This window comes from Paracoccus zeaxanthinifaciens ATCC 21588, assembly GCF_000420145.1.
GTDB classification, from domain to species: domain Bacteria; phylum Pseudomonadota; class Alphaproteobacteria; order Rhodobacterales; family Rhodobacteraceae; genus Paracoccus; species Paracoccus zeaxanthinifaciens.
The window spans coordinates 110952-166063 of sequence record NZ_ATUJ01000001.1 but is presented as its reverse complement, the minus strand read 5'-3'; the positions used below and the strand labels follow the sequence as shown (position 1 = coordinate 166063).

Here is a 55112-nt window from a genome sequence, read left to right as displayed (position 1 = left end):
GGAATTCATGGTGCTGGCGAACGTCGCCGCCGCCGAGGAACTGACGCAGCGCGGGCGACCGCTTCTGTTCCGCGTCCACGAGGAACCCAGCCTCGAAAAGATGGACGCGCTGCGCGAGGTGGCGCAGGCATCGGGCTTCAACCTGGCCAAGGGGCAGGTGCTGCAGACCAGCCACCTGAACCGCCTTCTGGGCCAGGCCGAGGGCACCGATTTCGACGAGCTGATCAACATCAGCACGCTGCGGTCGATGACGCAGGCCTATTACCACCCCGAGAATTACGGCCATTTCGGCCTGGCGCTGAAAAGCTATGCGCATTTCACCTCGCCCATCCGGCGCTATGCCGACCTCGTGGTGCACCGGGCGCTGATCTCGGGGCATAGCTGGGGCAAGGACGGGCTGGACCCCGACCAGATCGAGCGCCTGGACGAGACCGCCAAGCATATCAGCGAGACCGAGCGCCGCTCGATGACCGCGGAACGCGACACGACCGACCGCTACCTTGCGGCCTATCTGGCGGATCGGGTGGGGGCCGAGATGACGGGCCGCATCAGCGGCATCCAGAAATTCGGCGCCTTCGTGAAGCTGGATGACAGCGGCGCGGACGGGCTGCTGCCGATCCGCACCATCGGGCGCGAGTATTTCCACTTCGACCCCGACGCGCAGATGCTGATCGGCGCGGATACGGGGCTGGAGATCGGCATCGGCCAGCGCGTGACCGTGCGCCTGACCGAGGCGATCCCGATGACCGGCGGCCTGACGCTGGAGCTGCTGGAGCTGGAGGGCAACAGCCTGCCGCGCGGTTCCCAGAAGGGGCGTCGCCGCGGGCCGTCTGGGCGCATGTCCACCAAGGCGCGGCTGGCCGAGGTCAAGCGCGCGACCAAGCGCCGCCGCAAGCGCTGAGCAGGGTGGCCGGGGGCGCGAACCCCCGGCGCCCCGTCAGATCATCCACAGCACCCCGCCGATCACCACGCCGGTGATCAGCAGCATCACCACGCAGAAGCCCATGATGTCGCGCGCCTTCAGCCCCGCGATCCCCAGCATGGGCAGCGCCCAGAAGGGCTGCAGCAGGTTGGTCCAGGCATCGCCCCATGCCACGCCCATCGCGACCTTCGCGGCATCCGCGCCAAGCGCCTCGGCGGCGGGCAGCATGACCGGTGCCTGCACCGCCCATTGTCCCCCGCCCGAGGGCACGAAGATGTTGACGATGCCCGCGCTGATGAAGCTCCAGAAGGGCAGGGTCTTCGCGGTCGAGATGGACACGAACCATTCCGACATCGAGGCCGCCAGCCCGCTCTGGATCATGATGGCCATGATCCCCGCATAGAAGGGGAACTGGATCACGATGCCCGCACCCCCGCGGATCGCATCGTCCAGCGCGTCCAGCAGGCTGCGCGGGCTGCCATGCAGCAGGATGCCCGCGAACAGGAACAGGAAGTTCACCACGTTGAGGTTGATGGCCCCGCCGCCGATGAAGTGCATCGCCAGCCACGCAAGGCCCGGCAGGCCGATCAGGTACATCAGCAGGGGGCTGTTCTCCAGCCGCTCGGCCGGGGTGGCGGCGCGGCGACGCTCAAGCCTGTCGTCATGCAGGATCGCGGGATCGACCAGGACCTCTTCCTCGCGGCGCGGCAGCATGGCGCGGTTGACCAGCGGCATGATGACGAACAGCGCGGCCACCAGGCCCAGGTTCCAGGCCGAGAAGATGGTCTGCGAGGTCGGGATCACGCCGATCTGGTCTTCGGTGAAATGGCCCGGCGTCGCGATGGTCAGCGGGATCGACCCGGCCAGGCCGCCATGCCAGACAAGAAAGCCGGAATAGGCCGATGCGACCAGCAGGCGGTAATCGACGCGGATCTGGCGTGCCAGCTCCTTGGCGAAGATCGCGCCGACCACCAGGCCGAAGCCCCAGTTGATCCAGCTGGCGGCCAGCGACACCAGCGTCACCAGCACGATCGCCCCGCCCGCCGAACCGGCCAGCCCCGCCAGCCGCGCCAGGATCCGCCGCACCGGCGGCGAGGATGCAAGGATGTAGCCCGTCACCAGGACCAGCAGCATCTGCATCGAGAAGGACAGCAGTTCCCAGAACCCTCCGCCCCAGTATTCGATCAGCTGATCGGGGGTCGTGCCCTGCGTCAGCATGGCGGCGGCGGCGGCGATCAGCGTCAGCACGATCACGAAGATGAACGCGTCCGGCAGCCAGCGCTCCATGAGGCGCGTGGCGGGTCGCGACAGAATTCGCAGCATTGTTTCCTCCCTTCGGTTTTCGCGGCGAGGCTGCGTCAACCGAAGGGGGAAGGCAAGGCGCTCAGCTTTCGCGGAAGGCCCGGTTGAAGTAATCCGACAGCGGCTTGACCAGATAGGCCATCGGGCTGCGTTCGCCGGTCTGGATATAGACCTCGACCGGCATGCCGGGGACCAGCGCCAGATCGCCCAGCTTCGACATCTCGTCTTGCGGGATCGACACCTCGGCGCGGTAATAGGGCACCTGCGTGGCCTCGTCGATCAGCGCATCGGCCGAGATGCGCTCCAGCCTGCCGTCGATCTCGGGGGTGGTGCGCGATGAGAAGGCCGAGAAGCGCAGCACGACCGGCTGGCCGGCCTGCACCTCGTCGACGTTGATGGTCGCCACGCGCGCGCCGATGACCAGCGGGCGGTCCTGCGGGATGATGTACAGGATCGGGTCCGCCGCACGCACGACCGAACGCGGGGTCGTGACCTGCAGGTTGTAGACGATGCCCGAGGCCGGGGCGCGGATCTCAAGCCGGCTGATCTGCTCGATCAGGCTGCGGCGGCGTTCGGCCAGCTCGAGTTCCCGATAGCCGAGGTCGCGCAGCTCGGTCTCGGCCACCTCGCGGCGTTCCGCGGACAGGCCGAGGCGCTGGATCTCGATCTCGGTCTTGCGGATCTCGACCGAGGCGCGGTTGGCCTGCAGCGATCCCAGTTCGCCGTCCATGCGCGCGGCCTCGCGTTCCAGGGCCAGCACGCGCGATGCCTGCGCAAGGCCGCGGTCCAGAAGGCTCTGCTGGTCGGCCAGTTCGCGGCCGATCAGCTCGCGCTGCGTGGCCAGCGCCTCGATCTGGGCATCGACGCCCTTCACTTCGCTGTCGATCTGTTCGGACTGCTTGGCCAGCTGGTCCAGCGACTGGCGCAGCGTGTCCAGGCGCGTGGCGAACAGGCTGGTCTGGCCGTCGATCAGGTCGCGCAGTTCTGCGGAATCGGCGGCCGCCTCGGTCAGTTCCTCGGGGAAGGTGACGGTGTCGGCATCGCCGCGCTCGGCCTCGAGCCTGCCACGGCGTGCGAGGATCTCGAAATACTGGCCCTCGACGATGGCCAATTCGGTCTGCAGCAGGTTGCCGTCCAGCGCGATCAGCAGGTCGCCCGCCTCGACGCTGGCACCGTCCTTGACGGCGATGGCCTTGACCACGCCGCCATCCAGGTGCTGGACGACCTGGCGCTGCTGCTCGACCTCGACCTGGCCGGTGGCGACGATCGCGCCCGAGATGTTGGTCGCCAGCGCCCATGTCACGAAGCCGCCCACCAGAAGCGTCACGGCCAGCGTGCCCGCGATGATCGGCCCGCGCACGGGCCAGCGTAGATTTCCCCGCCGGCTGATGGAACAGAAGGGCCGCCAGCCCCCCGAAAAACCGCGCACGCCCCATCAGGATCTAGTTGGCGATCATCGCGCCCGGTGTCAGTTGCTACTGCAGCACCAGCCACGCGCCGGTGGCCAGCATCGCGCTTTGCAAGAACAACTGAAAGGTCCGCGAGAAGACCGTGAACCCGGAGGACGTGTCGCCCGCCCGTTGCTGTCCTGCGCTTGCACCCGCGACCGCCACCAGCACGAACAGCGCGGTCAGCGTCTCGACCGAGCGCGAGGCGAGGACGCGGTCATAGACCTGCAGCATGAACAGCGGGCCCGTCAGCATCAGCAGGTTCACCACCGCCGAGAACAGGGCGACCGCCACGAACAGCCTCCAGCCCGTGGCCCTTGCGGCGCGCAGTTCCTTGTCCCCGTCATGGGGCAGCGGTCTTTGGCTCATTTTCCGGTCCCGTCCGCAGCCCCGTGGGTGCGGGGCTTGTCTGAAATCGATCACGACCATATCACCGGAGATGAACTAAAAAACCGTGTCTTGTCCGGTTGGCGACAGATTGGCCGCGAACCGAGGCCGGGCAGCATCGAAAGGCGCATCCGGACGTGAACCCCCTCCTTCCCATCGCGCTTCTTGCCGTCTTGACCGCCGCGGGCTGCGCCAGCGATCCGCAGATGCGCGACGGCGTGCTGATCGACGACCCCTACGAGGCCGCGAACCGCCGCGTCCACGCCTTCAACAAGGGCGTGGACGCGCATGTCGTGGGCCCCGTCGCGAACCGCCTCAAGGGGGACGGCGCGGATGCCGGTCCCGCGCCGCAGCCGGGCGATCCGATCGGGCCGGTGCGGATGATGGCCAATGCGGGCCGCAACCTGTCGCTGCCGGGCAAGGCGCTGAACGGGCTGCTGCAGGGGCGCCCCGGCAATGCGGGGATGAACGCGCTGCGCTTCGCGACGAACACGACCGTCGGTCTTGGGGGCCTGTTCGATCCCGCCGCCGACAGCTTCGGCTGGACCGAGCGCGACACCGATTTCGGCGAGACGCTGGCCGTCTGGGGCGCCCCCGAGGGGGCCTATCTGGAGCTGCCGCTGATCGGCCCCTCGACCCTGCGCGACACGGCGGGGCGGGTGGTCGACATCGCGATCGATCCGCTTGGCCAGGTGCTGGACGCCCCCGAACGCCGCGCGGCCTTCGCGCTGCGGGTGGGGGCCAAGGCCACCGACCGCGCCCGTTTCGGCGACACGATCGACGGGATCCTTCAGGGCAGCGCCGACAGTTATGCACAGACGCGGCTGATCTGGCTGATGAACCGCCGCCACGAGCTTGGAGAAGAGAGTGCAGATATCGATCCCTACGGCGACGATGCCGTCATCGACCCCTATGAATGACCGCCGCGGCTTTCTGGGGCTGATCGCCTCGGGGGCGGCGCTGGTCGCCGCGCCTGCATGGGCGCTGGATTCGAACGGCGCGCGCGCGCTGATCGACCGGTCCCTGGCCGAGGTCTATGCCGTGATCAATTCCGGCAAGGCCCCCGCGCAGATGTATCGCGACTTCGAGGCGATCTTTGCCCGCCATGCCGATGTGGACGTGATCGCCCGTTCGGCCATGGGCCCCGTCGCGCGCCAGATCGATGCGGCGCAGTTCGCGGTCTACAAGGCAGCCTTCCAGGGCTATATCGGGCGCAAGTACGGCAAGCGCTTCCGCGAGTTCATCGGCAGCCGGATCGAGGTGACGGGCGCGCGTCCGCTCAAAAGCTTCTATGCCGTCTCCTCGGTCGCCTATCTGAACGGTCGCGCGCCGATGGAGGTGGAATGGCACGTCTCGGACAAGTCCGGGCGCGACCTGTTCTTCAACATCATCATCGAGGGCGTGAACATGCTGGCCAGCGAGCGCGCCGAGATCGCGGCCATGCTGGCACGCCGGGGCGGCGACGTGGCCGCGCTGACGGCCGACCTGCAGCAGGCGGGCTGAACGAGAAAGGGCGGGCCGCGATGGCCCGCCCCCTTGGCGTTCCCGGATCTGCGGGTCAGTTCCCGCCCAGGATCCCGTTCAGCGCCCGCGACAGCGCATCGTCGCTGCTGGCGCCGCTGTTGCTTGCGGGCGTCGGCGCGGCGGGGGCGGGATCGCCCCGACGCTCGGCCTCGATGGTGTTCATCACGCCTGCCAGCGCCGCGGCCAGCGGATCGTCCGCCGAACCCGAGGTGACGACCTTGGGCGTCGAATCGCCCTGCGACATGATGATGCCGCTGCCGTCCGGCGACACGGTGGACAGCGCCAGTTCCGGCAGACCCTCGTGGATCTCGGACATGACGGCCTGCCAGATCTCGGCCGGAAGGCCGCCGCCGGTCACGCCCGACAGGGGCGTGTTGTCGTCATAGCCCATCCAGACGCCGGTGACATACTGCTCGGTAAAGCCCACGAACCACGCATCGCGATAGCTGCTGGTCGTGCCGGTCTTGCCCGCGACGGGACGGCTGCCCAGGCTGGCGCGACCGCCGGTGCCCTCGGTGATGACCTTCTGCATCATGTAGATCAGCTGGCCCGCCGCGCGCTGGCTGATGACACGCTCGCCGAAGCCGCCGGTCTGGCCCATCATGGGCCGGTCGTCGCCGCGCATGGTCAGGTCGATCACCCCGTAGGGCGCGACCGAGGTGCCGCCGTTGCGGATGCCCGCATAGGCGCCGGTCAGTTCCAGCAGCGTCGCCTCGGACGCGCCCAGGCCCAGGGACGGGCTGCGGGTCAGGTTGCTGACGATGCCGAAATCATGGGCGATGCGGATTACCTGGTCGCGGCCCGCCAGTTCCTGCAGGCGGATCGTGGCGACGTTCAGCGACTGCGCCAGCGCGGTGGTCATGCTGACCGTGCCGTGGAAGCGGCGGGTATAGTTCTGGGGCGACCAGTTCTTGCCGCCCGGAATGCGGATCGTCAGCGGGCTGTCGTCCACGCGGTCGGCGGGACCATAGCCCGCCTCGAGCGCCGCGGCATAGACGAAGGGCTTGAAGGACGAGCCGGTCTGGCGCTTGGCCTGGGTCGCGCGGTTGAACGCGCCGTTCACGGTGCTGTCGCGCCCGCCGATCATGGCGCGGACGGCGCCGTCGGCGGACATGACGACGACCGCGGCCTCGGCCTTGGACCCGTCCTTGACCTTCTCGTCGAAGACGCGCTGCAGGGCACGTTCGGCCGCGCGCTGGATGCGCTGGTCGAAGGTCGTGCGGATGGTCACGTCCTCGGTCGTCTCGCTGGTCAGGAAGCCGGGGCCGGATTCCATCAGCCAATCGGCGAAATACCCGCCCGCGCGGGCATCGGCGGCCTGCGACAGGGTGGCGGGATTGGCGCGGGCCTCGGCCAGCTGCTGGTCGTCAATATAGCCCTGTTCGGCCATCAGCCCCAGCACGACATTGGCGCGTTCCTGCGCGCGCTCGATGCTGGCGGTGGGGGCATAGCGGCTGGGCGCGACCAGGAGGCCCGCCAGCATCGCGGCCTCGGCGGGGGTCACCTGGCTTGCGGGCTTGTTGAAGTAGCGCTGGCTTGCGGCCTCGAAGCCGCGCGCGCCGCCGCCCAGATAGGAGCGGTTCATGTAGATGTTGAGGATGTCGTCCTTGCCGTATTTCGCCTCCATGGCGAAGGCGAAGGGCACTTCCTTGATCTTGCGCCACAGGCTGCCGACGCGGCAGGCGGCCTCGAACTCGGCCTCGTTCTTGTACTGGGTGGGGTCGAAGGTCTCGCCCAGGCACAGCAGCTTGGCGACCTGCTGCGTGATGGTCGAGCCGCCGTGACCTTCCAGCGGGCCGCGGCCCTCGGCCATGTTGATCTTGATGGCGCTGGCGACGCCGCGCGGGCTGACACCCAGGTGCCCGTAGAAGCGGCGGTCCTCGGTCGCGATGACGGCATGCTTCAGGACGGGCGCGATCTCGGTGCTGTCGACCGCGCCATAGGTCTCGCCGCGCCAGGCGAAGACGCGGCCGTCGCGGTCCAGCATCGTCACCGACCCGCGCGCGCGGCCGTCGAACAGCTCCTGCGCCTCGGGGAGGTTGATGTAGAAATAGGCCGTCGCGGCGCCCACGATCAGCGCGACCGTCATGGCCAGGCGCCAGATCGAGCCCCAGACGATCCGCCAGATCAGCGACACGAAGCCTGCGATCCAGCCGACCGGCCCGCGGTTCGCGCGGCGCGGCCTGTGGCGGCGAACCTTCTTCGCGGCGGGCTTGCCTTCGGGCGCGGCGGGCTTGCCTTCGGGCGCGGCGGGCTTGCCTTCGGGCGCGGCGCGCCTTTCGGCAACGGGGCTCTTGCCCTTGCGGGGCGGGGTTCCGGTGGGTCGTTTCATGCCAAGGATGCCTGCGTGACTGCCAGTGCCGGTTCTGCCGGCGTGATTGTGCGCAAGCTACATGAGTTTGACCCTCAGGGGAATTCCATTGGCCAATTCGTGATCTGGGCCGCAGCGGCCGGGGGGATTCCCGCCGGTCGCGGGATTCCGCCGCGCAAGGGGCCGCCGCTGCACGCATGGCGGGCATCGCTGCGGAAAGATCAGACCGATCCGGCCCGAAAGGCGGGCAAAGGGCGCGGATTCTGCCCATAATCGCGGCAGATCGCGATTCCGTGGGCCTGTCTTGCGGGCACATCTTTGCCCGCTGGTCCCTATTGCCGATGAAAAGGGCGATGGCAGCCGGACCGGCGGCTGTGGCACGAAGCGAGGTTTAACACATGCAAAAGACCCTTCCGCTCATCGCGACACTTGCGACGCTGGCAGCCTATCCTGCTGCCGCGCAGGATGCCGCGGCGCCCGCGGAGGCGGCCGCCGCTGTCAGCGCGGATGTCGTCTATATCTTCAACACCCTGCTGTTCCTGATCGGCGGCTTCCTCGTGATGTGGATGGCCGCGGGCTTCGCCATGCTCGAGGCGGGCCTGGTGCGTTCCAAGAACGTGACGACCCAGCTGTTCAAGAACATCTCGCTGTTCGCGATCGCGGGCATCATGTACTGGCTGATCGGCTACAACCTGATGTATCCGGGCGAATGGACCATGCCGGGTGTCATCGGCGAGATCTTCAGCCCCAAGGGCATCGACCCCGTCGGCGCGGGCGTGGCCGATGACGGCTACTCGTCCGGTTCGGACTTCTTCTTCCAGCTGATGTTCTGCGCGACCACCGCGTCCATCGTCTCGGGCACCCTGGCCGAGCGCGTGAAGCTGTGGCCCTTCCTGATCTTCACGGTCGTGCTGACCGGCGTCATCTACCCGATCGAGGCCAGCTGGCAGTGGGGCGGCGGCTTCCTGAGCGAGATGGGCTTCTCGGACTTCGCGGGTTCGACCCTGGTCCACGCGGCAGGCGGCTTCGCGGCACTGGCAGGTGCGATCGTGCTGGGCGCACGTCACGGCAAGTACCGTCCCGACGGCCGCATGCAGCCGATGCCCGGTTCGAACCTGGCGCTGGCGACGCTCGGCACGTTCATCCTGTGGCTGGGTTGGTTCGGCTTCAACGGCGCGTCGCAGCTGGCCATCGGGTCGGTCAATGACGCGGCCGATGTCAGCCGCATCTTCGTGAACACCAACATGGCCGCATCGGCCGGTGCCGTGGCCGCCGTCATCGTGACGCAGCTGGTCTATGGCAAGATCGACCTGACCATGGTGCTGAACGGCGCGCTGGCGGGCCTCGTCTCGATCACGGCCGAGCCGCTGACGCCCACGATCTTCGCCTCGATCCTGATCGGCGGCGTGGGTGGTGCGATCGCCTGCTTCGTGGTCCCGATGCTGGACAAGATGAAGATCGACGACGTGGTCGGCGCGATCCCGGTCCACCTGGTGGCGGGCATCTGGGGCACGATCATCGTCCCGGCGACGAACCCCGATACCAGCTTCGTCACGCAGGCCATCGGCATCGTCTCCATCGGCGCCTTCGTCTTCGTGGTCAGCTTCATCATCTGGTCGATCCTGAAGGCGACCATGGGCATCCGCGTCAGCAAGGAAGCCGAGATCACCGGTCTCGACATCTCGGAGATGGGGATGGAAGCCTATCCGGACTTCGTCCAGGCGAAATGATCGCCGCGACATAACGGGTCTCTTCCCGGAGAGGGGGCGGGTCGCGCAATGCGGCCCGCCCCTTCCGTTTCGGGGCCCCGGAATGCGAAAGGCCCGCCATGATGGCGGGCCTTCGTCGTCGTTCTTGGGGCTGGGGGTCAGGCGATGCGTTCGACCACGAAATCGGCCAGGTCCGACAGCATGTCGCGGATCGGATGCTCGGGCAGGATCTGCAGGGAGGCGCGGGCCCTGGCCGCCCAGTCCAGCGCGTCGCGGCGGGCATCGGCCATCGCGCCGTGGCGGGCCAGCAGTTCCAGCGCGTGTTCAAGGTCGCCGTCCTTCTGGTCGCCCTTCTCGATGGTGCGCGACCAGAAGGCGCGTTCCTCGGGGGTGGCGCGGGCCACGGCCTTGATCACCGGCAGCGTCAGCTTGCGTTCGCGGAAATCGTCGCCGGTATTCTTGCCGATCGCCTCGGCGGTGCCGCCGTAATCCAGCAGGTCGTCCACGATCTGGAAGGCGATGCCAAGCGCGTCGCCGTAATCGAACAGCGCGCGGACCTGCGCATCGGGGACGCCCGCGATGACGCCGCCCACCTCGGTCGCGGCCGAGAACAGCGCTGCCGTCTTGCCGCGCACGACCTGCAGATAGATGTCCTCGTTCGTGGCCAGATCCTGCGCCGCGGTCAGCTGCAGCACCTCGCCCTCGGCGATGGTGGCGGCGGCGTTCGACAGGATCTCGAGCGTGCGCATGCTGCCGGGTTCGACCATCAGCTGGAAGCTGCGCGCGAACAGGTAATCGCCGACCAGCACGCTGGACTTGTTGTCCCACAGCAGGTTCGCCGTCGGACGCCCGCGGCGCTGGCGGCTTTCGTCGACCACGTCGTCATGCAGCAGGGTCGCGGTGTGGATGAATTCGACCGTCGCGGCCAGATGCACGTGATAGGGGCCGCCATAGCCAAGCAGCTTCGCCGCGGCCAGGGTCAGCATCGGGCGCAGGCGCTTGCCGCCGGCCTCGATCAGGTGGGCGGTCACCTCGGGGATGCGCGGCGCATGCCTGCTGGCCATGCGTTCGCGGATCAGCGCGTTCACGGCCTCCATCTCGGGTGCCAGCGCCTCGGCCAGCCGGTCCAGTGGTTTGCGGACGTCTTCCTGCACGTTCATCACATCATCCCGTGTCTGCGCCCTCGCATTGCCATGCCATCGACAAATGCGCAACCGCCGCATAACGTCGCGGCCATGAAAGAGCTTTTCCGCAGCAACGATCCCGTGCGCATCTCGGCGGCCCAGAGCCTGCTGGAAGCCGAGGGGATCACGACCTTCCAGATGGACCAGCACATGAGCGTGCTGGAAGGGTCGATCGGCATCCTGGCGCAGCGCGTCATGGTGGCCGACCGGGACGAGTTCATGGCCCGCGCCATCCTGCGCGACGCGGGCCTGGATGAGTGATCTTCGCCGCGACGGGTTCCTGGGCGGGCGGCTGCAGCTGTGGCAGCCCGCGCGCGGGTACAGGTCGGGCGCGGATGCGGTGATGCTGGCCGCTGCCTGCCGCGCGGCGCCGGGCGACAGCGTGCTGGAACTGGGATGCGGGGCGGGCGTCGCCAGCCTGTGCCTGGCCGCGCGCGTGCCGGGGCTGCGCTGCACCGGGCTGGAGCGTCAGGCCGATTATGCCGCGCTGGCCCTGCGGAACGCGCAGGAATGCGGGCTGCCGCTGGACGTGCTGACAGGCGATCTGTCGGATCCGCCGGCAGGGCTGCGGGGCAGGGGCTTCGACCACGTCATCATGAACCCGCCCTATTTCCTTGGCGGCACGCCCGCGCCCGATGCGGGCCGCGCGACGGCACGGACCGAGGAGACGCCGCTGGACGACTGGCTGGACGCGGGGCTGCGGCGGCTGAACCCCAAGGGCTGGCTGACGGTGATCCAGCGCGCCGACCGGCTGGACCGGATCATCGCCGCATTGCAGGGGCGGGCGGGTGCGATCGCCATCTTGCCGATCGCCGCGCGCCAGGGCCGCGAGGCGGGGCGCGTCATCGTCGCGGCCCGCAAGGGCGCACGCGCACCGCTGCGCCTGCTGGCCCCCTTCGTGATGCACGACGCCCCCCGCCATGACGTCGACCGAGAGGACCTGACCCCCGCCGCGCAGGCGGTTCTTCGCGACGGACTGCCGATCACGATTTGATTTGCGAAAGTCTCGTGACAGAATCGCCAAAGCGTGCTGCACTGACCCTGTTCGAACCACTTCTTATGGAGGACGTGATGTCGGTTGCTTCGCATGTCGAGGAACTTCGCCGCAAACATCAAAAGCTTTCGGATGCAGTTGAAAGGGCTCAGAAAAGTCCCGGCTCCAGCGACCTGGAGCTGACGGCGCTGAAGCGCGAGAAACTGCGCCTGAAGGAACAGATCTCCAGATACGGCCACTGATCCCTTCGACGGTGACAGCCACATGAAAAGGCCCGCGCGTTCAGCGCGGGCCTGCTTCGTTCCGGGGCCTTCGATCAGATGTAGTACTGGCCGCCATTCGCCGTGATGGTCGAGCCTGTGACGAAGCCCGCATCGTCGGAGGCCAGGAACACCACGCAGCGCGCGATCTCGGACGGCTCGCCCAAGCGGCCGACGGGGATCTGCGCGATGATCCCCTCGCGGACCTGTTCGGGAACGGCCATCACCATGTCCGTCGCGATATAGCCGGGGCAGATCGCGTTGACGGTGATGTTGTTGCGCGCGCCTTCCTGCGCCAGCGACTTGGTGAAGCCCAGGTCGCCCGCCTTGGCCGCGGCATAGTTCGCCTGCCCGAACTGGCCCTTCTGCCCGTTGATCGAGCTGATGTTGATGACGCGTCCGAACTTGCGTTCGCGCATGCCCGGCCAGACCGGATGGGTCATGTTGAAGGTGCCGGTCAGGTTGGTGTCGATGACCTCCTTCCACTTCTCGGGCGTCATCTTGTGGAAGGGCGCGTCGCGGGTGATCCCGGCATTGTTGACCAGCACGGCGATCGGGCCCAGATCCTCTTCGACCTGGGCGATGCCGGCCTTGCAGGCATCGTAATCGGCGACCGACCACTTGTAGGTCTTGATGCCGGTTTCCTCGGTGAAGGCCTTGGCCGCGTCGTCATTGCCGGCATAGTTCGCGGCGACGGTATAGCCTGCGGCCTGAAGCGCCTTGCAGATCTCGGCGCCGATGCCGCGCGATCCGCCGGTGACCAGTGCTACCTTGGACATGATTCCCCCCTTCATTCGTTATCGTAAAACATTGCTACTTTGCAGGGGGCGTGTGCGCAATTAAATTGCGCACACGCCGGTCGTTCAGCGTTCGAGGCACATGGCGACGCCCATGCCGCCGCCGATGCACAGCGTCGCAAGGCCCTTCTTGGCGTCGCGGCGCTGCATCTCGAACAGCAGGGTGTTCAGGATCCGCGCCCCCGAGGCGCCGATCGGGTGGCCGATGGCGATCGCGCCGCCGTTGACGTTCACGATGGACGGATCCCAGCCCATGTCCTTGTTCACGGCGCAGGCCTGCGCGGCAAAGGCCTCGTTCGCCTCGACCAGGTCCAGGTCGCCGACCGACCAGCCCGCCTTTTCCAGCGCCTTGCGGCTGGAGGGGATCGGCCCGGTGCCCATGATCGCCGGGTCGAGGCCCGCCGTCGCATAGGAGGCGATGCGCGCCAGCGGCGTCAGCCCGCGGCGTGCGGCCTCGTCCTCGGACATGACCATGACGGCCGCCGCGCCGTCGTTCAGGCCCGACGCGTTGCCCGCCGTGACCGAGCCTTCCTTGGTGAAGGCGGGGCGCAGCTTCTGCATGCCCTCGATCGTGGCGCCGTGGCGGATGTATTCGTCCTTGTCGACGACCGTGTCGCCCTTGCGGCCCTTGACGGTATAGGCGACGATTTCGTCATCGAAGCGGCCCGCATTCTGCGCGGCCTCGGCCTTGTTCTGCGAAGCCAGGGCGAATTCGTCCTGCTGGTCGCGGCTGATCGACCACTGGTCGGCCACGTTCTCGGCGGTCTGACCCATGTGATAGCCGTTGAAGGCATCCCACAGCCCGTCGCGGATCATGGTGTCGATCATCTTCATGTCGCCCATCTTCTGGCCCGCGCGCAGATAGGCGGCATGGGTCGACAGCGACATGCTCTCCTGGCCCCCCGCCAGAACGATCTGCGCATCGCCCAGCATGACCTGCTGCGCCGCCAGCGCGACGGCGCGCAGCCCCGAGCCGCAGACCTGGTTGATGAGCCACGCCGCCGATTCCTTGGGCAGGCCCGCATTGATATGCGCCTGGCGCGCGGGGTTCTGGCCCTGCGCGGCGGTCAGCACCTGGCCCAGGATCGTCTCGCTGACCTCGGCGGGGTCGACACCGGCGCGGGCCACGACCTCGCGCAGGACGGCGGCGCCCAGATCATGTGCGGGGACATTGGCGAATGCGCCCATGAAGCTGCCGACGGGGGTACGTGCGGCAGATACGATTACGGCTTTGGTCATGGCGGGCTCCTTCCCTTCGTTGCCGGGCGGTGCCGGCTGATGGGGTCAGGATGCGGGTTGCCGACGCCACGTCAAGCGCTGTGTGGCAACAGTTGGATGACGGCCCGGACTGCCTAGCGCGTGGCCAGCGAGGGCGGCTTCTTCCACGGGGGCGCGATGGTCGGCGCCCCGAAATAGTAGCCCTGCATGCAATCCACCCCGATATCGATCAGGAAGGCCGCATCCTCGGCGGTCTCGACCGATTCCGCGACGGTGAACATGTCGAAGTGATGCGCGATGGACTGTAGCGCGCGGGTCAGGACCTGGTTGTCGGGGTTGCCCGCGATCTGGCGGATGAACTGCCCGTCGATCTTGATCATGTCGAAGCAGAAGTCGCGCAGATAGCGGAACGAGGTATAGCCCGCGCCGAAATCGTCCAGCGCAAGGCTGACGCCGTGGGACTGCACTTCGGACATGAAGCGCTGCACGTCCTGCGGCATGTCCATCGCGCTGCTTTCGGTGATCTCCAGGATCAGGCGTTCGCCCAGGGTCGGGTCCTCGGATATGCCGCGGCGCAGGGTCTCCATCCAGCGGGGATAAAGGATCGAGCGGGCGGACATGTTGATCGAAAGGCGCAGGCCCGGATCCTCGGCCAGGGTCTGCATCCCGAGGGACAGCGACAAGCAGTCGATCTTGCGGCCCAGCTCGGTCTTTTCCGCCTGGGGCATGAAATCGCGCAGGGGGACCAGTCGCCCGCTTTCGTCGATGACGCGGATCAGCCCCTCGTAGAAGGCGGGCGTCTTGGTGCGCTGCGCCTGGACGATGGGCTGGAAGGCCAGCACCGCGCTGCCGCGATCCACCGCCATCGACACGGCCGAGAGCGTCAGGCTGTCCTGGTGCCGGATCGCGTCTTCCAGCGGCGAAGAGTTTTCCGGGTATCTGGTCACGGTGCGCCTCATGTCCTTCGTCTGGCTTGCAGTCTGCGCACCATGCCTTAACCTTGCGTGAATCGTCAGGGATATCTGGAAACTGGGTTAACCCATGGTTGAACGCTGCGGCTGGTGCGGGGACGATCCGCTCTATGTCGATTATCACGACCGCGAATGGGGCGTGCCCGAACGCGACCCCCGCGCCCTGTGGGAGGCGCTGACCCTCGAGGCGTTCCAGGCCGGGCTGAGCTGGATCACCATCCTGCGCAAGCGCGAGGGGTTCCGGCAGGAATTCGACGGCTTCGACCCCGAACGCGTCGCCGCCTGGGACCAGGCGCGCATCGACCGCGCGATGGGCAATCCCGGCATCATCCGCCACCGCGCGAAGATCGAGGCCGCCGTCCGCGGCGCACGATCCTTCCTGCGGATCGAGGACGAACGCGGCTTCTCGCCGTGGTTGTGGGGGGTCGTCGGGGGCGATCCGATCCGCAATTCGCCCGCCGACCTGTCGCAGGTGCCCGCGCAGACGCCCGAATCGCAGGCCATGTCCAAGGCGCTGAAATCCGAGGGCTTCGGCTTCTGCGGGCCGGTCATCACCTATGCCTTCATGCAGGCCACGGGCATGGTGGACGACCATGTCGCCACCTGCCACCGGCACGGCGCGATCAGCCCTCGATAAGCTGACCGATCAGGGTCTTGGCGGTGTCCGAATCCCATTCCGCATCGCCCAGGTAACGCGCGACCTCGTTGCCGTCGCGGTCCAGCAGCACGGTCACCGGCAGGCCCACCACGCCCATTTCCCGTGCCAGCTGCTGGCGCGGATCCAGAAGGACGGGCAGGTCGGTCACGCCGACCTCGTCGAAGAAATCGTCGATGCGCGCGGGGGCGTTGCGGCCGGTGGCGATGGTCACCACCTCGAAATCCTCGCCGCCCAGCTCCTTCTGCAGGTTGTCCAGCGCGGGCATCTCCTCGCGGCAGGGGGCGCACCAGGTCGCCCAGAAGTTCACCAGCACGATCTTGCCCTTCCAGTCGGCCAGGCGATGCTCGCCGCCATCGGGATCGGTGAAGACCGTGTCGCCGACCGGGGGGGCATCGTCGGCCACGACCAGCTTGGGAAGGCCGCCTTCCTTCGCGGCCTGCCAGTCGGGTTCGGCATAGGCGGCATTTGCACCGAGTAACAGTGCCGTATAAAGCAGGACGGAACGCAGCATTGGACCTCCGAAGGACTGACAGATGACCGACCGGCCCGACAGCAACGACGCCGCCAACAGCATGTGGGGCGGGCGCTTCGCCGCCGGACCCGATGCGATCATGGAGGCGATCAACGCCTCGATTGGATTCGACCGGCGCCTCTATGCCCAGGACATCCGCGGCAGCCGGGCCCATGCCGCGATGCTGGCGGCGCAGGGCATCATCAGCGATACCGATGCCGAGGCCATCAGGGAAGGCCTGCTCACCGTCTTGTCAGAGATCGAGGCCGGGAATTTCCCCTTCCGCACCGCGCTGGAGGACATCCACATGAACGTGGAGGCCCGCCTGAAGGAGATCATCGGCGAACCCGCGGGCCGTCTGCACACGGGCCGGTCGCGCAACGATCAGGTCGCGACCGATTTCCGCCTGTGGGTCCGCGACCAGTGCGATGCCGCGATCGAGGGGCTGGAGGCCCTGATCCGCGCCTGCCTGGGCCAGGCCGAGGCGGGCGCCGACTGGGTCATGCCGGGCTTCACCCATCTGCAGACCGCCCAGCCGGTCACCTGGGGCCACCACATGATGGCCTATGTCGAGATGTTCGGCCGCGACCTGTCGCGCTTCCGCGATGCGCGTGCGCGGATGAACGAATCGCCCCTGGGTGCCGCGGCGCTGGCGGGCACGGGATACCCCATCGACCGTCAGGCGACCGCCCGCGATCTGGGCTTCGACCGCCCGATGGCCAACAGCCTCGATGCCGTCAGCGACCGCGATTTCGCGCTGGAATTCCTGTCCTGCGCCTCGATCTGCGCCGTCCACCTGTCGCGCCTGAGCGAGGAGCTGGTGATCTGGTCCTCGGCCCAGTTCCGCTTCGTGTCGATGTCGGACAAGTGGTCGACCGGGTCGTCGATCATGCCGCAGAAGCGCAACCCGGATGCGGCGGAACTGATCCGCGCCAAGATCGGGCGCATCCTGGGCGGCACGGTCGCGCTGTTCACGGTGATGAAGGGCCTGCCCTTGGCCTATTCCAAGGACATGCAGGAGGACAAGGAACAGGTCTTCGACGCCGCCGACAACCTGCTTTTGTCGCTGGCCGCCATGTCGGGCATGATCACCGACCTGACCGCCAATCGCGACCGTCTGGAAGGGGCCGCAAGCGCGGGCTTTTCCACCGCGACCGACCTTGCCGACTGGCTGGTGCGCGAACTGGGGCTGCCCTTCCGCGATGCCCATCACGTCACCGGATCGCTGGTCGCCATGGCCGAGACGCGCGGGATCGACCTGCCGGACCTGACGCTGGAGGACATGCGGTCCGTCCATGACGGCATCACGCAGGACGTGTTTGGCGTGCTGGGGGTCCACAACTCGGTCGCCTCGCGCCAAAGCTATGGCGGGACGGCACCCGACCAGGTCCGCGCCCAGATCGCCCGCTGGAAGGAGAAGCTGGCATGACCCGCATCACCTGCATCATGGCGCTGCTGGCCCTTGGGGCCTGCGGCGTCGACGGCGCCCCGAAGCGTCCCGCCGACAAGCCGGCGCAATCCGGCATCACCATCAGCGGCGATGCCCGTATCGGCATCGCGACCGAGTAGTCCATGGATCATTTCCTCTATCGCGACGGCGCGCTTCACGCCGAGGACGTGCCCCTGAGCCGCATCGCGGCCGAGGTGGGCAGCCCCGTCTACGTCTATTCCGCGGCCACGCTGCGGCGGCATTTCGGCCTGTTCCGGCAGGCGCTGGACTGGACGGACCACCTCGTCTGCTTCGCGGTCAAGTCGAACAGCAACCTTGCCGTGCTCAAGCTGATGGGCGACATGGGCGCGGGCATGGATGTCGTCTCGGGCGGCGAATATGCGCGGGCCCGCGCGGCGGGCGTGCCGGGTGACCGGATCGTGTTCTCGGGCGTGGGCAAGACCCGCGCCGAGATGCGCCAGACCATCGAGGGCGGCATCCGCCAGTTCAACATCGAGAGCGAGCCCGAGATGCGGGTCCTGTCCGAGGTGGCCGCCAGCATGGGCGCGACCGTCCCCGTGGCGATCCGCGTGAACCCCGATGTCGATGCCAAGACCCACGAGAAGATCGCGACCGGCAAGTCCGAGAACAAGTTCGGCATCCCGATTTCCCGCGCGCGAGAGGTCTATGCCGAGGCCGCGTCCCTGCCGGGTCTGAAGGTCGTGGGCGTGGACGTGCATATCGGCAGCCAGCTGACCGATCTGGACCCGTTCCGCGCCGCCTATGCGAAGGTCGCGGAACTGACGACCATGCTGCGCGCCGAGGGGCACGAGATCACGCGCCTGGACCTGGGCGGGGGCCTGGGCATCCCCTATCGCCGCGACAACAACGCGCCGCCCCTGCCCATCGAATACGGGCAGGTGATCCGCGATGCCGTCGGCCATCTGGGCTGCGAGATCGAGATCGAGCCGGGCCGCAACATCGTCGGCAATGCGGGCGTGCTGCTGAGCGAGGTCGTCTATGTCAAGAACGGCGAGGATCGCGACTTCCTGATCGTGGACGCGGCGATGAACGACCTGCTGCGCCCGGCCATGTACGGCGCGCATCACGACATCGTCGCGGTCCGCGAACCGGACGTGGGTGCGCAGGTCCGCCCCTATGACGTGGTGGGCCCGGTCTGCGAATCCGGCGACACCTTCCAGAAGGGCGCGCAGCTGCCCGCGATGGAGGCGGGCGAGCTGATCGCATTCCGCTCGGCCGGGGCATACGGGGCCGTGATGGCGTCGGAATACAATTCCCGCCCCCTCGTCCCCGAGGTGCTGGTCGATGGCGATCAATTCGCCGTTATCCGCGCCCGCCCGACATATGAGGAGATGCTGGCCCGGGATACCATCCCGGAATGGCTTTGATCCGGCGCCTTGCTGCCCGATACGGGCCGGGGGCCGTGCGCCCCCGGACCGATGACGAATTCCCCACCGACACCCGCCTGCGCCGCGCCCTGCGCCTGACCCGGATGGGGCTGGTCTGGGAACGCGCGATTTCGGCCTTCTGGCCGCTGGCCTGCCTGCTTGGCCTTGCCTTCGCCGCGATGTGGGGCGGGCTGGTGGCGGGCATCGAGCCTTCCGCCCTGCCGTGGATCGGCGGCGCGTGGCTGGCCGCGACGCTGGCCGCCGCGGTGCATGGCGGGTTGCGTCACCGCCGCGTGCGCGCGCCCGACGCGCGCGAACGGCTTGACCGCAGCCTGCCGGGGCGCCCGCTGGCCGCGCTGAACGACCGGCCCGCCATCGGCGATGCGGGCCCGTTGTGGCAGGCCCACCTGCACCAGATGCGCGACCTTGCCGCCCGCGCCCGCGCCGTGCCGCCCGATGCGGGCCTGTCGCGCCGCGACCCCTTCGCGCTGCGGCTGGCGGCGCTTCTGGCCTTTGCGATGGCGCTGATCTTCGGCGGTGCCGACCAGATGGGGCAGGGCATCCGCGCCATGGCCGCGACCGTCCTTCCCCGCGCCGCGCTGACCGACGCCGCACCCACCGGCCCCGAATGGGAAGGATGGGCCGAGCCCCCCGCCTATACCCGCCGTCCCGCGATCTATCTGAACGCCCTGCCTGACGGCGAGGTGTTGGACCTGCCCAAGGGCAGCCGCATCAGCCTGCGCATCTATGGCGCCGACGTGCCGGTCGTGCAGGACGTGGCTTCGGAAACGACCGGCGACGAGGGCGCGCCCGAACTGGTCGCCGAACGCAGCGGCACGCTTGGGGTGGGGGGGCGCGACTTCGCGATCACCGTGCTGCCGGATGCCGCGCCGGTCATTGCGCTTGGCGACGTGCCGCAGCGCCGCGCCGACGGGCGGATGGTGCAGGACTATACCGCCGGCGACGATCACGGCGTCACCGCGGCCGAGGCCCGCATCGCGCTGGATCTGCCCGCGGTGGACCGCCGCTTCGGGCTGGCCGTCGATCCCGAACCCCGGGACGATCTGGCCCTGCCCATCGCCCTGCCGCGCACGGGCCGCGACGACATCGCGGGCCAGATCGCGCAGGACCTGTCGCGCCACCCCTGGGCCAACCTGCCGGTGACGCTGCGCCTGCGCGCGCTTGACGGCATCGGTCAGGAGGGGCTGTCCGCCCCCCGCGCGATGGACCTGCCGGGCCGCCGCTTCTTCGCGCCGATGGCCGCCGCCCTGATCGAGCTGCGCCGCGACCTGCTGTGGTCGCGCCGGAACGCCCGCCGCAGCGCCGAGATCCTGCGCGCCCTGACCTGGCAGCCCGAGGGCTTCGTCGAGCCCGATCTCTATTCCGAACTGCGTGGTGCGGTTGGGCTGCTGGAGGGCGATGCCTTCGACGCCGAGGCCCGCGACCGCCTTGCCGATGCCCTGTGGGAGGCGGCGGTCCTGCTGGAGGATGGCGGCCTGTCGGACGCGCTGCAACGGATGCGGGATGCCCAGCAGCGCCTGTCCGAGGCGATCCGCAACGGTGCCAGCCCCGACGAGATCCAGCGCCTCATGGACGAGCTGCGCGAGGCGACCGACGCCTATACGCAGATGCTGGCGGAACAGGCCGAACCCGAGGACATGACCGACCGCCCCGACCGGGGCGAGCAGCGCAATGCCGAGGTCACGGGCGACCAGATCCAGCAGATGATGGACGAGATCCAGCGCCTGATGAACGAGGGCCGCATGGCCGAGGCCGAGCAGCTGCTGGAGCAGTTCAACCGCCTGATGGAGAATATCGAGGTCCGCCAGTCGCAGGGCCAGCAGGGCGGCGAGGGGCGCCGGGGCAGCCCCTCGATGAACCGCCTGGCCGACACGCTGCGCGACCAGCAGGACCTGTCGGACGAGGCGTTCCGCCAGATGCAGCGCGGGCAGGGGGGCGACGACGATCTGGCCGCCCGCCAGCGCGAACTGCGCGAGGAACTGGGCCGTCAGCGCGAATTGATGCCGGGCGAGGGGTCCGATGATGGCGACGAGGCCCGACGCCGCATGGACGAGGCCGGCCGTGCGATGGAAGAGGCCGAACAGGCACTGCGCGACGGCGATCCCTCGGGGGCGATGCGCCGGCAGGCGGATGCGATCACCGCGATGCGCGAAGGGATGCGCGCGCTGGCCGACATGCTGGCGCAGGAAGGGCAACCGGGCGAGGCCGCCGACGAGAACGCGCAGGGACAGGGGCAGGATGGCAGCCAGTCCGCGCGCGGCGGACGCAACGGTCGCGATCCCCTTGGCCGCGAGGCGGGGAATGGCGGCGGTTCGGCGCAGGGCGGCGACATGGCGGATGGCGCGGGCGACGGCAACCGCCGCGCGCGCGAGCTGCTGGACGAGATCCGCCGCCGCAGCGCCGACCCGAACCGCCCGAGCGACGAGCGCGACTACTTGGGCCGGCTGCTCGAACGGTTCTAGCCCCTCAGCCGCGCGGCCTGACCGTCCAGCCACAGCCGCGCACGGTCCAGACCGCCGCGCCATTCCATCAGCGTCTCGCCCACGGGGCTGTCGGGGGCGAGGTTCGGCGCCGCGACATAGACCACGGCCGCCGATGCGGCGACCGCCAGCATCAGCGCCATCCCGGCCCCGTAACCGCTGCGCCGCTTCGCTTCCGGCACCGCCACGACGGCCGGTTCGGGAACAGCGGCGAGTTCGGGAACGGGGGCGGGTTCGATGATGCGCGTGACGCGGGCGGGGCGTGTCGGGGCGTCGTCCCCGCCGACGCGGACGGACGCTTCGGGCTGCGGCTCGGCTGCGGGCTGAGGCTTGTGCCGGATCACGCGGGTCCCCGTCGCAGTGGTCGTCGTCGCGGCGGCGGGCAGGGTCACGGTGGTCGCGGGCCAGTCGGCCTCGTAGGCCTCGCTGCTGATGGGGCGGTAACGGGTCTGACCCTCGGCCTCGCGCAGGCGGCGTTCGTGTTCGACCTCGTCCTTGAGGAATTGCAGCATGTCGGGGGCCAGCCGCTTGCTGGGCATCACCGCCTCGCGCTGCGGGGGCGGGGCATCGTCTTCGGGCGCGATCTCGTCATCGTGATCGGCGGCTGCCTGGACCGCATCGCCGCGCCGCGCCAGCCAGACGCGCCCGCAATCGGCGCATTCCACCTCGCGGCCCGCCTCCGGGATCGCTGAAACCGGCAAAGCATAGTCCGATCCGCATCCCGGACAGATCAACCTGATTTCAGACATGGCACCCTCGTAATCGTCCTGCGGCTGTTTTATCAAGCGTCAGTCCGGCTTCCAAGCATCCGGGCGCAGGGCCCGCATCAAGACGGGCCGATTTGGAACGATGAGGTGGCGCTTGATCGAGATGCGGGACGTCGGTTTCGGCTATCAGGGCCAGGCCGAGCTATTGTCGGACATGAACCTGAGCCTTCAGGCGGGGATGTTCCATTTCCTGACCGGGCCGTCGGGGGCGGGCAAGACCACGCTTCTGCGGCTGTGCTATGGCGACCTGATGCCCAGTTCGGGCCGGATGAACCTGTTCGGAGAGGAGCCGCGTTCGCTGGACCGCGACGCGGTGGCCGACCTGCGCCGCCGGGTCGGCGTGGTCCACCAGGACCCGCAGTTCCTCGACCACCTGCCCGTGGCCGAGAACATCGCCCTGCCGCTGACCATCGCGGGCGAGCCGGTCGACCTGCAGGCGATGCGCGACCTTCTGGGCTGGGTGCAGTTGCAGAACCACGCCCGCGCGCTGCCGCCATCGCTGTCGGGCGGCGAAAGACAGCGCGCCGCCTTGGCCCGCGCCGTGATATTGTCGCCCGATGTCGTCCTTGCGGACGAACCCACGGGCAACCTGGACTGGGAGATGTCCATGCGGCTGATGCAGCTGCTGATCGAGCTGAACAAATCGGGCAAGACCGTGCTGGTCGCGACCCATGACCTGAACCTGATCCGCGCCACCAAGGCGCAGGTGACGGCGCGCGTGCTGCGCATCTCGGGCGGGACGCTGCATCTGGCGGGGGCCGACCTGTGATGGGCAACGACCGCAGAACGCTGAACCCGATCGCCCTGTGGCGCGGCCTGTTCGGATCCGAGGTGAATGGCAGCGACCGCATCGTGCCGCCGACCGGCTTCACCGCGCAGCTGACGCTGTTCTCGGCCGGGGCGATGGCCTTCCTGGCCGTCTTCGCGCTGGCGCTTGCGATGGCGACGGGGCGGCTGGCCGAGCGCTGGTCCTCGGACCTTGCAGGCGCCGTCACGGTGCGCGTCAGCGCCCCCGCCGGCGAACAGGAGGCCCGCGTCCAGTCCGCGCTGCAGATCCTGCGCACCACGCCCGGCGTCGGCCAGCCGCGCCAGCTGCCCCCCGAGGAACTGGCCGCCCTGCTGGAACCGTGGTTCGGCCCCGACATGCCGGTCGACGCGCTGCCCATGCCCGCGCTGATCGACCTGCCGGTCGAAAGCGCGGATTTCGACCCCGAGGGCCTGCGCCTGCGCCTCGAGGCCGAGGCGCCGGGTTCGGTGCTGGACGATCATACCGAATGGCGGCGGCCGCTGATCTCGGCGGCGAAGCGCCTGAAATTCTTGGGGATCGTGTCGCTGATCCTGATCGCGGCGGCATCGGCCGCGATGATCACGCTGGCCGCCAAGGCCGCGCTGGCCGCGAACGGGCAGGTGATCCGCGTGCTGCGCCTGATCGGGGCGCGCGACCTGACCATCGCCACGGCTTTCGTGCGCCGCTTCACCCGCCGCGCGGCGGCAGGCGCTTCGGTCGGCACCGCGGCGGGGATGCTGGGCATCGCGATCCTGCCATCGGCCGAACAGGCGGGCGGGTTCCTGACGGGCCTCGGGTTCCAGGGCCTTGGCTGGCTGGTGCCGCTGACCATCCCGCTGATCGCCGCGGCGGTCGGCTTCTTCGCCACCCGTTGGGCCGCGCTGAAGATGCTGGAGGCCGTGCGATGAGCGATTACCGCCCCGGCCCGCTGACCCCGCTGCAATACCTGCGCAACGTGACCTTCTACGTGCATGCCGCCATCGCCACCCTGCTGATCGGGCTGTTCGGGCTGATCAGCCTGCGGGACGGACGGCGCGGTGCGAACCGCGTGGGCGATCGCTGGATCGCGCATCTGGCATGGGCCGCCCGCATCCATCTGGGCCTGCGCTGCGAGGTGCGGGGCACGCCCCCCACGCGCGACATCATCGTCGCCGCCAAGCACCAGTGCTTCTGGGACATCCTGATGATCGCGCAGGCGGTTCCCCGCCGCGCCTTCATCATGAAGCGCGAGGTGATGCGCGTCCCGGTCGTGGGCTGGTTCGCCTGGAAGGTCGGCTGCATCCCCATCGACCGCCGCAAGGGGCGGGACGCGATGGCCGCGATCTCGTCGCAGATCAACCAGCGGCTGGCGGGAGACGGGCTGGGCCAGCTGATCATCTATCCCGAAGGAACGCGGACGCTGCCGGGCGAACGCCGCCCCTACAAGCACGGCGTCTCGACCATCCGCGCCAGCACGGGGCTGTCGGTCGCGCCGGTCGCGGTGAACACCGGGCTGTTCTGGCCGCGCAAGGGCTGGGGCATCCGCCCCGGCACCGCCATCATCGAGTTCCTGCCCGAAATCGGCCCCGAGGCTCCGCGCGAAGGCTTCCTTCCGCGGCTCGAGGCCGAGATCGAGACCGCCTCGGACCGATTGATGGCCGAGGCGGGGTTCACGCCGATCGCCGATCAGCGCAATTCATAGTAGCGCGGCACGTGCGGGGCCTCGGGCGGCAGCCCGATGTCGCGCCGCATATGCGGGCTGAGATGGTAGGGATCGGGCGGCCTCGGCCGCCTTTTCCGTGGCATCAGCAGCGCGCGCAGCATGGCCCATGCGACGGCGCTTGCGCCGTGGCGAAGGATCAGGCGGTGGATGGCGGGCATGAGCGGCCCGTGGCCGGGGTGCATCTCTGCGATCATGGTCTTTTCTCCTGGCGATGAAGGGATTCCCCCCTTGGCATCGCGTTCCGGTCTTTGGATGTGGAAATGCAGCGCATGCGGCATCGGCCCCGGCAAAAGGGGTCATGCGGTCATGTCATCTGCGGTAATTGCCCGTGGGGCGGCGTTCAGCGTCGGTTCGACGTCCTGACGGTGGCCCCTTGTCGGAGTTGCTGTGCGGTATGGTTCATCCAGCCCCTCCTTCGTTCACGACATTTCGGGCAGGGCGGAGCGTTGCCGCGTTCCGCCCGTCGCGCAAACGAAAAAGCGCCACTAGCGGTGCTTGCAGGCCCGCTGTGGCGCTTTGGTCACGTTTTCGCGAAACCCGTTCAGCCCAGGCCGACCGAGCCCATCTTCAGGAACTTCTCGCGGCGGTCCTTGACCAGTTCCTCGGGGGATTTGCCCGACAGGTCGTCCAGCATGGCCGCGATCTCGGTGCCGACGGCGGCGATCGCGTCGGCGGGCGCGCGCTGCGCACCGCCCATCGGTTCGCCGATGATGCGGTCGATGATCGCCAGCTTCTTCAGGTCCTGCGCGGTCAGGCGCAGGGCCTCGGCGGCCTCGCGCATGCGTTCGGCGTCCTTCCACAGGATCGAGGCGCAGCCCTCGGGCGAGATGACCGAGTAGATCGAATGTTCCAGCATCGCGATGCGGTTCGCGGTCGCGAAGGCCACGGCCCCGCCCGATCCGCCTTCGCCGATCACGACCGAGACCAGCGGCACGCCGACCTGGAGGCATTTCTCGGTCGAGCGGGCGATGGCCTCGGACTGGCCGCGTTCCTCGGCGCCCTTGCCGGGATAGGCGCCGGGCGTGTCGACCAGCGTGATGACCGGCAGGTTGAAACGGTCGGCCATGTCCATCAGGCGGATCGCCTTGCGATAGCCTTCGGGCCGGGCCATGCCGAAATTGTGGACCAGGCGCGACTTGGTGTCGTTGCCCTTCTCGTGGCCGATGACGACGCAGGGCTTGTCCTGGAACCGCGCAAGGCCGCCCATGACGGCATGGTCGTCGCCGAAGGCACGGTCGCCCGCAAGCGGCGTGTATTCGGTGAACAGCGCGTCGATATAGTCGCGGCAATGCGGACGGTTCGGGTGACGCGCCACCTGCGCCTTACGCCAGGGCGTCAGGCTGGAATACAGTTCCTTGAGAAGGTCGCGCGACTTCTTGTCCAGCGCGGCCGCCTCTTTCTCGACATCGACGGCGCCTTCGCCCTTGCGGCCCATGGCCCGCAGTTCCTCGGCCTTGCCCTCGATGTCGGCAAGCGGCTTTTCGAAATCAAGATAGACCATCAGGTGACGCCTTTGGGTTCTGTTTCGCTGGCTGTATAAGCAAGGCCCGTGCCGGTTGCAACGCGGGCCGCTTATTGCAGGTCCGCGAAGGCATGTCGCAGGCGGGCCACCGCCTCGGTGACGCGGGCGCGGGGCGTGGCGATGTTGAAGCGCAGGAACTGCGCCCCGCCCGTGCCGAAGGTCGCGCCGTGATTGGCCGCGATACGGGCGCCGTCCTGCACGCGCGCGGTGAATTCCGCAGGCGCCATCCCCGTCCCCGAGAAATCGACCCAGGACAGGTAGGTCGCCTGCAGCGGCATGGACCGCAACCCGGGGATCGTGGCGATGCCCTCGTCGAAGATGCGGCGGTTGCCGTCCAGGTATTCGACCAGCGCATCGACCCAGGCGGCGCCTTCGGGCGAATAGGCGGCTGCGACCATGTCCATGCCCAGCATCCCCGCCGAGACGCCGCGCGCGGCAAGCGCCCCCTGGAACCGCGCCCGCAGCCCCGCATCCGCGATGATCGCGTTGCCGATATGCGCGCCCGCGATGTTGAATGTCTTGGTGGCGGCGGTCAGCGTGACCAGCCGGTCGGCGATCTGGGGGGCGACGGTCGCGATCATCCGGTGCGGCCCGCAGCCGGGCATCACCAGGTCGCAATGGATGTCGTCGGACACGAGGATCAGGTCGTGGCGGCGGCAGAACTCGGCCACCTCGGTCAGCTCGTCGGCGGTCCAGATGCGGCCGCCGGGATTGTGCGGCGAGCACAGGATCATCAGCCGCTCGTTGCCGGTCAGCATCTCCTCCCATGCGGGCCAGTCGAAGCCGTAGATCCCGTCGCGCTGCGCCAGCGGCAGCTCGACCAGCTTGCGGCCCGATGCGTTCACGACGCGCCCGAAGGCGTGATAGACCGGCGACATCACGATGACCCCGTCGCCCGGTGCGGTGAAGGCGTCCAGCGCCATCGCGACCCCGTTGACCAGCCCCGCGCAGGTCAGGATCCAGGACGGCTCGATCGTCCAGCCGTGGCGTTCGGCCATCCACCAGCAGATCGCGTCCAGATAGGGCCGGTTCGCCCCCGGATAGCCGTAGACCCCGTGCGCCGCCGCCTGTTCGACCGCCTTCTGCACCGCCTGGGGCGGGCGGAAGTCCATGTCCGCGACCCACATCGCCAGCCCGTCGTCGGGGGACACGCCATAGGCGGCCTCCATGTCGTCCCACTTGCTGCAGCGGGTGCCGGTGCGGTCGATGATCTCGTCGAAATCGGGCTGGTGCATCTGTCCCCCAGGGGTCTGGCTGTGTTTCAGGGCCTTGGCCCCTTGCATACGCCGGATGTTGCCTATGGTGAAGGCTTGGCTTATTTCGCGGGAATGAGCCTGAAACCGATCCTGATCCATCCCGATCCCCGCCTCAAGAAGGTGGCCGAACCCGTCGCGCGCATCACCCCCGAGGTCGAGACGCTGGCCGCCGACATGCTTGCGACCATGTACGACGCGCCGGGCATCGGGCTGGCCGGTCCGCAGATCGGCGTGAACAGCCGCATCTTCGTCATGGACGCCACCCGCGACCCCGAGGCCGAGCCCGCGCCCCTGGTGCTGATCAACCCCGAGATCACCTGGTCCTCGGATGACCGCAACGTCTACGAGGAAGGCTGCCTGTCGATCCCCGACCAGTATGCCGAGGTGACGCGCCCCTCAGAGGTCAAGATGCGCTGGCTGGGCCTGGACGGCGCGATGCACGAACGGGAATTCGACGGGCTGTGGGCGACCTGCGCCCAGCACGAGCTGGACCACCTGGACGGCGTGCTGTTCATCGACCACCTCTCTGCGATGAAGCGCCAGATGATCACCCGCAAGATGGTCAAGCTGAAGCGCGAGAGGGCGCGTGGCTGACGGGCTGGCAGGTCGGGGCGGGGCAACCCGTCCGGTCCTGCCGGGGCTGGCTTCGGGCCAGCCGCGCCAGCTGCTGCTGGCACCCGATGCCCGCCTTCTGCAACGTTGCGAACCCGCGGGGGTGCTGGATGCCGGCGCGATCGTCGGGATCGTTTCGGACCTGATCGCCACCTTGCGGCTGGCACGGGGCAGGGGCATCGCCGCGCCCCAGATCGGCGCCATGAACCGCATCTTCGTGATCGAGGGCGACCCCCCCGTCATCTGCATCGATCCCGAGATCCTCTGGCGGTCCGAGCGTACCGAAAGCCGCATCGAGACCTGCCTGTCGCGTCCGGACCGCTCCTGCCATGTCGATCGCCCCGTCGAGATCCGGCTTGGCTGGTACGATCTGGACGGGCGTTACCACGAGGCGCTGCTGGACGGGCCCGACGCCCGCATCGCGCAGCACCTGGCCGATCACCTCGACGGCCGCATGATACCGGAGTCCTGAATGCCTGCCCGCCCCTTCATCCCCTATGCCGATCCGCGCCTGCACCGCCCCGCCGACCCGGTGGACCAGGTGACCGAGACCGTCCGCATGATCTGGGACGACATGATCGCCACGATGGATGCCATGCCCGGCGTGGGCCTTGCCGCGCCCCAGATCGGCATCACGATGCGCCTGGCCGTGGTCGATGCCTCGGACAAGCGCGGCCAGGCCGTCCGCATGGCCAATCCCGAGATCCTGCACGAAAGCGTGCAGCTGCGCGCCCATGACGAGGCCAGCCCGAACCTGCCCGGCGTCTTCGCCCGGATCGAACGTCCGCGCGCGGTCACGGTCCGCTTCCTGAATGCCGACGGCCAGACCGAGGAACGCGATTTCGTCGGCCTCTGGGCGACCAGCGTGCAGCACCAGATCGACCATCTGAACGGCAAGATGTATGTCGATCACCTGTCGCCCCTGCGCCGCAAGATGCTGGTCCAGAAATCCGCCAAGCTGTCGCGCCGCTGACCCGCAAACGCATCGAAGGGAAACCGCCATGCGCGTGATCTTCATGGGAACGCCCGAATTCTCCGTCCCGGCGCTGCGCGCGATCGCAGCCGAACACGAGGTCGTGGTCGTCTATACCCAGCCGCCGCGCGCGGCGGGGCGCGGCCAGAAGGCGCGACCCTCGCCCGTCCATCTTGCGGCGCAGGAGCTGGGCCTGCCGGTGCGCCATCCCGAAAGGCTGCGCGATCCGGCCGACCAGCAAGACTTCGCGGATCTCGGTGCCGATGTGGCGGTGGTCGTGGCCTATGGTCTGATCCTGCCGCAGCCGGTGCTGGACGCGCCGCGACTGGGCTGCGTGAACATCCACGCCTCGATCCTGCCGCGCTGGCGCGGGGCCGCGCCGATCCACCGCGCGATCATGGCGGGGGATGCGGAGACCGGCATCGCGATCATGCAGATGGAGGCGGGTCTGGACACGGGTCCGGTGCTCGACCTGGAAACGACGCCCATCGGCGCGTCCGAGACGACCTCGGACCTGCACGACCGGCTGGCGGGGATCGGCGCGTCGCTGATCCTGCGCACGCTCTCGACGCTGCCCAAGGAGGCGACGCCCCAGCCGCAGGCGGGCGTGACCTATGCCGCCAAGATCGACAAGGCCGAGGCCCGCATCGACTGGACTCGCCCCGCATCCGAGGTGGACCGCCAGATCCGCGGCCTGTCACCCTTTCCGGGCGCGTGGTGCATGATGGGCGAGGAACGGCTGAAGCTGCTCCGCTCGACCGTGGTCGAGGGGCAGGGGGAACCGGGCCAGCTGATCGAGGGGCTGACCGTCGCCTGCGGCACTGGGGCCATCCGCATCCTCCAGGCGCAACCGGCGGGCAAGCGCCCGATGGCGGCCGGTGATCTTCTGCGCGGCTGGAAGCTGCCCGACCGCCTGACCTAGGGCCGCAGGACACCGCAAGCGGCGGGTCCGGCCGGGTTCACCCCGGCCTTCGGTCCGGATCGCGGCGGGGCTTGGCCCCGCCCGGCCGGGCCGAAACCGTCGCGGGACGCAATCGCTCCCCGCGACTTCACGCGATCAGATCGCGCCGTGGCAGTGCTTGAACTTCTGGCCCGAACCGCAGGGGCACAGGTCGTTCCGCGACGGGTTCCCCCAGGTCGAGGGGTCGTTCTCGTCGAAGCCCGGCAGGCGCGCGGGGTTCTCCTCGGCGGCGGCGTCGCTGTCGCCCGGATGCTCGGCGGTCAGGTCGGATTGCGCAGCCTTCTGCTGATCCGCCATCTGGCGCATCATCTCCTCGCGCTCGGTCTCGGTCAGGGGCCGAATCTGCGCCAGGCGCTGCGTCACGTCGAAGCGCAGCCCGTCCAGCAGCGATTCGAACAGCTGGAACGCCTCGGTCTTGTATTCCGACAGCGGGTCGCGCTGCGCATAGCCGCGGAAGCCCACGACCGAACGCAGGTGATCCAGCGTGAGCAGATGCTCGCGCCATTTCTGGTCGATCATCTGCAGCAGGACCTGCTTCTCGATCATGGCCATGTTCTCGGGGCCGAAGCCCTGGGTCTTCTCGGTCATGTAGGTGTCGGTCGCATCCACGATGCGCTCGCGCATGGCTTCCTGGTCCACGCCTTCCTCGGCGGCCCAATCGGCCAGCGGCAGGTTCATGTTCAGCCGCTCGCGGATGGCGGTGCCCAGCCCCTCGACATCCCACTGGTCGGCATAGCTGCGCGCGGGCATGAAATCCTCGACCAGGTCGTCGATGACCTGGTGGCGCATGTCGGCGGTGATCTCGCCCACTTCCTCACTGTCCATGATCTCGCGGCGCTGGCTGAAGATCGCCTTGCGCTGGTCGTTCATCACGTCGTCGAACTTCAGCAGCTGCTTGCGGATGTCGAAGTTGCGACCCTCGACCTTGGCCTGTGCGCGTTCCAGCGACTTGTTCACCCAAGGGTGCACGATCGCTTCGCCATCCTTCATGCCAAGCGTCGAGAGGACCTTGTCCAGACGCTCGGACCCGAAGATGCGCATCAGGTCGTCGTCCAGCGACAGGAAGAACAGCGAACGGCCCGGATCGCCCTGACGGCCCGAACGGCCGCGCAGCTGGTTGTCGATACGGCGGCTCTCGTGGCGTTCGGTGCCCAGGACGAACAGGCCGCCGGCTTCCAGCACCTTCGCCTTCTCGTCCGCATGCTCGGCCTCGATGCGGGCGCGCAGCTCGTCGGGATTGGCCTCGGGATCGGCCTTGAGGGCCTCCATGACCTTCATCTCGACATTGCCGCCCAGCTGGATGTCGGTGCCGCGACCGGCCATGTTGGTGGCGATGGTCACCGCGCCGATCTTGCCGGCATCGGCGACGATCTGGGCCTCGGCCTCGTGCTGGCGGGCGTTCAGGACGTTGTGGGGGACGCCGTCGCGGGTCAGCAGCTGGGACAGCATCTCGGATTTCTCGATGCTGGTGGTGCCGACCAGGGTGGGCTGGCCCTTGGCGTGGGCCTCCTTGATCGCCTCGATCACGGCGGCATATTTTTCCTGCGCGGTGCGATAGACGCGGTCGTGTTCGTCAAGACGCGCGATGCCGCGGTTGGTCGGAACCTCGACTACGCCCAGCTTGTAGATCTCGGCGAATTCCTCGGCCTCGGTCGAGGCCGTGCCGGTCATGCCGCCCAGTTTTTCATAGAGACGGAAGTAGTTCTGGAAGGTCACGCTGGCCAGCGTCACGTTCTCGGGCTGGATCTCGACGCCTTCCTTGGCCTCGATCGCCTGGTGCAGGCCGTCCGACAGGCGGCGGCCCTTCATCATGCGGCCGGTGAACTCGTCGATCAGCGCGACCTCTCCGTCGCGGATCATGTAGTGCTGGTCCTTCAGGAACAGCTTGTGCGCGCGCAGGGCCTGGCTGGCGTGATGGACGATGGTCGTCGATTCGGGATCGTACAGCGTCTGGCCTTCGGGCAGGACGCCATCGGCCTGCAGGCGTTGTTCGAGGAACTCGTTGCCTTCCTCGGTGAAGGTCGCGTTGCGGGCCTTCTCGTCCAGCTTGTAGTGTTCCTCGGTCAGCAGGGGCACGTACTGGTCCAGCACGCGGTACAGCTCGGACCGGTCCTGCGACGGGCCGCTGATGATCAGCGGCGTGCGGGCCTCGTCGATCAGGATGCTGTCGACCTCGTCCACGATGGCATAGTGGTGGCCGCGCTGGACCATTTCCGCGACGCTGCCCTTCATGTTGTCGCGCAGGTAATCGAAGCCCAGCTCGTTGTTGGTCGCATAAGTCACGTCAGCGGCATAGGCCTGCCGCTTCTCGTCCTCGGGCTGGAAGGGGACGACGACGCCGCAGGTCAGGCCCAGCTGGGCATAGACCTTGGACATCCATTCCGCATCGCGCTTGGCCAGGTAGTCGTTGACCGTGACGACATGCACGCCCTTGCCGGTCAGCGCGTTCAGATAGGCCGGGAAGGTCGCGACCAGGGTCTTGCCCTCGCCGGTCTTCATCTCGGCGATGTTGCCTTCGTGCAGGAAGATACCGCCCATCAGCTGCACGTCGAAGGCCCGCAGGCCAAGGGCGCGGCGGGCCCCTTCGCGGCAGTTGGCGAAGGCTTCGGGCAGGATGGCATCGAGGCTCTCGCCCTTGGCGACGCGGTCCTGGAATTCGCGGGTCTTCTCGACCAGGCCCTCGTCGGACAGTGCTGCGAACTGCTCCTCCAGGGCGTTGATGCGGGCGACCATCGTGCGGGTCGATTTCACCTTGCGGTCGTTGGGCGTGCCAAAGACCTTCTTCGCCAGAGTTCCGAGCATGTTACCTTCACAATCACATAGTTGGGAAAGGTGCGTCAGCAGCGGGCCACTTGCCCGCACCGGTCGCATTGCCGTATCAGGGCCCTGAACGAACGCGGCGGCGGCGCCTTCCACGGAGTTGCTTCGGGATGTAGGCCCGCCCTGCCTGACTGTCAATGTTGGCGCCAATGCCCGTGACGGGCACGGTGCCGTGATCTGAAGGGATTTCCCGATGTTTCGACCGACTCTGAAGGCCGCATTCGTGGCGCTGCCGCTGATGGCCGCTGCCGCGCAGGCGCAGGATGCCGATACCGTGGTCGCGACCGTGGACGGGCAGGACATCACCCTGGGCCAGATGATCGTGATGCGCCAGTCGGTGCAGGACCCGGCCATGGCCGGCATGCCCGCCGAGGCGCTGTGGGACACGCTGCTGGACCAGCTGGTCCGCCAGGCCGCCGTCGCCGGCGCCGCCGAGGACACGCCCATGCTGCGCGCCCAGCAGGAACTGCAGGCCCGCAACACCGCCGCCACCGCCTTCGTGGGCCAGATGGCCGAGGCCGAGCCCTCGGACGAGGAACTGCAGGCGGCCTATGACAAGCTGTTCGCCGAAGCCGAGGCCGTGAAGGAATACAACGCCGCCCATATCCTGGTCGAGACCGAGGAGGAGGCGAAGGACCTCAAGGCGCAGCTGGACGACGGCGCGGAATTCGGCGACCTGGCCGAACAGCACTCGACCGGCCCGTCCGGTCCGAACCGCGGCGATCTGGGATGGTTCGCCGCCGACCAGATGGTCCCCCCCTTCGCCGAGGCCGTCGCCGCGATGGAGCCGGGCGCGATCTCGGATCCGGTGCAGACCGATTTCGGCTGGCACGTCATCAAGCTGAACGAGACCCGCATGCAGGAGGCCCCCTCGCTGGACGAGGTCCGGGGCGAACTGGCGCAGATGGTCCGCCGCGAGAAGGTCGAGGCCGAGATCGAGCGCATCGCGGGCGAGGCCGAGGTCACGAAGACCGAGGATCTGGACCCCGCGCTGCTGCAGGACGACAGCCTGCTGGAGACCGAGTGATGGGCAAGGCCGGGCTTCCCGTCTCGCCCCTTGCACCCGCGTCCTTCCCCGATCTTCCGGTGATCGAGGGCGTGGAATTCGCCAGCGCCGCCGCGGGCGTGAAATACCAGGGCCGCACCGATGTCACGCTGATCCGCGTGGCACCGGGCAGCACGGTGGCGGGGGCGTTCACGCGTTCCTCGACCCGTGCGGCCTGCGTGCTGGACAACCAGGCCAAGCTGGCACAGGGGGGCGACGCGCCCGAAGGTGCCGCGATCATCATCAATTCCGGCAATGCCAACGCCTTCACGGGCGCGCGCGGGCAGGAATCGGTCGATGCCGTGACGGGGGCCGTCGCATCGGCCCTGTCGCTGCCCGCATCGCGGGTCTTCTCGTCCTCGACCGGGGTGATCGGGGAACCGCTGCCCCATGACCGCATCGTCGCGGCGATCGGCGGCCTTGCAGGCGCGCTGGACCCGGCAGGTGCGGCCGAAGCCGCGCGCGCGATCATGACGACCGACACCTTCCCCAAGGGTGCATCCGCGACCGTCGCGGGCGAGGGCGGAGAGATCCGCATCGCAGGCATCGCCAAGGGGTCGGGGATGATCGCGCCGGACATGGCGACGATGCTCGTCTATGTCTTCACCGACGCGGCGATTTCGGCGGACCTGCTGCAGCAGGCACTGACGGGCGGGCTGAACGGCAGCTTCAACGCGATCACCGTGGACAGCGACACCTCGACCTCGGACGCGCTGATCCTGGCGGCGACGGGCCGGTCCACTGCGGCGCCGATCACCTCGTTGCAGGATGGCGTGGGTGCGGCCTTCGTGACCGCGCTGCACGGCGTGATGCGCGAACTGGCGCATCTGGTCGTGCGTGACGGCGAGGGCGCCACCAAGTTCGTCGAGATCGCCGTGACCGGTGCCGACAGCGATGCCGATGCGCGCCTGGTCGCCATGTCGATCGCCAATTCGCCGCTGGTCAAGACCGCCATCGCGGGCGAGGACGCGAATTGGGGCCGCATCGTAGCCGCGGTGGGCAAGTCCGGCGCGAATGCCGACCGCGACCGTCTGTCCATCGCCTTCGGCGACATGGTCGTGGCCCGCGACGGCTGGCGCGATCCCGATTACGACGAGGCCGAGGCCAGCGCCTACATGAAGAACCAGGACCTGCGCATCGCGGTGGACCTGGGGCTGGGGCAGGGCGCGCAGACCGTGTGGACCTGCGATCTGACCCACGGCTATATCGACATCAACGCGGATTACCGGTCGTGAAGACGGTCCTGGTATCTGCCGTTGCGCTGATCGACCCCGAGGGGCGCGTGCTGCTGGCACAGCGCCCCGAGGGCAAGTCCATGGCCGGCCTGTGGGAGTTCCCCGGCGGCAAGGTCGAACCCGGCGAGACCCCCGAGGCCGCCCTGATCCGCGAACTGCACGAGGAGCTGGGCATCGAGACCTGGGAAAGCTGCCTCGCGCCGCTGACCTTTGCCAGCCACAGCTACGAATCGTTCCACCTGCTGATGCCGGTCTTTGCCTGCCGCAAGTGGCAGGGAATCGTGCAACCGCGCGAGGGACAGCGTCTGGCCTGGTCTTATGCCCGCGATTTGCGCAATTACGACATGCCCGCGGCGGATATCCCGTTGATCCCGGCCCTGCAGATGTGGCTCTAGGGTCACGGTTCCCGATTTTCCCTTGCAATAATGCCTGCCACGCGATCTATTGAGCGCGTTCTGTATGCTTTTTTAACCATTTCATGACTACCTTTGGATTGGGCGCAAAGGAGGCTTGACATGATCCGCACCATTTCCGTCGGAAGCTACATTTCCGTTCAGGGCCTTTTCGAGGGCTCGACCGCAGATGGCAACATCGTGGTCCGCGTCGGCAACCGCACCTACGAGGGCAAGCCGGTCGCACGCTGAATTCCCGCGCGCCGGTCTTGGGAGGGACCGGCCCGACATCCGGGAGGAGGGGGAAGGGGCAGTCTTCGGACTGCCCCTTTTTCTTTTGCCCACAGGCAGCGGACCCGGAATGCGAAAAGGGGCGGCCAGATGGCCGCCCCTTTCGTCATCCGGAACCGGAAGGGATCAGAGCGTGCGCTCGACCTCTTCCCGCTCGAAGATCTCGATGACATCGCTCGGGCGGATGTCGTCGTAGTTCTCGAAGGCCATGCCGCATTCCTGACCGGACTGCACTTCCTTGACCTCGTCCTTGAAGCGCTTGAGCGTCTTCAGCGTGCCTTCGTGGATCACCACGTTGTCGCGCAGCAGGCGGACGCCCGCGCTGCGGCGTGCAACGCCTTCGGTGACCAGGCAGCCTGCGACCTTGCCGACGCCCGTGACCTTGAAGACTTCGCGGATCTCGGCATAGCCGATGAAGTTCTCGCGCACTTCCGCCGACAGCAGGCCCGATGCGGCCGCCTTGATGTCGTCCACCAGGTCGTAGATGACCGAGTAGTAGCGGATCTCGACGCCCTTCTGGTTGGCCGAGTTGCGGGCCGGAGCGTTCGCACGGACGTTGAAGCCGATGACCGGCGCCTGGCTTGCTTCGGCCAGACCGATATCGGATTCGGTGATCGCACCGACGCCGTAATGCAGCACGCGGACGCGGACCTCGTCGTTGCCGACCTTCTCCAGCGCCTGGACGATCGCCTCGGCCGAGCCCTGCACGTCGGCCTTCACGACCACCGGCAGTTCGGCGACGGTCTGGTCGGCCTTCGCCTTGGCCAGCATCTGGTCCAGCGTGATCGCCGCACCTGCGGCTGCGCGCTTGTCCTTGGCCTGCTGGGTGCGGAACTCGGCGATCTCGCGGGCCTGGGCCTCGGTCTCGACCACGTTCAGCACGTCACCGGCTTCCGGCGTGCCGTTCAGGCCCAGTACCTCGACGGGGACCGACGGACCGGCCTCCTCGACGCGCTCGCCCTGGTCGTTGATCAGCGCGCGCACCTTGCCCCACTGTTCGCCGACGACGAAGATGTCGCCGCGACGCAGGGTGCCGTGCTGCACCAGGACGGTCGCCACGGGGCCGCGGCCCACGTCCAGCTGTGCCTCGATCACGGCGCCCTGGGCGGCGCGAGCGGGGTTGGCCTTCAGTTCCAGGATCTCTGCCTGAAGCGCGATGGCTTCCAGCAGGGCGTCCAGGCCCTTGCCGGTCTTGGCCGAAACCTCGACATCCTGCACGTCGCCGGACATCTGCTCGACCACGACCTCGTGCTGCAGAAGGGCCGTGCGGACCTTCTGGACGTCGGCGGTCGGCTTGTCGACCTTGTTGATCGCGACGATCATCGGCACACCCGCCGCCTTGGCGTGGTTGATGGCCTCGACCGTCTGCGGCATCACGGCGTCATCCGCCGCGACGACCAGGACGACGATGTCGGTCACGTTCGCACCGCGGGCACGCATCGAGGTGAATGCCGCGTGGCCCGGCGTGTCGAGGAAGGTCAGCACCGCCCCCGATTCCGCCTTCACCTGATAGGCGCCGATATGCTGGGTGATGCCGCCGGCCTCGCCCGAGACGACGTTCGCCTTGCGGATCGCGTCCAGAAGCGAAGTCTTGCCGTGGTCGACATGGCCCATGATCGTGATGATCGGCGGGCGACCCTGCAGGTCCTCGGCCTTGTCCTCGACGCTGTCGATGACCTGTTCCACGTCCGAGTCGCTGACGCGCACGGTGCGGTGGCCGAATTCCTCGATCACCAGTTCCGCGGTGTCAGCGTCGATGGCCTGGTTCATGCTGACCATCATGCCCATCTTCATGAGCGACTTGACCACGTCGGCTGCGCGTTCGGCCATGCGGTTCGCCAGCTCCGAGACGACGATCGTCTCGGGCAGCTGGACGTCGCGGACCTGCTTCTCGGCACGGGCGCTGCCACCCATGGCCTTCTGGCGAGCCTTGTCCTGCTTGCGCTTCATCGCGGCCAGGCTGCGCTGGCGGCCACCTTCGCCGTTCAGCGCCTGGTTCAGCGACAGCTTGCCGGAGCGACGGTTGTCGTCGCGGCCGCCCTTGTTGCGGTTCTCGCGCTCGTTGCGCTCACGCTCGGGCTTGCGCTGCGTGTTGGCGACGCCCTTGGTCTCGGCGCGCGCGGCGGCGGCCTCGATGGTCGCCTGGTCGGGCGCCGAGGGCTTGGCCGATGCCGCTGCGGGCTTCGGACGCGCTTCGCGCTTGGCGTCTTCCTTCTGGCGGGCCTTGGCTTCCTCGGCCTCGCGCGCGGCGCGTGCCTCTTCCTCGGCCTTGGCCTTCAGGGCCTCTTCGCGCTCGCGCTCTTCGCGGGCCTTCGCCTCGATATCGGCGCGGCGGCGCTCGCGTTCTTCCTCGCGTGCCTTTTCCTCGGCCGCGCGGCGCTCTGCATCCTCGGCCTCGCGGGCCTTGGCTGCGGCAAGCGCCTTCAGGCGGCGCTCCATCTCGGCATCCGAGATGCCCGCCGGGCGTTTCGAGGGGTCACCAGCGACGCGCGCGGTCAGCGGCGTCTTTGCCTTGTCGGCAGGCTGGGAAGCGCCGGCGCCGGGCTTGGCGACGACGCGCTTGCGTTTGGTTTCCACGACCACGCTTTTCGTGCGGCCATGGCTGAAACTCTGCTTGACCTGGCCCGAGCGGCCGCTGCCGCCGACGCCCAGGGGCTTCTTTCCGTCTTTGTCGCTCATATGCGTCTTCATTCCTTCCCGGCAGCCGAATTGCCGCCGTCATGCCCGCGCAGACCCGTCAGTCTGCCGGCTTCCAAGATCACCTTGTCCGTCAGGCCACCCGCCGCAAGCGCGCCGTGTATGACATGATCACGCCCGAAGGACAAACCCAATTCTGATGCGGTAAGGCACCCGAACCAGCGTCCGCCGGTCGGAGTCCACAGTTTTCCCTTGCCGCGTTCGGACCCGTCGCTGGCCTGGAGAAGCACCTTCGCGCGTCCCTCGGCCAGCCAGCCCTTGACCTTCTCGAAGCCGGCGACGGCCTTTCCGGTCTTTCGCGCCAGCGATACCAGTTCGACAACCCGCCTGGCCAGGCCGTCCTCGACCTGGGCCACGAGGTCGGCGGGCACCGTCACCTTCGTCCGCGCCGCCCGCGAAAAGAGACCCTTCGAGGTCGCCTTTTCAAGCGCGTCGCGATCGGCCGCAACCCAGATGCCGCGGCCGGGCAGTTTCTCGGCCAGGTCGGGAACGACCTGGTCCTCGGGGCCGATCACGAAGCGGATCAGCCCTCTCTTGGGTTGGACCTCGCCCGTCGCTATGCAGCGGCGTTCGGGGTCCTCCCGGTCATTGTTGCGTCCGCCTCGGCTCAATCCTGCCCTCCAGTCCGGGGCGCATCAGGCCCCGGTCTCCTCGTCGTCGATCTCGTCCTCGACCGGCTCTTCCTCGGTCTCGAGTTCGGCCGGATCGACCCAGCCCAACGAAACGCGGGCCGTCATCACGAGGGTCTGCGCCTCTTCCAGGGTGACCTCGAAGGGTTCGAGAAGCCCCTCGTCCTTGACGCGCTGGCCGTTGACGGTGGTCCAGCCACCGGCAAGTTCCCAGTCCGCGCAGGTCGCGAAGTCTTCCAGCGTCTTCACGCCATCCTTGGCAAGCGCCTCGACCATCTGGGGTGTCAGGCCGTCGAATTCAATGAGGCTGTCCTCGGCGCCCAGTTCGCGGGCTGCCGCAAGCGCGGCCTTGTTCTTGGCCTCGAGGACGTCGCGGGCGCGGGCCTGCAGCTCCTCGGCGGTGCCTTCGTCCACGCCCTCGATCGACAGAAGCTCGTCCTGGTCGACATAGGCGACCTCGTCCAGCGTGGTGAAGCCTTCGGCCACCAGCAGCTGGGCGAAGAACTCGTCCAGGTCCAGCGCCTCCATGAACAGGCCGGTGCGGGCGTTGAACTCGGCCTGGCGACGCTTGGATTCCTCCTCGTCGGTCAGGATGTCGATGTCTAGGCCCGTCAGCTGGCTGGCAAGGCGCACGTTCTGGCCGCGGCGGCCGATGGCCAGCGACAGCTGCTCCTCGGGGACGACGACCTCGATCTTGTTGGCTTCCTCGTCGAAGACGACCTTGCTGACCTCGGCGGGCTGCAGGGCGTTCACCAGGAAGGTGGCCTGATCCTCGTTCCAGGGGATGATGTCGATCTTCTCGCCCTGCAATTCGCCGACCACGGCCTGAACGCGGCTGCCGCGCATGCCGACGCAGGCGCCGACCGGGTCGATCGAGTTGTCATAGCTGATGACGGCGATCTTCGCGCGCGAACCGGGGTCGCGGGCCACGGCCTTGATTTCGATGACGCCGTCATAGATTTCCGGCACTTCCATCTTGAACAGCTCGGCCATGAACTGCGGATCGGTGCGCGACAGGAAGATCTGCGGGCCGCGGTTCTCGCGGCGGACATCCTTCACATAGGCGCGGATGCGGTCGTTCGGGCGATAGCTTTCGCGGCCGATCTTCTCGTTGCGGCGCAGGATCGCCTCGCCACGGCCCACATCGACGATGATGTTGCCGTATTCCTCGCGCTTGACGATGCCGTTGATGATGGTGCCGGCACGATCCTTGAATTCCTCGTACTGGCGGTCGCGCTCGGCCTCGCGGACGCGCTGCAGGATGACCTGCTTGGCCGACTGGGCGGCGATGCGGCCCAGTTCCACGGGCGGGACCTGGTCGGTGATCTCGTCGCCGACCTTGGGCTCGTCCAGATAGGGGCGGGCCTGCTCGACGGTCAGTTGCGCCTGGTAGTTCTCGACCTCGTCATCGGCGACGACGGTGCGGACGCGGGTAAAGGTCGCGTTGCCGTTGCGGCGGTCGATCTTCACGCGGATGTCCATCTCGGCCCCGTAGCGCGACTTGGCGGCACGGGCGAGGCTGTCCTCCATGGCTTCGATGACCAGCTCGGGGTCGATCATCTTCTCGCGTGCGACGGCTTCGGCCGTCTGCAGCAGTTCCAGCTGATTGGCAGAGGTGATCGCCATCGCTCACTCCTTCGTTTCGGCGCCGTCTGCGCCATCTTGGTCGTCGGTTTCGATCTCGTCGAAGGCGGTTTCGTCCAGGTTGTCGATCTCGACCCCGGCTTCCTTCTTCTGACGCAGCATTTCCTTGATCAGCTCGTCGGTCAGCACCAGCTTGGCATCCGACAGCCAGTCGAAATCCAGGCCGATCGTGTGCGTCTCGCCGGCTTCCTCGATGTTGATCAGGACCTCGTTGCCCTCGGTGCCTGCAAGGATGCCCTTCCAGCGCTTGCGGCCGTCGATCTGCTGGTTCGTCTCCAGCTTGACCTCGTAGCCCTCGAAGGTCTCGAAATCCTTCATGCGGGTCAGCGGCCGGTCGATGCCGGGGCTGCTGACCTCGAGGTTGTAGGCGTCCTCGACCGGATCCTCGACGTCCAGCGTGGCGCTGACCGCGGTCGAGATCTCGGCGCAGTCGTCCACGTTGATGCCGCCCTCGGGGCGGTCGGCCATGATCTGCAGCAGCGGCGTCTTGCCGCCCTGCAGGCGCACGCGCACCAGTTCGAAGCCCATATCCTCGATCACCGGAATGATGATCTCGGCCAGGCGACGGTCGATCGCGGTCTTGGCGATGAGGTCGTTCGAGACGGGCAGATCGTTCGACATGAGATCCTCTCGGACATGAAAAAGGGGCCGTCAGCGGCCCCCATGCGGAATTTCCGGTGGGCAGGGTTTGGACCCCTGCACCGCTGTCTTGCTGGGCATATAGCGCCGCTTCCCCCCAAATGCAAGCGCGACCGCGATCAGGCGTTGTCGCGCCAGATCCGCCAGTTCAGCCCCGCCGCCACGACCAGCCAGCCCAGATAGGGCAGGATCATCAGCCCCGACAGCCAGTCCAGCCGCCAGAAGGCCAGCGTCATGGCCAGCACCGTCACCAGCAGGGTCAGCATGCAGACCATCGCCAGCGCCATCCGGTGCGCCCCGAAGAACAGCGGCGTCCACAGCGTGTTCAGCGCGATCTGCGCGGCCCACAGCGCCAAGGCCATGCCCGCCCCGGGCAGCGGAGCGATGCGCGATGCGGCATAGGCCGACAGAAGATAGATCGCGGTCCAGGCCACGGGAAACGCCCATTTCGGCGGGGTGAAGCCGGGCTTGCGCAGCCCGTCATACCAGGCGCCGGGCTTGAACACGATGCCGGTCGTCGCGGCGGCCGCGCTTGCCAGCAGGAACACGAGGAACAGGTTCATGCGTCGCGTCCTTCTGTGCCGGCCCTGGCGCGGTCGTCGTCGCGGATCTGGTCCATCACGCCCGCCAGTTCCGCGGTGATGCGGGGTTCGGACAGGGCATGGCCCGATGCGGGCACCAGCCGCAGCTGGCAGCGCCCCCAGCCATCGGCCAGCCGCCATGCGCTGGCGGGTGGGCAGACCATGTCATAGCGGCCCTGAACGATCACGGCGGGAAGATGCTCGATCCGGTGGCGGTCGCGCAGCAGCTGGCCTTCTTCCAAGAAGCAGGCATTGCTGAAGAAGTGATTCTCGAGCCGGGCGAAGGCGCGGGCGTAATCGGCGGGCGCGTGGCTGCCCCCCGACGATTGCAGCCCCGCCAGCGCGTTTTCCCACATCAGCCAGGGCTGCGCGTAACGCGCCTGCCGCGAGGCGTCGGGATCGAACAGCCGCTTGTGATAGGCCGCGATCATGTCGCCGCGTTCGGCTTCAGGGATCGGTTCCTGGAACTGCGCCCACAGGTCGGGGAAGAACCGCCCCGCGCCGCCGCCATAGAACCAGTCCAGCTCGGTCTGCATGCCCAGGAACACGCCGCGCAGCACGAGGCCCGTCACCCGGTCGGGATGCGCCTCGGCATAGGCGACGGCAAGGGTCGCGCCCCAGCTGCCGCCGAACAGCAGCCAGCGGTCGATGCCCAGGCGCGTGCGAATCGTTTCGATATCGGCGACCAGGTGGGGGGTGGTGTTGGCCTCGACCGAGGCCTGGGGCCGGGACCGCCCGCAGCCGCGTTGGTCGAACAGGATGACGCGGAAATGCCTAGGGTCGAAGAAGCGGCGCATGAACGGGCTGCACCCGCCCCCCGGTCCGCCATGCAGCACGACGACGGGTCGTCCGGCGGGGTTGCCGCATTCCTCGACATACAGGGTATGTCCGTCGCCCACCTCCAGCATGTGGCGGGCGAAGGGCTCGGAGGCCGGGTGAAGGCGTCCATGTGACGCGGTGATTTGTCCTGCCAATCGGTCCATGCCCCCTATATAAGACAGACAGACGACGCCTGCCAGAAGGACGCCCGCATGAGCGCCAGCATCGACCCCGCCGAGATCGCCAAGTTCGAGGCCATGGCCGCCGAATGGTGGGACCCGAAGGGCAAGTTCCGCCCGCTGCACCTGATGAACCCCATCCGGCTGGACTACATCACCACCCAGATCGGGACCGAGTTCGGACGCGACCGCCGCGAGGCGCGCCCCTTCGAGGGGCTGCGCGTGCTGGATATCGGCTGCGGCGGCGGGCTGGTCGCGGAACCGATGACCCGGCTGGGCGCCACGGTCGTCGGCGCCGACGCGGCCGAGCTGAACATCAACGTCGCCCGCACCCATGCCGAGGCGCAGGGTCTGGACATCGACTATCGCGCGACCACCGCCGAGGCGCTGGTCGAGGCGGGCGAGGTCTTCGACGTGGTCCTGGCGCTGGAGATCGTCGAGCATGTCGCCGATCCGGCCGAGTTCGTCGCCACCTGCCGCAGGCTGGTCCGTCCCGGCGGGTTGGTGATCCTGTCCACGCTGAACCGCACGACCAAAAGCTTCCTTGCGGCGATTGTGGGCGCGGAATGGGTGATGCGCTGGCTGCCGCGCGGCACGCATGACTGGCAGCGGTTCCCGACGCCGGACGAGTTGGCCGCGATGGCCGAACGCGGCGGGCTGCTGCCCGTCGATCGCTGCGGGATGGTGTTCAACCCCGTCAGCTTCGGCTGGCGGCTGTCCGCGACCGACCTGTCGGTGAACTATCTGCTGACGTCGCGCGCGCCCTGAGCGTCCTCGGCGCTGGGCGGATCCTCCTCCAGCCGGCTGCGCAATTCGCGCAGGACGGGCAGGGCGCTGCGGACCCGGTCGGCGCCGATGTCGCGGACCACGCCCGCGATCAGCGGCATGAAGGCCGCGATCGCCTGGTCGCGGGCCTCGCGCCCCGTGCGGCTGATCGACACGAACTTGCGCCGCGCATCGTCCCAGTCGGGGCGGATATGGATATGCCCCGCCCATTCCAGCCGCGACAGCGTGTTCGTCATCGCGCCGCGGGTGACGTGGAACGCCTCGGCCAGCTGGGCGGGGGTGCGTTCCTCGTTCACATGGGCCAGTAGGTTCAGGACCGAGAAATGCGAAATCTGCATCCCGCGCGGCAACGCCTTGCCGATCAGGTTGCGAGAGAGCTGATCCGCGATCAGCACCTCGGCGAACAGGCTTGCGGCCAGCCCGCCGTTCAGGTGGCCGGCATCATTGCGGTTCACAGGTTTCGTCATAGCCTCGGGGTCCCGCAAAGGGACGGTCATGCGTCAGGGAAGGGATGCGGGAACGTGCATCGCCAACCGCCTGAAGGTCAAGCGAAACCGTCGTGACGCCGGGTTCCGTCCCGCCATCCGCAAGCACCTTGCCCCAGGGGTCGACGACCAGGCTGCGGCCATGGCTGCGGCGGGGTGTCCGGTCTGGGCTGTGCGGGCAGGGATGGGTGCCGCATTGCGCGGGCGCCAGCACGAAGCAGCCCGTCTCGATCGCGCGGGCACGCAGCAGCACCTCCCAATGGGCGGCGCCGGTTTCGGGGTGGAAGGCCGAGGGCACCGTCAGCAGTTGCGCGCCGGCCTGCGCCAGCCGCCGGTACAGGTGCGGAAAGCGCAGGTCGTAGCACACGGTCATGCCCAGCCGCACCCCGCCCGCATCCGCGACGACGGCCCTGTCGCCGGGGCGATAGGCCGCGCTTTCGCGAAAGCTCTCGGTCGGGCTGATGGTGACGTCGAACATGTGCAGCTTGTCGTATCGCGCGGCGACGGTGCCGTCCGGGGCGATCAGCAGGCTGCGATTGGCAAAGCGGCCGTCGGGATCGTCCGTCAGCAGCGCCAGCGATCCGACCATCAGCCATGCGCGCGCGCGCCGCGCCTCGGTCCGCAGGGCGGCCAGGGTCCGGTCGCGATGTTCGGGTTCCAGGACCGCACGCTGCCGGTCGCGCGAGGGCGACAGGATGTTCGTGGCCTCGGGCGTCAGGATCAGCCCTGCGCCCGAGGCTGCGGCCTCGCGGATCAGCGGGATCGTGGTCTGCAGGTTCGCTGCGGGGTCGTCCCCCACGCTCAGCTGCACCAGCCCCACCGTCAGCGAGGCAGGGGCCATCAGGCCGCGCCCTTCAGCAGCGGGTCCAGCTTGCCCGCGCGGTCCATGGCATACAGCTCGTCGCAGCCGCCGACATGGAAATCGCCCACGAAGATCTGCGGGACGCTGCGCTTGCCCGCGCGCTTGGTCATCGCCTCGCGCAGGGCGGGATCGGCGCCCACGTCGGTTTCCTCGTAGGACACGCCCTTCTGGTTCAGCAGCTGCTTGGCGCGGATGCAGAAGGGGCAGGTGCGGGTGGTGAAGATCTCGATCCGGGGTTGGGTCATGTCGGTCCTTTCTGTCTGGACGCCTTATCTAGTGTTCCTTGAGCGACCTTGCCAGAACCACCACCGAAACAGGCCCCGAGCCGGCCTGCAGCAGCGCATGCGACGCCGCCGAGATCGTCCCCCCCGAGGCCATCACGTCGTCGACCAGCAGCACCGGCCTGTCCTGCAACGCCGCGATCTGCCCCTGCGCGACGGCAAAGGCGTCGGTCTGGTTGGCGATGCGCTCCAGCCTGCCGCGCCGGTCCTGCGACTGCGTGTGGCGCGTCCTGCGCAGCATCGTCGGGTGATGCGGCAGGTCCAGGTCCCGCGCCAGCCGCGCGGCCAGCTGCGCCGCCTGGTTGTAGCGCCGCCTGAGCAGCCTGCGCGGATGGATGGGGATGGGCACGACGATCTGGTCGGGCTCGACCAGTGGCAGGGCGGCGCGGGCCAGCCAGCCCGCAAGCGGCGGCACCATGTCCAGCCTGTCGCCATGCTTCAGCCCCAGGATCAGCCGCCGTGCCGTCCCGCCATAGACCATCGCCGCCCGTCCGCGCGACCAGGGGCGCGGGGCATCGAGGCAGTCGTCGCAGACGATGCCCGACGCCTCGGCCAGGCCGTCATCGGGCAGGGGCACCCCGCAGCAGTCACAGACCGACCGCCACAGGAATTCGGCCCCGGGCCAGCAGTCGGGGCACAGCTGCACGTCGCCCGTGGGGGCGACGGCCGCGCCGCAGCACAGGCATTGGGGCGGATATATCAGCGCCAGCGCGGCTTTAACCGCCCCCGAAAGCGCCCTATGTTGAAGCGTCATGAAAATTCCCGATCCCCGGACCCGACCGAACCTGACCGACCGAGACGCCCTGCTGCGCCAGCGTGCGCGCGCGCAGGCCCAGGGCATGGTCGATCTGTTCCACCAGATCGCCGCCGACGAGATCGAGGATAGGCTGATCGAGGTTAACAGAAGTTTTACGCGCATCGCGATCGTGACGGGCTTTCCGGACCTGTGGCAGGCACGCTTTCCGGGGCCGCGGGTCGTCGCGGACGACGCGGTGCTGGATCTTGAACCCGCTGCGCATGACCTGGTGATCCACGCGATGGCGCTGCACTGGGCCGACGATCCGGTGGGCCAGATCGCGCAATGCCGCCGGGCGCTGATGCCGGATGGGCTTTTCATGGGCGTGGCCTTCGGGAACCAGACCCTGCAGGAACTGCGCGGCGCGCTGGCCCAGGCCGAGGCCGAGGTGACGGGTGGCCTTGCCCCCCGCATCCTGCCCATGGGTGAGATCCGCGATCTGGGCGGCCTGCTGCAGCGGGGCGGGCTGGCGCTGCCGGTGGCCGACCTGTTGAGCCAGCGTGCCAGCTATCGCGACATCCTGCACCTTGCCCACGACCTGCGGGCCATGGGCGAGGGGAACGCGATGGCGGCCCGGTTGCGGCGGCCGACCTCTCGGGCGGTCTTCGCGCGGGCGGGGGCGATCATGGCCGAACACCATGCCGACCGCGACGATCCGTCCCGTGTCGCAGTCACCTTCGATCTGGTCTTTCTGACCGGATGGGCCCCGGCCGAAAACCAGCAGAAACCCCTCAGGCCCGGCTCGGCCAAGACCTCGTTGGCCGATGCGCTGAACCAGTTCAGGAAGAACGACGAATGAAACCGACCCACGCGCCCGCGGACCACCCCGGCATCAAGCCCGGCAAGACCGGCATCCTCATCGCGAACCTGGGGACGCCGGACAATTACGACTACTGGTCGATGCGGCGATACCTGAACGAGTTCCTGTCCGACCGCCGGGTGATCGACCTGCCGCGCTGGAAATGGCAGCCGCTGCTGCAGGGGATCATCCTGACCTTCCGGCCCTTCAGTTCCGGCAAGAACTACAAGTCGATCTGGAACGAGGAAGCGAACGAGAGCCCGCTGGCCACGATCACCAAGTCCCAGACCCGCATGCTGGCCCAGATGGCCGAGGCGGAATGGGGCGACCGGGTGATGGTCGATTACTGCATGCGCTACGGGAACCCCTCGACGCATGACGTGCTGGACCGGATGGTGAAGGCGGGGTGCCGGCGGATCGTGTTCCTGCCGCTCTATCCGCAATATGCGGGGCCGACCTCGGCCACGGCGAACGACCAGCTGTTCCGCGCCGCGATGGAGCAGACCTGGCAGCCCGCCATCCGCACCTGCGAGCCCTATGTGGACCGCCCCGACTATATCGCGGCGCTGGCCGACAGCGTGCGGCGCACGCTGGGCGACCGCATCCCGTCCAAGCTGGTCGCGTCCTATCACGGCATGCCCAAGCGTTACCTGATGCAGGGCGACCCGTATCACTGCCAGTGCCAGAAGACCTCTCGCCTGCTGCGCGAGGCGCTGGGCTGGCCCGAGGGCGTGATCGACACGACCTTCCAGTCGGTCTTCGGCAAGGAGGAATGGCTGCGCCCCTATACGGTCGAGCATGTGGCCGAACTGGCAAGGCAGGGCCACAGCGACATCGCCGTCATCTCGCCCGCCTTCTCGTCGGACTGCATCGAGACGCTGGAGGAGATCAACGGCGAGATCTTCGAAGCCTACGAAGAGGCCGGCGGCCACGGCTTCACCTATATCCCCTGCCTGAACGACGACGAGGCGCATGTCCGCATGATGCTGGAGATCGTGCGCGAGAACATCCACGGCTGGGTGTGACGCGAAGGGGGCGGCATCGCTGCCGCCCCCCTCCGGATTCAGGCCATGACCAGGACCTGGGTGCCAAGCTTGGCGAAGCCGAACAGCTCGGCGATGTGTTCGTTATAGAGACCGATGCACCCGTTCGAGGATTTGCGCCCGATCTTGCGCGTGTCATGCGTGCCGTGGATGCGGTAATACTGCCAGGACAGCCACAGCGCATGCGTCCCCAGGGGGTTGTCCGGCCCAGGCGGCACGAAATCCGGCCATTCGGGGTTGCGCTTCTTCATGTCCGGCGTCGGTGCCCAGCTGGGACCGTCGACCTTCTTGATGATCTCGGTCCGGCCGGTGCGGGTCAGTTCCGCGCTGACCGGGATCGAGCTGGGATAGACGCGATAGGTGTTCCCGTCCTCGGACCAGTAATGCACCGCGCGCGAGGTCAGGTCGCACAGGATCGCGCCATTGGCCAGCGTCTCGAAATGGGGGCGCCAGTCCTGCATGCGGAAGCTGGAGATGTTGTGCTGCGGGCCGCTGTTCACCGGTGCGGCGGGCGTCGCCGGAACGGCCTCGGCCGCGGGCAGGGGCTGGCCGGTATAGGGGTCGTATTGCTGCGCGCGCGCCGGAACGGCAAGCGCCGCGGCGCCGAATGCGGCGGCCGAACCGAGAAAGGCCCGGCGGTCGAAGGACGATCTGCTCATCTGCTCTGATCCGTTGCTTGGTTCCCGCTTCACGGGCGGGTTGTCTGCCCGCAGAATAGCCCGCCGCTCGATTCGCCACAAACCCCGAAGGTCGCGGGGGCGTCACGCTCGCGGTCACGTGAAGTTGCGTTTGATGCGCGGGCCGGGTTTGGATAATGCTCGGGACGACAATCTTCGAGGGACGCGAGGAAAACCATGCAATTCAAGGCGATCGCCGTCGCAGGCATGCTGCTGGCATCGGGCTGCACGCCGTATCACCTGCAGCAGCAGCTTCCGCAGGCGCCGCAGCCCGTTGCGGCACCCGTCGCACCGGTCGATGACAGGGCCGCGATCGGTGACCGGGTGTTGCAGCAGATCAACACGCTGCGCGGCAATATCGGCCAGCCGCCCCTGACGCCGAACGACCAGCTGAAGGCTGCGGCGCTGGCCCATGCCCGCGACATGTCGGCCCAGAACCGGGCATGGCACTGGGGCTCGGACGGGTCGTCGCCGCTGGACCGTGCGCGCAGGGCGGGGTTCCAGGGATCGCTGGTGGGCGAGAACATCTCGGAGACCTATGAGAACGAGATCGAGACCCTGTCGGCCTGGATGAGCACGCGCGACACCCGCGATGTCATCATGGACCCGGGCGCGACGCAGCTTGGCTTCGACTGGTACAAGGAGCCGTCGGGCAAGCTGTGGTGGGTTCTGCTGACCGGCAGCTGAGCCCGGATGTGAAAAGGCCCCGCGAGTGGCGGGGCCGTCGGGGTCAGGCGGTGATCACGATGGGGATGCCCGGCGGGACCATCGCATAGATCTCCTCGATCTCCTCGTCGGTGACGGCGATGCAGCCGGCCGTCCAGTCGCGGCGGCGCGGGAACAGGTTGTTCCCCTCGGGGCCGCGGCCATGGATGAAGATGTCGCCACCGGGGCTGCGGCCCTGGGATTCGGCAAAGGCGCGGTCGTTCGGGTTGGGATAGGACACGCCGACCGACAGGTGGAACGCGCTGCGCGGGTTGAACCGGTCGATATAGTACACGCCCTCAGGGGTCTTGCCGTCGCCTTCGAACTGCTTGTGGCCCATGGGCGCGAAGCCCAGGCTGACATCGTAGGATTTGACGACGGTATTGCCGCTGACAAGGTACAGCTTGCGCGCACCCTTGTTCACGTTGATCTGCGTCACCGGCGGCCCGGAATAGCGCTGGAACTTGCTGGGCTCCTGCGGCTTGCCGCAAGCGGCCAGCAGCGCAAGCGCCGACAAGGTGAAACTCCGACGAGTCGTTCTGCCCATCACTGCCTCTGAGACGTGTTCTTGTTTGTTGAGATATCTGGATACCACAAGCTGCCGTATCGTGCCTAGCCGCGCCTTAAGCCAGCGTTAAATGCGCGACAATTTCGACATGTGGCGAAAAGCGGAACTGGTCGATCACGCGCAGCGATTCGATCCGGTATCCCGCATCGACCAAGATGCGCGCATCCTTGGAGAAATTCACCGGATCACAGGCGACGAAGGCCAGTCGGGGCACGCGCGCATGGGCGATCTGGGCCACCTGTGCCGCGGCACCGGCCCGTGGCGGATCGATCACGATCGCGTCAAATTCCGTCAGCTCGTCGGGCAGAAGCGGGCGGCGGGCCAGGTCGCGCAGCTCGGTCGTGACGCGGCGCAGGCCGCTGGCCGCGCGCCAGGCCGAATCAAGCGCGCGCAGTGGCGCGTCCAGCCCCTCGACCGCGTGCATCTCGGCGGTTTCCGCAAGGGGCAGGGTGAAGGTCCCGCAGCCGGAAAAGAGATCCGCGATCCGCGATGCGCCCTGCGTGATGCGGCGCACCTCGGACAACAGCGCGGCCTCGCCCTCGGCGGTGGCCTGCAGGAAGGCGGCGGGCGGCGGAACCATGCGGGCGCGACCCATCGGCAGGGCGGGGGCGCGACGGGTGATTGATTCGCCGTCCCATGTCAGGCGCGCAAGATCGCCCTCTTCGGCCAAGGCCGCCAGTGCCGCGAACAGCGCAGGCTCCATCGGCTTGCCGCCGGTGACGGTCACGTCCAACCCCTCGGGGGTGTGGATGACCGTCAGCGTCAGTTCGGCCTGCCGGGACGCCCCCGTCACGACCACCCGCCTCAGCAGCGGCAGGGCGGCCATGATCGCAGGGTGCAGGATGTGGCATTCGGCCAGGTCCACGATCACGTCGGATGCACGGGCGTGGAAGCCCAGCAGCGCGCCCTTCTTCGTGCGCTTGCCCGACAGGACCGCGCGCCTGCGCGATTGCAGCGGAGAGGTGTCGACCCCGTCCACCCGCGCCTCGATCCCGTGGGCGGCAAGGGCGGCGGCGACCACCTGCGCCTTCCATTCCGCGGTGAATCCCTCGGAGGCGTGCATCAGCGAGCAGCCCCCGCAGGCGCGGTAATGCGTGCAGATCGGGCGGACCCGGTCGGGCGAGGGCGTGACGATCTTCGGTTGCGCGATCCGGCCGTCCGCGACCTCGCCCGCGATTTCTTCGCCCGGCAGGGTCAGGGGTGCCAGCGCGCGTTCGTCGCCACGCAGGGCCACGCCGTCGCCGCGACGGCCCAGCCGTTCGATGGTCCAGTTCATTCGGCCGCCTCCTCGGTGCCCAGGAAGCCGCCCGATTGCCGGTTCCAGTAGCGCGCGTAAAGCCCGTTCTGCGCCAGCAGTTCATCGTGGCTGCCCTGTTCGACGATGCGGCCGCCATCCAGCACCACGATCCGGTCCAGTTCCGCGATGGTGGACAGGCGGTGCGCGATGGCCAGCACCGTCTTGCCCCGCATCGCGCGGGTCAGCGCGTCCTGGACCTGGGCCTCGACCTCGCTGTCGAGGGCGCTGGTCGCCTCGTCCAGGACCAGGATCGGGGCGTCCTTCAGAAAGGCGCGGGCGATGGCGATGCGCTGGCGCTGGCCGCCCGACAGCTTGACCCCGCGTTCGCCCAGATGGGCGTCGTATCCCTTGCGGCCGGCGTGATCCTCCAGCCCCAAGATGAAGTCATGCGCCTCGGCGGCCTTGGCGGCGGCGACGATGTCGTCCTGCGACGCGCCGGGCCGACCATACAGGATGTTGTCGCGGGCCGAGCGGTTGAACATCGCGGTTTCCTGCGTGACCATCGCGATCTGGCGGCGCAGGCTGTCCTGCCGGATGCGGCGCAGGTCGCGCCCGTCCAGCCGGATCGATCCCGTCTCGACATCATAGAGCCGCAGCAGCAGCGCCACGAGGGTCGATTTCCCGGCCCCCGAAGCGCCCACGATGCCGATCTTCTGGCCGGGTTCGATCACCAGGTCCAGGTCCTGCAACCCGCCCGCGCGGCGACCATAGGCGAAGCCCACGCCCGCGAACTCGATCCGGCCATCGGCACGCTCGATCGCGGTGGCGTCGGGGGCGTCCGACAGCGCGTGGGGCGGCGACAGGGTCTTCATCCCGTCCTCGACCTCGCCGATATTGCCCCACATGCCCATCAGCGCCATGCTGACCCAGCCGGTCATCTGCGATAGCCGCAGCGCGATCGCCCCCGAGGCCGCGACATCGCCCACGCTGGCCATGCCGTCGCGCCACAGGATGACCGAGCCGCCGACCAGGATCACCGGCAGGATGCCCGCCACGAACATCAGCGAGAAGCGGAACCAGGTGGACACCACCCCGAAATCCAGCGCGCGTTCGCGGAACCCCGCCATCGCGCCAAGGGCTGCCTGGTCCTCGTGGTCGTCATGGGCGAACAGCTTGACTGTCTTGATGTTGGTGATCGTGTCCACGACCTGTCCGGTGACCATCGCGCGGGCCGATGCGCGCGCGCCCGATTTCGCCCGGATGCGCGGCAGGAAGAAGCGGATCAGCCCCAGATAGGCGCCAAACCACACCACCAGCGCAAGCGCCCCCCAGCCATCGACCGAGATCAGGAACGCGGCCGATCCCAGCACCGAGGCGAGGGCGAAGGCCACGACGTTCACCAGTTCCGATGCGACATCGGTGACGGCGCGCGCGGTCTGCATCTGCTTCTGCGCCAGCCGCCCGGCGAAATCGTTGTCGAAGAAGGTGACGGACTGTCCCATCGTCCAGCGATGCAGCCGCGACAGCACGAGGGGCAGCACGTTCGGCCCGACGATGACGCTGCTGCTGGCGGTGGACAGCCCGAAGATGGCGGGACGCAGCAGCAGGAAGAAGGCGATGAACAGGATCATCGCGGTCCAGTTGTCGGCCCAGAAGCTGCCGGGCGTGCTGCCGGTGACCGCATCGACCATCAGCCCCAGCAGCATGGCCGAGATCACGTCCGCAAGCCCGCCCATCGCGGATGCGACCGCGGCAAAGCCCAGGCCCTTCCATGCGCCCGACAGGCACCAGCGGAAGAAGGCCAGCAGCGTGCGCGGCGGGGGGCCGTCTGCGGGACGGAAGGCGTCGACCATGCGACCCATGCGGGCGTGAAGGTTCATGCGGTCTCCTCGGCGGCGGCGATGGCGGTGTCGATCAGGGCGGGTGCGGGCAGCACGAAGCCCGAGGCGATCCAGGCGGCCTCGGCGGCGCGAAGGCCGCGCCCGATGGCGGGGCCGCGCAGGGGGGCAAGATCCGCCGCGGCGATCGGCAGGCGCGCGGATCGCGCCCGTTCCAGCTGCGCACGCCATTCTGGGGGCAGGGGCATGCCGCGCGCGGCGGTCAGCACGGCATGGTCGCGCGCGGCATCGGGGTCCATGCGGTAACCGGCCTCGTCCAGGGACCAGTCGGCGGCGGCGCGCAGGGCCTGCTGGTGGCGGGCCTCGGCCTTGGACAGGCGCAGGGCATCGGCGGCATCGGTGCCAAGCGCGGCCAGCCGGCGCGGCCAGCGGGGCGGTTCCTCCAGCGCGATCTCGGTCGCGACCAGGTCGGCCAGCGCATCGGCATCGGCGTCCGGCAGCAGATGCGCCAGCACCCCCGTCCGCGCCATCAGCGCGACCGAGGCGCGCGGATCCGGTGCGGCCAGCAGCTTGCGCATCTCGGCGCCGATGCGTTCGCGGGCGATGCGGTCCAGCCCGCCCGCCAGCGCGGCGCAGGCATCGACGGCCTGCGGGTCCGCATCGTCGCCATACCAGGCCAGGAAGCGGAAGAAGCGCAGGATGCGCAGGTAATCCTCGGCGATGCGGCGTTCGGGATCGCCCACGAAGCGCAGCCGCCGCGCCGCAAGGTCGGGCAGCCCGCCCATCGGATCCAGCACCGCGCCGTCGGGGCCCGCATACAGCGCGTTCATCGTGAAGTCGCGCCGCGCCGCATCCTCGGCCAGGTCGTCCGAGAAGCTGACGACCGCGTGGCGGCCATCGGTTTCCACGTCGCGGCGCAGGGTCGTGATCTCGTATCCCTTGCCGCCCGCGACCAGCGTGACGGTGCCGTGGTCGATGCCGGTCGGAACCGCGCGCAGGCCCGCATCCGCTGCCATCGCCATGACCCGCTGCGGCAGCGCGTCGGTCGCGATGTCGATATCGTCCACCGGCTGATCCAGCAGCGCGTTGCGCACCGCGCCGCCGACCAGCCAGGCGCGCGCGCCGTCACGGGTCAGCACGCCCAGCACGCGGCGCAGGTCGGGATCGTCCATGATGCGGGCGGGCATCCGGGTCATCGCGCCAGCCTTTCGGACAGGCCGAACAGGATGCGCGCGGTCGCGCCCCACAGGTAATACGGCCCGAAGGGCGCTGCCTGATAGGCCCGCCACCCGCCGCGCCAGCGCCTGCGATGAATGACATAGCGGTCGGGATCGGCGACATGGGCGAAGGGCAGGGTGAAGACTTCCTGCACCTCTCCGGGTTCGGGGCGCGGATCGAAGGGGCCGGTGATCAGCCCGACGATGGGCGTGACGGCGAAGCCCGTCACCGTGCGGTGCATGGGAAGCGTGCCGAGGATGGTGACGGATGCAGGGTCGAGGCCGACTTCCTCCCGGGCCTCGCGCAGGGCGGCGGCGGTCTCGTCGGCATCGGATGGATCGACCTTGCCGCCGGGCAGGGCGATCTGGCCCGGATGATGGCGCAGGCCCGATGCGCGCTTGGTCAGCACCAGCCGCCCGTCATCTGCGTGAAAGGCGGCCAGGACCCCCGCCCGGCGCAGGGGCGCATCGGGCGGGGTCGCGTCGGGGTTCAGGTCGTAATCCGAACTGGCCGCGCCCGACGCGGCAAGGGCCCGGCGCAGGGTATCGCCGGACCAGTCGGGAATCACTGCCCCTCCTTCGGGTCCGGCTGGGCCTCCACGGGGTTGCCTTCGTGATCGACGGTCGCCTCGAACCCCAGGCTGCTGGGGTCGAATTCGTAATGCGCGCCGCAGAACTGGCAATCGGCGGTCACGATCCCCTCGTCGGTGGTCATGTGATCGATATCCTTGG

The 55112-nt window shown here is 68.3% G+C and carries 57 protein-coding genes and 1 pseudogene (2 of these 58 cut by a window edge); 27 read left to right on the top strand and 31 right to left on the bottom strand.

The features are described from left to right. Positions 1-901, top strand: partial view of a ribonuclease R gene (gene rnr / locus F804_RS0100855; RefSeq protein WP_022705850.1) — the 3' portion only. It extends 1343 nt beyond the left edge of the window; the window shows 901 of its 2244 coding nt (coding positions 1344-2244); the start codon falls outside the window, past its left edge; its stop codon occupies positions 899-901. Between the two features lie 36 nt (positions 902-937). Here the strand turns inward: rnr and F804_RS0100850 are convergent, their stop codons facing one another. The 3 genes and pseudogenes from F804_RS0100850 to F804_RS17765 all read right to left on the bottom strand — a co-directional run. Further along, a complete protein-coding gene (locus tag F804_RS0100850; RefSeq protein ID WP_022705849.1) occupies positions 938-2245 on the bottom strand; it encodes a short-chain fatty acid transporter in 1308 nt (435 codons plus the stop codon). A gap of 61 nt (positions 2246-2306) precedes the next feature. Then, positions 2307-3584, bottom strand: a complete 1278-nt coding sequence (locus F804_RS0100845; RefSeq protein WP_022705848.1) for an HlyD family type I secretion periplasmic adaptor subunit — start codon at positions 3582-3584, stop codon at positions 2307-2309. 250 nt (positions 3585-3834) lie between these two features. Further along, positions 3835-4041, bottom strand: a pseudogene (locus tag F804_RS17765) (type I secretion system permease/ATPase); the annotation flags it as partial. A 155-nt stretch (positions 4042-4196) separates the two neighbouring features. On the opposite strand from F804_RS17765, the gene F804_RS15195 reads away from it, so the two are divergent. Continuing rightward, complete coding sequence (locus tag F804_RS15195; RefSeq protein WP_022705846.1) at positions 4197-4979, top strand: MlaA family lipoprotein; 783 nt, start codon at positions 4197-4199, stop codon at positions 4977-4979. Continuing rightward, on the top strand, positions 4954-5562 hold the full coding sequence (locus tag F804_RS0100830) for an MlaC/ttg2D family ABC transporter substrate-binding protein (RefSeq protein ID WP_028725455.1): 609 nt from the start codon (positions 4954-4956) through the stop codon (positions 5560-5562). The genes F804_RS15195 and F804_RS0100830 overlap by 26 nt, the downstream gene beginning before the upstream one ends. Positions 5563-5617: 55 nt before the next feature. Here F804_RS0100830 and F804_RS15190 read toward each other — a convergent pair whose 3' ends face one another. Continuing rightward, positions 5618-7915 carry a transglycosylase domain-containing protein gene (locus F804_RS15190; protein ID WP_022705844.1) on the bottom strand — a complete coding sequence of 766 codons (2298 nt, stop codon included), beginning with the start codon at positions 7913-7915 and terminating at the stop codon, positions 5618-5620. A 377-nt stretch (positions 7916-8292) separates the two neighbouring features. Between F804_RS15190 and F804_RS0100820 the strand changes: the two genes are divergently transcribed. After that, the gene (locus tag F804_RS0100820; RefSeq protein ID WP_022705843.1) at positions 8293-9624 is read left to right on the top strand and encodes an ammonium transporter; all 1332 of its coding nucleotides are present in this window, start codon (positions 8293-8295) and stop codon (positions 9622-9624) included. 137 nt (positions 9625-9761) lie between these two features. Here the strand turns inward: F804_RS0100820 and F804_RS0100815 are convergent, their stop codons facing one another. Beyond that, positions 9762-10763 (bottom strand): polyprenyl synthetase family protein, encoded by a 1002-nt coding sequence (locus tag F804_RS0100815; RefSeq protein ID WP_022705842.1) that lies wholly within the window; start codon positions 10761-10763, stop codon positions 9762-9764. A 75-nt stretch (positions 10764-10838) separates the two neighbouring features. Here F804_RS0100815 and F804_RS0100810 point away from each other — a divergent pair, with 75 nt between their 5' ends. From F804_RS0100810 to F804_RS17065, 3 genes are all read left to right on the top strand, one after another. Then, complete coding sequence (locus F804_RS0100810; RefSeq protein WP_022705841.1) at positions 10839-11048, top strand: putative signal transducing protein; 210 nt, start codon at positions 10839-10841, stop codon at positions 11046-11048. Continuing rightward, on the top strand, positions 11041-11781 hold the full coding sequence (locus tag F804_RS0100805) for a tRNA1(Val) (adenine(37)-N6)-methyltransferase (protein WP_022705840.1): 741 nt from the start codon (positions 11041-11043) through the stop codon (positions 11779-11781). Before F804_RS0100810 ends, F804_RS0100805 begins: the two co-directional genes overlap by 8 nt. A 77-nt stretch (positions 11782-11858) precedes the next feature. After that, complete coding sequence (locus F804_RS17065; RefSeq protein ID WP_084686382.1) at positions 11859-12023, top strand: YdcH family protein; 165 nt, start codon at positions 11859-11861, stop codon at positions 12021-12023. 74 nt (positions 12024-12097) lie between these two features. Here the strand turns inward: F804_RS17065 and phbB are convergent, their stop codons facing one another. The 3 genes from phbB to F804_RS0100785 all read right to left on the bottom strand — a co-directional run bounded on the left by phbB (position 12098) and on the right by F804_RS0100785 (position 15015). Next, positions 12098-12820 carry a beta-ketoacyl-ACP reductase gene (gene phbB, locus F804_RS0100795; protein WP_022705838.1) on the bottom strand — a complete coding sequence of 241 codons (723 nt, stop codon included), beginning with the start codon at positions 12818-12820 and terminating at the stop codon, positions 12098-12100. A gap of 84 nt (positions 12821-12904) precedes the next feature. Continuing rightward, the gene (locus tag F804_RS0100790) at positions 12905-14077 is read right to left on the bottom strand and encodes an acetyl-CoA C-acetyltransferase (RefSeq protein ID WP_022705837.1); all 1173 of its coding nucleotides are present in this window, start codon (positions 14075-14077) and stop codon (positions 12905-12907) included. Between the two features lie 113 nt (positions 14078-14190). After that, positions 14191-15015 carry an EAL domain-containing protein gene (locus F804_RS0100785; RefSeq protein WP_022705836.1) on the bottom strand — a complete coding sequence of 275 codons (825 nt, stop codon included), beginning with the start codon at positions 15013-15015 and terminating at the stop codon, positions 14191-14193. An 82-nt stretch (positions 15016-15097) separates the two neighbouring features. On the opposite strand from F804_RS0100785, the gene F804_RS0100780 reads away from it, so the two are divergent. After that, positions 15098-15664: a DNA-3-methyladenine glycosylase I gene (locus F804_RS0100780; protein ID WP_022705835.1), complete on the top strand. Its 567-nt coding sequence runs from the start codon at positions 15098-15100 to the stop codon at positions 15662-15664. Here the strand turns inward: F804_RS0100780 and F804_RS0100775 are convergent. Then, positions 15651-16196 carry a TlpA disulfide reductase family protein gene (locus F804_RS0100775; protein ID WP_022705834.1) on the bottom strand — a complete coding sequence of 182 codons (546 nt, stop codon included), beginning with the start codon at positions 16194-16196 and terminating at the stop codon, positions 15651-15653. The two genes, F804_RS0100780 and F804_RS0100775, sit on opposite strands and share 14 nt — an antisense overlap. 22 nt (positions 16197-16218) lie before the next feature. On the opposite strand from F804_RS0100775, the gene argH reads away from it, so the two are divergent. Genes argH through F804_RS0100755 form a run of 4 tightly spaced genes read left to right on the top strand, consistent with a single transcriptional unit; the run spans position 16219 to position 21517 of the window. Continuing rightward, complete coding sequence (gene argH, locus F804_RS0100770) at positions 16219-17625, top strand: argininosuccinate lyase (protein WP_022705833.1); 1407 nt, start codon at positions 16219-16221, stop codon at positions 17623-17625. After that, positions 17622-17765: a hypothetical protein gene (locus F804_RS17475; RefSeq protein ID WP_022705832.1), complete on the top strand. Its 144-nt coding sequence runs from the start codon at positions 17622-17624 to the stop codon at positions 17763-17765. The genes argH and F804_RS17475 overlap by 4 nt, the downstream gene beginning before the upstream one ends. Before the next feature lie 3 nt (positions 17766-17768). Beyond that, positions 17769-19034 carry a diaminopimelate decarboxylase gene (gene lysA, locus F804_RS0100760; protein ID WP_022705831.1) on the top strand — a complete coding sequence of 422 codons (1266 nt, stop codon included), beginning with the start codon at positions 17769-17771 and terminating at the stop codon, positions 19032-19034. After that, positions 19025-21517 (top strand): DUF4175 domain-containing protein, encoded by a 2493-nt coding sequence (locus tag F804_RS0100755; RefSeq protein ID WP_084686353.1) that lies wholly within the window; start codon positions 19025-19027, stop codon positions 21515-21517. Before lysA ends, F804_RS0100755 begins: the two co-directional genes overlap by 10 nt. Here F804_RS0100755 and F804_RS0100750 read toward each other — a convergent pair. Continuing rightward, on the bottom strand, positions 21514-22284 hold the full coding sequence (locus F804_RS0100750) for a zinc-ribbon domain-containing protein (RefSeq protein ID WP_084686352.1): 771 nt from the start codon (positions 22282-22284) through the stop codon (positions 21514-21516). The genes F804_RS0100755 and F804_RS0100750 overlap by 4 nt on opposite strands. Before the next feature lie 112 nt (positions 22285-22396). Between F804_RS0100750 and F804_RS0100745 the strand changes: the two genes are divergently transcribed. Genes F804_RS0100745 through F804_RS0100735 form a run of 3 tightly spaced genes read left to right on the top strand, consistent with a single transcriptional unit; the run spans position 22397 to position 24770 of the window. Continuing rightward, a complete protein-coding gene (locus tag F804_RS0100745; protein WP_022705828.1) occupies positions 22397-23071 on the top strand; it encodes a cell division ATP-binding protein FtsE in 675 nt (224 codons plus the stop codon). Then, positions 23071-23997, top strand: a complete 927-nt coding sequence (locus F804_RS0100740) for a cell division protein FtsX (protein ID WP_022705827.1) — start codon at positions 23071-23073, stop codon at positions 23995-23997. The genes F804_RS0100745 and F804_RS0100740 overlap by 1 nt, the downstream gene beginning before the upstream one ends. Next, positions 23994-24770 carry a lysophospholipid acyltransferase family protein gene (locus F804_RS0100735; RefSeq protein ID WP_022705826.1) on the top strand — a complete coding sequence of 259 codons (777 nt, stop codon included), beginning with the start codon at positions 23994-23996 and terminating at the stop codon, positions 24768-24770. The genes F804_RS0100740 and F804_RS0100735 overlap by 4 nt, the downstream gene beginning before the upstream one ends. On the opposite strand, the gene F804_RS15185 is transcribed toward F804_RS0100735, so the two are convergent. The 3 genes from F804_RS15185 to F804_RS0100720 all read right to left on the bottom strand — a co-directional run bounded on the left by F804_RS15185 (position 24755) and on the right by F804_RS0100720 (position 27548). After that, positions 24755-24985, bottom strand: a complete 231-nt coding sequence (locus F804_RS15185) for a hypothetical protein (RefSeq protein ID WP_022705825.1) — start codon at positions 24983-24985, stop codon at positions 24755-24757. The genes F804_RS0100735 and F804_RS15185 overlap by 16 nt on opposite strands. Before the next feature lie 347 nt (positions 24986-25332). Then, on the bottom strand, positions 25333-26295 hold the full coding sequence (locus tag F804_RS0100725; RefSeq protein ID WP_156845185.1) for an acetyl-CoA carboxylase carboxyltransferase subunit alpha: 963 nt from the start codon (positions 26293-26295) through the stop codon (positions 25333-25335). A 68-nt stretch (positions 26296-26363) separates the two neighbouring features. Continuing rightward, the gene (locus F804_RS0100720) at positions 26364-27548 is read right to left on the bottom strand and encodes a MalY/PatB family protein (RefSeq protein ID WP_022705823.1); all 1185 of its coding nucleotides are present in this window, start codon (positions 27546-27548) and stop codon (positions 26364-26366) included. 93 nt (positions 27549-27641) lie between these two features. Between F804_RS0100720 and def (F804_RS0100715) the strand changes: the two genes are divergently transcribed. From def (F804_RS0100715) to fmt, 4 genes are read left to right on the top strand one after another with little or no spacing between them, the layout of a single operon-like run. After that, positions 27642-28163, top strand: a complete 522-nt coding sequence (def, locus tag F804_RS0100715; RefSeq protein ID WP_022705822.1) for a peptide deformylase — start codon at positions 27642-27644, stop codon at positions 28161-28163. Then, positions 28156-28653, top strand: a complete 498-nt coding sequence (locus tag F804_RS0100710; RefSeq protein ID WP_022705821.1) for a peptide deformylase — start codon at positions 28156-28158, stop codon at positions 28651-28653. The genes def (F804_RS0100715) and F804_RS0100710 overlap by 8 nt, the downstream gene beginning before the upstream one ends. Next, entirely contained in the window at positions 28654-29154 is a 501-nt protein-coding gene (def, locus tag F804_RS0100705; protein WP_022705820.1) for a peptide deformylase, read from the top strand. It begins immediately after the preceding gene. A 28-nt stretch (positions 29155-29182) separates the two neighbouring features. Beyond that, complete coding sequence (gene fmt / locus F804_RS0100700) at positions 29183-30076, top strand: methionyl-tRNA formyltransferase (RefSeq protein WP_022705819.1); 894 nt, start codon at positions 29183-29185, stop codon at positions 30074-30076. Between the two features lie 135 nt (positions 30077-30211). Here fmt and secA read toward each other — a convergent pair whose 3' ends face one another. Next, the gene (gene secA, locus F804_RS0100695; RefSeq protein ID WP_022705818.1) at positions 30212-32917 is read right to left on the bottom strand and encodes a preprotein translocase subunit SecA; all 2706 of its coding nucleotides are present in this window, start codon (positions 32915-32917) and stop codon (positions 30212-30214) included. 211 nt (positions 32918-33128) lie between these two features. On the opposite strand from secA, the gene F804_RS0100690 reads away from it, so the two are divergent. The 4 genes from F804_RS0100690 (at position 33129) to F804_RS17740 (ending at position 35859) form a co-directional block, all read left to right on the top strand. After that, entirely contained in the window at positions 33129-33962 is an 834-nt protein-coding gene (locus tag F804_RS0100690; RefSeq protein ID WP_022705817.1) for a peptidylprolyl isomerase, read from the top strand. Beyond that, a complete protein-coding gene (gene argJ, locus F804_RS0100685; RefSeq protein ID WP_022705816.1) occupies positions 33962-35215 on the top strand; it encodes a bifunctional glutamate N-acetyltransferase/amino-acid acetyltransferase ArgJ in 1254 nt (417 codons plus the stop codon). Before F804_RS0100690 ends, argJ begins: the two co-directional genes overlap by 1 nt. Beyond that, positions 35212-35610 carry an 8-oxo-dGTP diphosphatase MutT gene (mutT, locus tag F804_RS0100680; RefSeq protein ID WP_022705815.1) on the top strand — a complete coding sequence of 133 codons (399 nt, stop codon included), beginning with the start codon at positions 35212-35214 and terminating at the stop codon, positions 35608-35610. The genes argJ and mutT overlap by 4 nt, the downstream gene beginning before the upstream one ends. A 120-nt stretch (positions 35611-35730) precedes the next feature. Next, entirely contained in the window at positions 35731-35859 is a 129-nt protein-coding gene (locus F804_RS17740) for a hypothetical protein (RefSeq protein ID WP_022705814.1), read from the top strand. Positions 35860-36024: 165 nt separating this feature from the next. Here the strand turns inward: F804_RS17740 and infB are convergent, their stop codons facing one another. From infB to pip, 6 genes are all read right to left on the bottom strand, one after another. Continuing rightward, positions 36025-38577: a translation initiation factor IF-2 gene (infB, locus tag F804_RS0100670; protein WP_022705813.1), complete on the bottom strand. Its 2553-nt coding sequence runs from the start codon at positions 38575-38577 to the stop codon at positions 36025-36027. A gap of 8 nt (positions 38578-38585) precedes the next feature. After that, on the bottom strand, positions 38586-39206 hold the full coding sequence (locus F804_RS0100665) for an RNA-binding protein (protein ID WP_022705812.1): 621 nt from the start codon (positions 39204-39206) through the stop codon (positions 38586-38588). Between the two features lie 24 nt (positions 39207-39230). Beyond that, entirely contained in the window at positions 39231-40850 is a 1620-nt protein-coding gene (nusA, locus tag F804_RS0100660) for a transcription termination factor NusA (RefSeq protein ID WP_022705811.1), read from the bottom strand. A gap of 3 nt (positions 40851-40853) precedes the next feature. Continuing rightward, the gene (gene rimP, locus F804_RS0100655) at positions 40854-41489 is read right to left on the bottom strand and encodes a ribosome maturation factor RimP (protein ID WP_022705810.1); all 636 of its coding nucleotides are present in this window, start codon (positions 41487-41489) and stop codon (positions 40854-40856) included. A gap of 137 nt (positions 41490-41626) precedes the next feature. Beyond that, positions 41627-42070 carry a tryptophan-rich sensory protein TspO gene (gene tspO, locus F804_RS0100650; protein ID WP_022705809.1) on the bottom strand — a complete coding sequence of 148 codons (444 nt, stop codon included), beginning with the start codon at positions 42068-42070 and terminating at the stop codon, positions 41627-41629. Beyond that, positions 42067-43071 (bottom strand): prolyl aminopeptidase, encoded by a 1005-nt coding sequence (gene pip / locus F804_RS15180; protein ID WP_022705808.1) that lies wholly within the window; start codon positions 43069-43071, stop codon positions 42067-42069. The genes tspO and pip overlap by 4 nt, the downstream gene beginning before the upstream one ends. A gap of 48 nt (positions 43072-43119) precedes the next feature. Between pip and ubiG the strand changes: the two genes are divergently transcribed. Further along, positions 43120-43854 carry a bifunctional 2-polyprenyl-6-hydroxyphenol methylase/3-demethylubiquinol 3-O-methyltransferase UbiG gene (gene ubiG / locus F804_RS0100640; RefSeq protein ID WP_022705807.1) on the top strand — a complete coding sequence of 245 codons (735 nt, stop codon included), beginning with the start codon at positions 43120-43122 and terminating at the stop codon, positions 43852-43854. Here the strand turns inward: ubiG and F804_RS15175 are convergent. The 4 genes from F804_RS15175 to F804_RS0100620 are packed head-to-tail and all read right to left on the bottom strand — an operon-like array spanning position 43827 to position 46254. Beyond that, positions 43827-44339, bottom strand: a complete 513-nt coding sequence (locus F804_RS15175; protein WP_022705806.1) for a MarR family winged helix-turn-helix transcriptional regulator — start codon at positions 44337-44339, stop codon at positions 43827-43829. The genes ubiG and F804_RS15175 overlap by 28 nt on opposite strands. After that, positions 44314-45183, bottom strand: coding sequence for a carbon-nitrogen hydrolase family protein (locus F804_RS0100630; RefSeq protein WP_156845184.1), 870 nt, complete (start codon positions 45181-45183; stop codon positions 44314-44316). The genes F804_RS15175 and F804_RS0100630 overlap by 26 nt, the downstream gene beginning before the upstream one ends. A gap of 14 nt (positions 45184-45197) precedes the next feature. Next, on the bottom strand, positions 45198-45464 hold the full coding sequence (grxC, locus tag F804_RS0100625) for a glutaredoxin 3 (protein ID WP_022705804.1): 267 nt from the start codon (positions 45462-45464) through the stop codon (positions 45198-45200). 28 nt (positions 45465-45492) lie between these two features. After that, positions 45493-46254, bottom strand: coding sequence for a ComF family protein (locus tag F804_RS0100620; RefSeq protein WP_022705803.1), 762 nt, complete (start codon positions 46252-46254; stop codon positions 45493-45495). On the opposite strand from F804_RS0100620, the gene F804_RS0100615 reads away from it, so the two are divergent. Further along, positions 46253-47095, top strand: coding sequence for a methyltransferase domain-containing protein (locus F804_RS0100615; protein ID WP_022705802.1), 843 nt, complete (start codon positions 46253-46255; stop codon positions 47093-47095). The two genes, F804_RS0100620 and F804_RS0100615, sit on opposite strands and share 2 nt — an antisense overlap. Then, on the top strand, positions 47092-48120 hold the full coding sequence (hemH, locus tag F804_RS0100610) for a ferrochelatase (protein WP_022705801.1): 1029 nt from the start codon (positions 47092-47094) through the stop codon (positions 48118-48120). Before F804_RS0100615 ends, hemH begins: the two co-directional genes overlap by 4 nt. A gap of 38 nt (positions 48121-48158) precedes the next feature. Here the strand turns inward: hemH and F804_RS0100605 are convergent, their stop codons facing one another. Further along, on the bottom strand, positions 48159-48797 hold the full coding sequence (locus F804_RS0100605) for a L,D-transpeptidase (protein WP_022705800.1): 639 nt from the start codon (positions 48795-48797) through the stop codon (positions 48159-48161). Positions 48798-48992: 195 nt separating this feature from the next. On the opposite strand from F804_RS0100605, the gene dalA reads away from it, so the two are divergent. After that, a complete protein-coding gene (gene dalA / locus F804_RS15170) occupies positions 48993-49502 on the top strand; it encodes a divisome-associated lipoprotein DalA (RefSeq protein ID WP_022705799.1) in 510 nt (169 codons plus the stop codon). 43 nt (positions 49503-49545) lie between these two features. On the opposite strand, the gene F804_RS0100595 is transcribed toward dalA, so the two are convergent. From F804_RS0100595 to hslO, 6 genes are all read right to left on the bottom strand, one after another. Continuing rightward, entirely contained in the window at positions 49546-50067 is a 522-nt protein-coding gene (locus F804_RS0100595; protein ID WP_022705798.1) for a L,D-transpeptidase family protein, read from the bottom strand. Between the two features lie 76 nt (positions 50068-50143). Further along, positions 50144-51364 carry a class I SAM-dependent RNA methyltransferase gene (locus F804_RS0100590; protein ID WP_022705797.1) on the bottom strand — a complete coding sequence of 407 codons (1221 nt, stop codon included), beginning with the start codon at positions 51362-51364 and terminating at the stop codon, positions 50144-50146. Next, positions 51361-53205, bottom strand: a complete 1845-nt coding sequence (locus F804_RS0100585) for an ABC transporter ATP-binding protein (RefSeq protein ID WP_022705796.1) — start codon at positions 53203-53205, stop codon at positions 51361-51363. Before F804_RS0100585 ends, F804_RS0100590 begins: the two co-directional genes overlap by 4 nt. Continuing rightward, on the bottom strand, positions 53202-54359 hold the full coding sequence (locus tag F804_RS0100580) for a CCA tRNA nucleotidyltransferase (RefSeq protein WP_022705795.1): 1158 nt from the start codon (positions 54357-54359) through the stop codon (positions 53202-53204). The genes F804_RS0100585 and F804_RS0100580 overlap by 4 nt, the downstream gene beginning before the upstream one ends. After that, the gene (locus F804_RS0100575; RefSeq protein WP_022705794.1) at positions 54356-54949 is read right to left on the bottom strand and encodes an NUDIX hydrolase; all 594 of its coding nucleotides are present in this window, start codon (positions 54947-54949) and stop codon (positions 54356-54358) included. Before F804_RS0100575 ends, F804_RS0100580 begins: the two co-directional genes overlap by 4 nt. Further along, positions 54946-55112, bottom strand: partial view of an Hsp33 family molecular chaperone HslO gene (gene hslO / locus F804_RS0100570; protein WP_022705793.1) — the end only. It continues 862 nt past the right edge of the window; only the last 167 of its 1029 coding nucleotides appear in the window; its start codon lies off the right edge, out of view; the stop codon is at positions 54946-54948. Before hslO ends, F804_RS0100575 begins: the two co-directional genes overlap by 4 nt.

What these genes read in the sequence shown, in the direction of transcription:
- F804_RS0100850 (WP_022705849.1), bottom strand. Translation starts at nt 2,245, where the DNA reads ATGCTGCGAATTCTGTCGCGACCCGCCACGCGCCTCATGGAGCGCTGG.
- F804_RS0100830 (WP_028725455.1), top strand. Translation starts at nt 4,954, where the DNA reads ATGCCGTCATCGACCCCTATGAATGACCGCCGCGGCTTTCTGGGGCTG.
- F804_RS15190 (WP_022705844.1), bottom strand. Translation starts at nt 7,915, where the DNA reads ATGAAACGACCCACCGGAACCCCGCCCCGCAAGGGCAAGAGCCCCGTT.
- F804_RS0100820 (WP_022705843.1), top strand. Translation starts at nt 8,293, where the DNA reads ATGCAAAAGACCCTTCCGCTCATCGCGACACTTGCGACGCTGGCAGCC.
- F804_RS0100815 (WP_022705842.1), bottom strand. Translation starts at nt 10,763, where the DNA reads ATGAACGTGCAGGAAGACGTCCGCAAACCACTGGACCGGCTGGCCGAG.
- F804_RS0100810 (WP_022705841.1), top strand. Translation starts at nt 10,839, where the DNA reads ATGAAAGAGCTTTTCCGCAGCAACGATCCCGTGCGCATCTCGGCGGCC.
- F804_RS0100805 (WP_022705840.1), top strand. Translation starts at nt 11,041, where the DNA reads ATGAGTGATCTTCGCCGCGACGGGTTCCTGGGCGGGCGGCTGCAGCTG.
- F804_RS17065 (WP_084686382.1), top strand. Translation starts at nt 11,859, where the DNA reads ATGTCGGTTGCTTCGCATGTCGAGGAACTTCGCCGCAAACATCAAAAG.
- phbB (WP_022705838.1), bottom strand. Translation starts at nt 12,820, where the DNA reads ATGTCCAAGGTAGCACTGGTCACCGGCGGATCGCGCGGCATCGGCGCC.
- F804_RS0100790 (WP_022705837.1), bottom strand. Translation starts at nt 14,077, where the DNA reads ATGACCAAAGCCGTAATCGTATCTGCCGCACGTACCCCCGTCGGCAGC.
- F804_RS0100785 (WP_022705836.1), bottom strand. Translation starts at nt 15,015, where the DNA reads ATGAGGCGCACCGTGACCAGATACCCGGAAAACTCTTCGCCGCTGGAA.
- F804_RS0100780 (WP_022705835.1), top strand. Translation starts at nt 15,098, where the DNA reads ATGGTTGAACGCTGCGGCTGGTGCGGGGACGATCCGCTCTATGTCGAT.
- F804_RS0100775 (WP_022705834.1), bottom strand. Translation starts at nt 16,196, where the DNA reads ATGCTGCGTTCCGTCCTGCTTTATACGGCACTGTTACTCGGTGCAAAT.
- argH (WP_022705833.1), top strand. Translation starts at nt 16,219, where the DNA reads ATGACCGACCGGCCCGACAGCAACGACGCCGCCAACAGCATGTGGGGC.
- F804_RS17475 (WP_022705832.1), top strand. Translation starts at nt 17,622, where the DNA reads ATGACCCGCATCACCTGCATCATGGCGCTGCTGGCCCTTGGGGCCTGC.
- lysA (WP_022705831.1), top strand. Translation starts at nt 17,769, where the DNA reads ATGGATCATTTCCTCTATCGCGACGGCGCGCTTCACGCCGAGGACGTG.
- F804_RS0100755 (WP_084686353.1), top strand. Translation starts at nt 19,025, where the DNA reads ATGGCTTTGATCCGGCGCCTTGCTGCCCGATACGGGCCGGGGGCCGTG.
- F804_RS0100750 (WP_084686352.1), bottom strand. Translation starts at nt 22,284, where the DNA reads ATGTCTGAAATCAGGTTGATCTGTCCGGGATGCGGATCGGACTATGCT.
- F804_RS0100740 (WP_022705827.1), top strand. Translation starts at nt 23,071, where the DNA reads ATGGGCAACGACCGCAGAACGCTGAACCCGATCGCCCTGTGGCGCGGC.
- F804_RS0100735 (WP_022705826.1), top strand. Translation starts at nt 23,994, where the DNA reads ATGAGCGATTACCGCCCCGGCCCGCTGACCCCGCTGCAATACCTGCGC.
- F804_RS15185 (WP_022705825.1), bottom strand. Translation starts at nt 24,985, where the DNA reads ATGATCGCAGAGATGCACCCCGGCCACGGGCCGCTCATGCCCGCCATC.
- F804_RS0100720 (WP_022705823.1), bottom strand. Translation starts at nt 27,548, where the DNA reads ATGCACCAGCCCGATTTCGACGAGATCATCGACCGCACCGGCACCCGC.
- def (WP_022705822.1), top strand. Translation starts at nt 27,642, where the DNA reads ATGAGCCTGAAACCGATCCTGATCCATCCCGATCCCCGCCTCAAGAAG.
- def (WP_022705820.1), top strand. Translation starts at nt 28,654, where the DNA reads ATGCCTGCCCGCCCCTTCATCCCCTATGCCGATCCGCGCCTGCACCGC.
- fmt (WP_022705819.1), top strand. Translation starts at nt 29,183, where the DNA reads ATGCGCGTGATCTTCATGGGAACGCCCGAATTCTCCGTCCCGGCGCTG.
- secA (WP_022705818.1), bottom strand. Translation starts at nt 32,917, where the DNA reads ATGCTCGGAACTCTGGCGAAGAAGGTCTTTGGCACGCCCAACGACCGC.
- F804_RS0100690 (WP_022705817.1), top strand. Translation starts at nt 33,129, where the DNA reads ATGTTTCGACCGACTCTGAAGGCCGCATTCGTGGCGCTGCCGCTGATG.
- argJ (WP_022705816.1), top strand. Translation starts at nt 33,962, where the DNA reads ATGGGCAAGGCCGGGCTTCCCGTCTCGCCCCTTGCACCCGCGTCCTTC.
- F804_RS17740 (WP_022705814.1), top strand. Translation starts at nt 35,731, where the DNA reads ATGATCCGCACCATTTCCGTCGGAAGCTACATTTCCGTTCAGGGCCTT.
- infB (WP_022705813.1), bottom strand. Translation starts at nt 38,577, where the DNA reads ATGAGCGACAAAGACGGAAAGAAGCCCCTGGGCGTCGGCGGCAGCGGC.
- nusA (WP_022705811.1), bottom strand. Translation starts at nt 40,850, where the DNA reads ATGGCGATCACCTCTGCCAATCAGCTGGAACTGCTGCAGACGGCCGAA.
- rimP (WP_022705810.1), bottom strand. Translation starts at nt 41,489, where the DNA reads ATGTCGAACGATCTGCCCGTCTCGAACGACCTCATCGCCAAGACCGCG.
- tspO (WP_022705809.1), bottom strand. Translation starts at nt 42,070, where the DNA reads ATGAACCTGTTCCTCGTGTTCCTGCTGGCAAGCGCGGCCGCCGCGACG.
- pip (WP_022705808.1), bottom strand. Translation starts at nt 43,071, where the DNA reads ATGGACCGATTGGCAGGACAAATCACCGCGTCACATGGACGCCTTCAC.
- ubiG (WP_022705807.1), top strand. Translation starts at nt 43,120, where the DNA reads ATGAGCGCCAGCATCGACCCCGCCGAGATCGCCAAGTTCGAGGCCATG.
- F804_RS15175 (WP_022705806.1), bottom strand. Translation starts at nt 44,339, where the DNA reads ATGACGAAACCTGTGAACCGCAATGATGCCGGCCACCTGAACGGCGGG.
- grxC (WP_022705804.1), bottom strand. Translation starts at nt 45,464, where the DNA reads ATGACCCAACCCCGGATCGAGATCTTCACCACCCGCACCTGCCCCTTC.
- F804_RS0100615 (WP_022705802.1), top strand. Translation starts at nt 46,253, where the DNA reads ATGAAAATTCCCGATCCCCGGACCCGACCGAACCTGACCGACCGAGAC.
- F804_RS0100620 (WP_022705803.1), bottom strand. Translation starts at nt 46,254, where the DNA reads ATGACGCTTCAACATAGGGCGCTTTCGGGGGCGGTTAAAGCCGCGCTG.
- hemH (WP_022705801.1), top strand. Translation starts at nt 47,092, where the DNA reads ATGAAACCGACCCACGCGCCCGCGGACCACCCCGGCATCAAGCCCGGC.
- F804_RS0100605 (WP_022705800.1), bottom strand. Translation starts at nt 48,797, where the DNA reads ATGAGCAGATCGTCCTTCGACCGCCGGGCCTTTCTCGGTTCGGCCGCC.
- dalA (WP_022705799.1), top strand. Translation starts at nt 48,993, where the DNA reads ATGCAATTCAAGGCGATCGCCGTCGCAGGCATGCTGCTGGCATCGGGC.
- F804_RS0100595 (WP_022705798.1), bottom strand. Translation starts at nt 50,067, where the DNA reads ATGGGCAGAACGACTCGTCGGAGTTTCACCTTGTCGGCGCTTGCGCTG.
- F804_RS0100590 (WP_022705797.1), bottom strand. Translation starts at nt 51,364, where the DNA reads ATGAACTGGACCATCGAACGGCTGGGCCGTCGCGGCGACGGCGTGGCC.
- F804_RS0100585 (WP_022705796.1), bottom strand. Translation starts at nt 53,205, where the DNA reads ATGAACCTTCACGCCCGCATGGGTCGCATGGTCGACGCCTTCCGTCCC.
- F804_RS0100580 (WP_022705795.1), bottom strand. Translation starts at nt 54,359, where the DNA reads ATGACCCGGATGCCCGCCCGCATCATGGACGATCCCGACCTGCGCCGC.